The organism is Sulfitobacter geojensis (genome assembly GCF_000622325.1).
Classification (GTDB): Bacteria; Pseudomonadota; Alphaproteobacteria; order Rhodobacterales; family Rhodobacteraceae; genus Sulfitobacter; species Sulfitobacter geojensis.
Genome location: NZ_JASE01000005.1, coordinates 2,347,872 through 2,405,542, shown reverse-complemented (window position 1 = coordinate 2,405,542; position 57,671 = coordinate 2,347,872). Strand labels below are relative to the sequence as shown.

General features: G+C 58.3%; 52 protein-coding genes and 3 tRNA genes (2 of these 55 cut by a window edge). 28 read left to right on the top strand and 27 right to left on the bottom strand.

Annotated elements, in window-relative coordinates:
- The 7 genes from Z947_RS0113710 to Z947_RS0113680 all read left to right on the top strand — a co-directional run.
- Positions 1-1,051 carry the 3' portion of an SAM-dependent methyltransferase gene (locus Z947_RS0113710; RefSeq protein WP_025044861.1) on the top strand. 161 nt of this gene lie to the left of the window's left edge, so the window shows 1,051 of its 1,212 coding nt (coding positions 162-1,212); the start codon falls outside the window, past its left edge; the stop codon is at positions 1,049-1,051.
- 24 nt (positions 1,052-1,075) lie between these two features.
- Positions 1,076-1,516 (top strand): TrgA family protein, encoded by a 441-nt coding sequence (locus tag Z947_RS0113705; RefSeq protein ID WP_025044860.1) that lies wholly within the window; start codon positions 1,076-1,078, stop codon positions 1,514-1,516.
- A gap of 4 nt (positions 1,517-1,520) precedes the next feature.
- The gene (locus Z947_RS0113700) at positions 1,521-2,654 is read left to right on the top strand and encodes an NUDIX domain-containing protein (RefSeq protein ID WP_025044859.1); all 1,134 of its coding nucleotides are present in this window, start codon (positions 1,521-1,523) and stop codon (positions 2,652-2,654) included.
- Positions 2,655-2,688: 34 nt separating this feature from the next.
- Entirely contained in the window at positions 2,689-3,723 is a 1,035-nt protein-coding gene (locus Z947_RS0113695; RefSeq protein ID WP_025044858.1) for a cysteine synthase A, read from the top strand.
- Entirely contained in the window at positions 3,723-6,155 is a 2,433-nt protein-coding gene (locus tag Z947_RS0113690; RefSeq protein WP_025044857.1) for a DUF3772 domain-containing protein, read from the top strand. The genes Z947_RS0113695 and Z947_RS0113690 overlap by 1 nt, the downstream gene beginning before the upstream one ends.
- Entirely contained in the window at positions 6,152-6,871 is a 720-nt protein-coding gene (locus Z947_RS0113685; protein ID WP_025044856.1) for an alanyl-tRNA editing protein, read from the top strand. Before Z947_RS0113690 ends, Z947_RS0113685 begins: the two co-directional genes overlap by 4 nt.
- Before the next feature lie 81 nt (positions 6,872-6,952).
- Positions 6,953-7,042, top strand: a tRNA-Ser gene (locus tag Z947_RS0113680).
- A gap of 140 nt (positions 7,043-7,182) precedes the next feature.
- On the opposite strand, the gene Z947_RS0113675 is transcribed toward Z947_RS0113680, so the two are convergent.
- The 4 genes from Z947_RS0113675 to speB form a co-directional block, all read right to left on the bottom strand.
- Positions 7,183-7,256, bottom strand: a tRNA-Gly gene (locus Z947_RS0113675).
- A 37-nt stretch (positions 7,257-7,293) separates the two neighbouring features.
- The gene (locus tag Z947_RS0113670; RefSeq protein ID WP_025044855.1) at positions 7,294-8,142 is read right to left on the bottom strand and encodes a class I SAM-dependent methyltransferase; all 849 of its coding nucleotides are present in this window, start codon (positions 8,140-8,142) and stop codon (positions 7,294-7,296) included.
- Positions 8,139-10,181, bottom strand: coding sequence for an ASKHA domain-containing protein (locus Z947_RS0113665; protein ID WP_025044854.1), 2,043 nt, complete (start codon positions 10,179-10,181; stop codon positions 8,139-8,141). The genes Z947_RS0113670 and Z947_RS0113665 overlap by 4 nt, the downstream gene beginning before the upstream one ends.
- Before the next feature lie 227 nt (positions 10,182-10,408).
- On the bottom strand, positions 10,409-11,368 hold the full coding sequence (speB, locus tag Z947_RS0113660) for an agmatinase (RefSeq protein ID WP_025044853.1): 960 nt from the start codon (positions 11,366-11,368) through the stop codon (positions 10,409-10,411).
- A gap of 134 nt (positions 11,369-11,502) precedes the next feature.
- On the opposite strand from speB, the gene guaB reads away from it, so the two are divergent.
- The 3 genes from guaB (at position 11,503) to Z947_RS0113645 (ending at position 16,575) form a co-directional block, all read left to right on the top strand.
- Positions 11,503-12,951, top strand: a complete 1,449-nt coding sequence (gene guaB, locus Z947_RS0113655) for an IMP dehydrogenase (protein ID WP_025044852.1) — start codon at positions 11,503-11,505, stop codon at positions 12,949-12,951.
- Positions 12,952-13,001: 50 nt separating this feature from the next.
- A complete protein-coding gene (locus Z947_RS0113650; protein ID WP_025044851.1) occupies positions 13,002-14,162 on the top strand; it encodes an RsmB/NOP family class I SAM-dependent RNA methyltransferase in 1,161 nt (386 codons plus the stop codon).
- Positions 14,163-14,394: 232 nt separating this feature from the next.
- The gene (locus Z947_RS0113645; protein ID WP_081781212.1) at positions 14,395-16,575 is read left to right on the top strand and encodes a hybrid sensor histidine kinase/response regulator; all 2,181 of its coding nucleotides are present in this window, start codon (positions 14,395-14,397) and stop codon (positions 16,573-16,575) included.
- Between the two features lies 1 nt (position 16,576).
- Here Z947_RS0113645 and Z947_RS0113640 read toward each other — a convergent pair whose 3' ends face one another.
- Entirely contained in the window at positions 16,577-17,170 is a 594-nt protein-coding gene (locus tag Z947_RS0113640; protein WP_025044849.1) for a hypothetical protein, read from the bottom strand.
- 202 nt (positions 17,171-17,372) lie between these two features.
- Between Z947_RS0113640 and recA the strand changes: the two genes are divergently transcribed.
- The 3 genes from recA to Z947_RS0113625 all read left to right on the top strand — a co-directional run bounded on the left by recA (position 17,373) and on the right by Z947_RS0113625 (position 21,561).
- Entirely contained in the window at positions 17,373-18,443 is a 1,071-nt protein-coding gene (recA, locus tag Z947_RS0113635; protein ID WP_025044848.1) for a recombinase RecA, read from the top strand.
- Between the two features lie 165 nt (positions 18,444-18,608).
- The gene (gene alaS / locus Z947_RS0113630; protein WP_025044847.1) at positions 18,609-21,269 is read left to right on the top strand and encodes an alanine--tRNA ligase; all 2,661 of its coding nucleotides are present in this window, start codon (positions 18,609-18,611) and stop codon (positions 21,267-21,269) included.
- A gap of 4 nt (positions 21,270-21,273) precedes the next feature.
- Positions 21,274-21,561 carry a DUF1330 domain-containing protein gene (locus Z947_RS0113625; protein ID WP_025044846.1) on the top strand — a complete coding sequence of 96 codons (288 nt, stop codon included), beginning with the start codon at positions 21,274-21,276 and terminating at the stop codon, positions 21,559-21,561.
- Positions 21,562-21,712: 151 nt separating this feature from the next.
- On the opposite strand, the gene typA is transcribed toward Z947_RS0113625, so the two are convergent.
- The 3 genes from typA to Z947_RS0113610 all read right to left on the bottom strand — a co-directional run bounded on the left by typA (position 21,713) and on the right by Z947_RS0113610 (position 24,418).
- Positions 21,713-23,530 (bottom strand): translational GTPase TypA, encoded by a 1,818-nt coding sequence (typA, locus tag Z947_RS0113620; RefSeq protein ID WP_025044845.1) that lies wholly within the window; start codon positions 23,528-23,530, stop codon positions 21,713-21,715.
- A gap of 72 nt (positions 23,531-23,602) precedes the next feature.
- A complete protein-coding gene (locus Z947_RS0113615) occupies positions 23,603-23,938 on the bottom strand; it encodes a DMT family transporter (protein WP_025044844.1) in 336 nt (111 codons plus the stop codon).
- A gap of 21 nt (positions 23,939-23,959) precedes the next feature.
- Positions 23,960-24,418, bottom strand: coding sequence for an Lrp/AsnC family transcriptional regulator (locus Z947_RS0113610; protein ID WP_025044843.1), 459 nt, complete (start codon positions 24,416-24,418; stop codon positions 23,960-23,962).
- Positions 24,419-24,535: 117 nt separating this feature from the next.
- Between Z947_RS0113610 and Z947_RS0113605 the strand changes: the two genes are divergently transcribed.
- Positions 24,536-24,739, top strand: coding sequence for a DUF6356 family protein (locus tag Z947_RS0113605; RefSeq protein ID WP_025044842.1), 204 nt, complete (start codon positions 24,536-24,538; stop codon positions 24,737-24,739).
- A 6-nt stretch (positions 24,740-24,745) separates the two neighbouring features.
- Positions 24,746-25,552 (top strand): class II glutamine amidotransferase, encoded by an 807-nt coding sequence (locus Z947_RS0113600; protein ID WP_025044841.1) that lies wholly within the window; start codon positions 24,746-24,748, stop codon positions 25,550-25,552.
- 36 nt (positions 25,553-25,588) lie between these two features.
- Here the strand turns inward: Z947_RS0113600 and Z947_RS0113595 are convergent, their stop codons facing one another.
- The 4 genes from Z947_RS0113595 to Z947_RS0113580 all read right to left on the bottom strand — a co-directional run bounded on the left by Z947_RS0113595 (position 25,589) and on the right by Z947_RS0113580 (position 28,388).
- A complete protein-coding gene (locus tag Z947_RS0113595; RefSeq protein ID WP_025044840.1) occupies positions 25,589-26,803 on the bottom strand; it encodes an NADP-dependent isocitrate dehydrogenase in 1,215 nt (404 codons plus the stop codon).
- Between the two features lie 97 nt (positions 26,804-26,900).
- Positions 26,901-27,500: an HD domain-containing protein gene (locus Z947_RS0113590; RefSeq protein ID WP_025044839.1), complete on the bottom strand. Its 600-nt coding sequence runs from the start codon at positions 27,498-27,500 to the stop codon at positions 26,901-26,903.
- Positions 27,493-27,735: a hypothetical protein gene (locus tag Z947_RS0113585; protein ID WP_025044838.1), complete on the bottom strand. Its 243-nt coding sequence runs from the start codon at positions 27,733-27,735 to the stop codon at positions 27,493-27,495. Before Z947_RS0113585 ends, Z947_RS0113590 begins: the two co-directional genes overlap by 8 nt.
- Positions 27,735-28,388 (bottom strand): alpha/beta hydrolase, encoded by a 654-nt coding sequence (locus tag Z947_RS0113580; RefSeq protein WP_025044837.1) that lies wholly within the window; start codon positions 28,386-28,388, stop codon positions 27,735-27,737. Before Z947_RS0113580 ends, Z947_RS0113585 begins: the two co-directional genes overlap by 1 nt.
- A 183-nt stretch (positions 28,389-28,571) precedes the next feature.
- Between Z947_RS0113580 and iscR the strand changes: the two genes are divergently transcribed.
- The 9 genes from iscR to Z947_RS0113535 all read left to right on the top strand — a co-directional run bounded on the left by iscR (position 28,572) and on the right by Z947_RS0113535 (position 36,401).
- On the top strand, positions 28,572-29,042 hold the full coding sequence (gene iscR, locus Z947_RS0113575; RefSeq protein ID WP_025044836.1) for a Fe-S cluster assembly transcriptional regulator IscR: 471 nt from the start codon (positions 28,572-28,574) through the stop codon (positions 29,040-29,042).
- Between the two features lie 84 nt (positions 29,043-29,126).
- A complete protein-coding gene (locus tag Z947_RS0113570; RefSeq protein ID WP_025044835.1) occupies positions 29,127-30,227 on the top strand; it encodes a cysteine desulfurase family protein in 1,101 nt (366 codons plus the stop codon).
- 37 nt (positions 30,228-30,264) lie between these two features.
- A complete protein-coding gene (gene sufB / locus Z947_RS0113565) occupies positions 30,265-31,788 on the top strand; it encodes a Fe-S cluster assembly protein SufB (RefSeq protein WP_037939550.1) in 1,524 nt (507 codons plus the stop codon).
- A 118-nt stretch (positions 31,789-31,906) separates the two neighbouring features.
- On the top strand, positions 31,907-32,662 hold the full coding sequence (gene sufC / locus Z947_RS0113560) for a Fe-S cluster assembly ATPase SufC (RefSeq protein WP_025044833.1): 756 nt from the start codon (positions 31,907-31,909) through the stop codon (positions 32,660-32,662).
- Positions 32,662-33,942, top strand: coding sequence for a SufB/SufD family protein (locus Z947_RS0113555; protein ID WP_025044832.1), 1,281 nt, complete (start codon positions 32,662-32,664; stop codon positions 33,940-33,942). Before sufC ends, Z947_RS0113555 begins: the two co-directional genes overlap by 1 nt.
- The gene (locus tag Z947_RS0113550) at positions 33,942-34,427 is read left to right on the top strand and encodes a hypothetical protein (protein ID WP_025044831.1); all 486 of its coding nucleotides are present in this window, start codon (positions 33,942-33,944) and stop codon (positions 34,425-34,427) included. Before Z947_RS0113555 ends, Z947_RS0113550 begins: the two co-directional genes overlap by 1 nt.
- Positions 34,427-35,008 (top strand): YIP1 family protein, encoded by a 582-nt coding sequence (locus tag Z947_RS0113545; RefSeq protein WP_025044830.1) that lies wholly within the window; start codon positions 34,427-34,429, stop codon positions 35,006-35,008. Before Z947_RS0113550 ends, Z947_RS0113545 begins: the two co-directional genes overlap by 1 nt.
- On the top strand, positions 35,008-36,228 hold the full coding sequence (locus Z947_RS0113540; RefSeq protein WP_025044829.1) for a cysteine desulfurase: 1,221 nt from the start codon (positions 35,008-35,010) through the stop codon (positions 36,226-36,228). The genes Z947_RS0113545 and Z947_RS0113540 overlap by 1 nt, the downstream gene beginning before the upstream one ends.
- A 96-nt stretch (positions 36,229-36,324) precedes the next feature.
- A tRNA-Arg gene (locus Z947_RS0113535) sits at positions 36,325-36,401 on the top strand.
- A gap of 474 nt (positions 36,402-36,875) precedes the next feature.
- Here Z947_RS0113535 and Z947_RS21130 read toward each other — a convergent pair.
- The 14 genes from Z947_RS21130 to Z947_RS0113465 all read right to left on the bottom strand — a co-directional run bounded on the left by Z947_RS21130 (position 36,876) and on the right by Z947_RS0113465 (position 53,915).
- Positions 36,876-37,436 carry a TetR/AcrR family transcriptional regulator gene (locus Z947_RS21130; RefSeq protein WP_037938928.1) on the bottom strand — a complete coding sequence of 187 codons (561 nt, stop codon included), beginning with the start codon at positions 37,434-37,436 and terminating at the stop codon, positions 36,876-36,878.
- A gap of 14 nt (positions 37,437-37,450) precedes the next feature.
- A complete protein-coding gene (locus tag Z947_RS0113525) occupies positions 37,451-38,506 on the bottom strand; it encodes a flavin monoamine oxidase family protein (protein ID WP_025043846.1) in 1,056 nt (351 codons plus the stop codon).
- A 3-nt stretch (positions 38,507-38,509) separates the two neighbouring features.
- A complete protein-coding gene (locus tag Z947_RS0113520; RefSeq protein WP_025043847.1) occupies positions 38,510-39,178 on the bottom strand; it encodes a cupin domain-containing protein in 669 nt (222 codons plus the stop codon).
- A gap of 30 nt (positions 39,179-39,208) precedes the next feature.
- Positions 39,209-39,829, bottom strand: a complete 621-nt coding sequence (locus Z947_RS0113515) for a glutathione S-transferase family protein (RefSeq protein WP_025043848.1) — start codon at positions 39,827-39,829, stop codon at positions 39,209-39,211.
- 133 nt (positions 39,830-39,962) lie between these two features.
- Positions 39,963-41,396: a siroheme synthase CysG gene (gene cysG, locus Z947_RS0113510; protein WP_025044828.1), complete on the bottom strand. Its 1,434-nt coding sequence runs from the start codon at positions 41,394-41,396 to the stop codon at positions 39,963-39,965.
- The gene (locus Z947_RS0113505; RefSeq protein ID WP_025044827.1) at positions 41,393-42,328 is read right to left on the bottom strand and encodes a glycosyl transferase family protein; all 936 of its coding nucleotides are present in this window, start codon (positions 42,326-42,328) and stop codon (positions 41,393-41,395) included. Before Z947_RS0113505 ends, cysG begins: the two co-directional genes overlap by 4 nt.
- Positions 42,325-44,904: a nitrate reductase gene (locus tag Z947_RS0113500; protein ID WP_025044826.1), complete on the bottom strand. Its 2,580-nt coding sequence runs from the start codon at positions 44,902-44,904 to the stop codon at positions 42,325-42,327. Before Z947_RS0113500 ends, Z947_RS0113505 begins: the two co-directional genes overlap by 4 nt.
- Positions 44,901-45,236: a nitrite reductase small subunit NirD gene (gene nirD / locus Z947_RS0113495; protein WP_025044825.1), complete on the bottom strand. Its 336-nt coding sequence runs from the start codon at positions 45,234-45,236 to the stop codon at positions 44,901-44,903. Before nirD ends, Z947_RS0113500 begins: the two co-directional genes overlap by 4 nt.
- Positions 45,233-47,671, bottom strand: a complete 2,439-nt coding sequence (gene nirB, locus Z947_RS0113490) for a nitrite reductase large subunit NirB (protein WP_025044824.1) — start codon at positions 47,669-47,671, stop codon at positions 45,233-45,235. Before nirB ends, nirD begins: the two co-directional genes overlap by 4 nt.
- A 4-nt stretch (positions 47,672-47,675) precedes the next feature.
- Positions 47,676-49,364, bottom strand: coding sequence for an ABC transporter ATP-binding protein (locus Z947_RS0113485; RefSeq protein ID WP_025044823.1), 1,689 nt, complete (start codon positions 49,362-49,364; stop codon positions 47,676-47,678).
- A 43-nt stretch (positions 49,365-49,407) separates the two neighbouring features.
- Positions 49,408-50,496, bottom strand: coding sequence for an ABC transporter permease (locus Z947_RS0113480; protein ID WP_025044822.1), 1,089 nt, complete (start codon positions 50,494-50,496; stop codon positions 49,408-49,410).
- Positions 50,497-50,566: 70 nt separating this feature from the next.
- Positions 50,567-51,940, bottom strand: coding sequence for a CmpA/NrtA family ABC transporter substrate-binding protein (locus Z947_RS0113475; protein WP_025044821.1), 1,374 nt, complete (start codon positions 51,938-51,940; stop codon positions 50,567-50,569).
- Positions 51,941-52,185: 245 nt separating this feature from the next.
- Positions 52,186-53,334, bottom strand: a complete 1,149-nt coding sequence (locus tag Z947_RS0113470; RefSeq protein WP_025044820.1) for a CmpA/NrtA family ABC transporter substrate-binding protein — start codon at positions 53,332-53,334, stop codon at positions 52,186-52,188.
- Positions 53,331-53,915 (bottom strand): ANTAR domain-containing response regulator, encoded by a 585-nt coding sequence (locus tag Z947_RS0113465; RefSeq protein ID WP_025044819.1) that lies wholly within the window; start codon positions 53,913-53,915, stop codon positions 53,331-53,333. Before Z947_RS0113465 ends, Z947_RS0113470 begins: the two co-directional genes overlap by 4 nt.
- 237 nt (positions 53,916-54,152) lie before the next feature.
- Between Z947_RS0113465 and Z947_RS0113460 the strand changes: the two genes are divergently transcribed.
- From Z947_RS0113460 to galE, 4 genes are all read left to right on the top strand, one after another.
- A complete protein-coding gene (locus tag Z947_RS0113460) occupies positions 54,153-54,587 on the top strand; it encodes a hypothetical protein (RefSeq protein WP_025044818.1) in 435 nt (144 codons plus the stop codon).
- Entirely contained in the window at positions 54,584-55,273 is a 690-nt protein-coding gene (locus Z947_RS0113455) for an HTTM domain-containing protein (protein WP_025044817.1), read from the top strand. Before Z947_RS0113460 ends, Z947_RS0113455 begins: the two co-directional genes overlap by 4 nt.
- 110 nt (positions 55,274-55,383) lie before the next feature.
- Positions 55,384-55,983 carry a sugar transferase gene (locus Z947_RS0113450; RefSeq protein ID WP_025044816.1) on the top strand — a complete coding sequence of 200 codons (600 nt, stop codon included), beginning with the start codon at positions 55,384-55,386 and terminating at the stop codon, positions 55,981-55,983.
- A gap of 94 nt (positions 55,984-56,077) precedes the next feature.
- Entirely contained in the window at positions 56,078-57,163 is a 1,086-nt protein-coding gene (gene galE, locus Z947_RS0113445) for a UDP-glucose 4-epimerase GalE (RefSeq protein WP_025044815.1), read from the top strand.
- Between the two features lie 70 nt (positions 57,164-57,233).
- On the opposite strand, the gene mepK is transcribed toward galE, so the two are convergent.
- On the bottom strand, positions 57,234-57,671 hold the 3' portion of the coding sequence (gene mepK, locus Z947_RS0113440) for a peptidoglycan L,D-endopeptidase MepK (RefSeq protein ID WP_386626277.1). The gene runs 108 nt beyond the window's last position; only the last 438 of its 546 coding nucleotides appear in the window; its start codon lies beyond the right edge, outside the window — the gene reads right to left on this strand; it ends in the stop codon at positions 57,234-57,236.

The following is a 57,671-nucleotide window of genomic DNA, read 5'->3' as shown; positions in this document are numbered from 1 at the left end:
GCATGTGCACAGCACTGATCTGTTCGCCCGTCTGATACGCGAGGGCGATTTAGGCTTTTGTGACGCCTATCTTGACGGGGATTGGTCCACGCCCGATCTGCAAGCTTTCATGGATCTGGTGCATCACGGAAATGAAAACATGTATGACGGGTTTCCGGGCATGGGGCTGGTGCGCCGGTTTGAACAGCTGCGATTCTGGCTGCAGCGCAACTCCAAATCGCAGGCCCGCAAGAACATCAGCTATCACTATGATCTTGGGAATGATTTCTATGGGTTATGGCTGGATGACACGATGACTTATTCCTCGGCCTTGTTTGAACAGGACGCGCAGCATTCGCTGGAGGCGGCGCAAACCGCTAAGTACAAAAGTATGGTCGATCAAATGGGTGTGCAGGCCGGCGATCACGTGCTCGAAATCGGCTGCGGTTGGGGCGGATTTGCAGAATATGCGGCCAAGGAACGTGGCCTGAGGGTTACAGGGCTGACCATCAGTGAAGAGCAGTTTAAGTACGCTAAACAAAGAATTGAAAATGCAGGACTTTCCGACCTAGTTGATTTTAAACTTCAAGATTACCGTGACGAACGCGGTCACTACGATGGTATCGCCAGTATCGAAATGTTCGAAGCCGTTGGCGAAAAATACTGGCCGACATACTTCGAGGCGGTTCGCGAGCGGTTGAAACCGGGAAAAATGGCAACTTTGCAGATCATCACCGTCGATCACACCCGGTGGGATGTGTATAAACGTGGTGTCGATTTTATTCAAAAATATATATTTCCCGGTGGGATGCTGCCTTCTCCTAAAGTGTTACGTGAACAGATCGAGCGCGCAGGGCTGGTGGTCGATACCTCTATCGAATTTGGTAAAAGCTACGATATTACGCTGCGCTGCTGGCATGAGACCTTCAACGCGAAGTGGGACCAGATCAAGGCGTTGGGTTTTGATGACCGGTTTCGGCGGATGTGGAATTTTTACCTCACTTCCTGTGCTGCGACATTTGACAGTGGAAATTGTGACGTAACCCAGATTACGATACGCAAACCCGGCTGACGGGGATGTAACAGGAGCACGTTCATGCCCACCGCTGCGCGATTGATGGCTGCTTTTTGTGTGGCCATCACGGCATATTTCATCTCTTTGATGGTGATGCCGTTGATGCCGGAGAGCACGGATTTCGGGTACTTCATACCGGTTAACATCTGTATCGGTCTTGGGGTTGGATGGATTGCCATGGGGCGCAGAGCGGGCCGTGGTACCACAGCCGCAATCAACAACGGGCTCACGGGGATGTTTTTGCTGATGCTTTGGGGCATCGGTGTGCAGGCGATCAACGAAATGGTCCGCCTGGCCATGCGAAACCGCTACGATGGTCCGTTTGAGGCGGTTGTGGCGATCTTCAAGATTGGTGCCGAATACGCGGTAATTGTTGCGACGGTGCCGATCGGTCTTGGCCTGCTTGTGGGGACGGTCTTTTGCGGTTTGATGACAGAGTTTGCCGCGAACAGATGGCCCTAAGGTCATGAAAAACCTATTCTTCTATGGCACTTTGCGTCATCTTCCCCTGTTGGAGGTGGTGCTGGGGCGACCCGCCGGTGACATCGACACGGCCGATGCCGCGCTGGAGGGGTATCGCGTCAGTGCGGTGGCCGAAGGACCGTTTCCGATGATCGAAGAACAGGTCGGTGAAGTTGCGACGGGCGTATTGGTGCGCGGGTTAAGCGCGGAAGACATCGCGCGGCTGGATTTCTACGAGGGCAGTTTTGCCTATGATCTGGTGCCGGTGACCGTGGCAGACGGGCAGGCGGCGGAGGTTTATGTGCCCCAAGCGGGGCTATGGACGCCAAACGGCCCGTGGTCATTGCGCGATTGGGCGCAGCGGTCCGGCGAGATGAGCGTGATCGCGGCGCAGGAAGTGATGGGGTATCGTGGGACGCGGACCCGCGACGAGGTGGCGGAAATGTTTCCCGTCATTCGCGCGCGCGCCGATGCGCAGGTCCGCGCGGCGCGGTCTTTGCACAGTCAGGACAGTTTCACCGGCGAGATTGACGTGCAAAGGCGCACACGCAGCTATTCCAAATTCTATGCGTTGGACGATATCACATTGCGCCATGCGCGGTTCGACGGGGCGATGTCCGAAACGCTTGAACGGGCGGTGCTGATTGACGCGGATGCGGCAATTGTTCTGCCATATGATCCGGCGCGCGACCGTGTGTTGTTGGTAGAACAGGTGCGTATCGGGCCGCTTGCGCGCGGGGATCGTGCCATATGGCAGCTTGAACCGGTTGCTGGGCGGGTGGACCCGGGCGAAACGCCGGAACAGGCCGCGCGGCGCGAAGCGCGCGAAGAGGCAGGTTTGACCCTTGGCCCTTTGGAAAAGGTTGCCGAAGCTTACCCGAGCCCTGCCACGTCAACCGGGTTTTACTATGTTTATCTAGGACTTGCCGATCTGCCCGACGCGCAGGCCGGTACCGGCGGGCTGGACACCGAGCACGAAGACATCCGGTCGCATTTGATGTCGTTTGATGAATTGATGGCGCGGGTGGCGCGTTTTGATCTGGCGAATGCGCCCGTGGTGATGGCCGCTTATTATCTCGCGCATCACAGGGATCGCTTGAGGTCTGTGGGGCCGACAGATACACCTGAGGGGGAATAACGCTGCGCCGCAGCTGTAACTTTTGGGGGCTTCCATGCACGTCGCATCTGATCTGGCCAAGGCCGTAGGCAAAACACCACTCATCAAGCTGCGCGGCCCGTCTGCCGCCACGGGGTGCGAGATCCTCGGCAAGGCCGAGTTTATGAACCCCGGCCAGTCGGTCAAGGATCGCGCGGCCCTGTTCATCATTCAGGATGCGATTGCCAAAGGCACGCTGAAGCCAGGCGGCACCATTGTCGAGGGCACTGCAGGCAATACCGGAATCGGTCTGGCGCTGGTCGGATCGTCGATGGGATTCAAAACCGTCATCGTGATTCCCGAAACGCAATCGGAAGAAAAGAAAGACATGCTGCGGCTGGCAGGCGCGGAACTGGTGCAAGTACCGGCAGCCCCTTACCGCAATCCCAACAATTTTATCCGCTACTCCGAACGGCTGGCAAACGCCTTGGCGCGCACCACCAACGAAGGGGTCATCTGGGCCAACCAGTTCGATAACGTCGCCAACCGTCAGGCGCATATCGAAACCACAGGCCCCGAAATCTGGGAACAGACCGACGGCAAGGTAGACGGCTTTTGTTGCGCTGTCGGGTCGGGCGGCACGCTGGCGGGGATCTCGCATGTGCTTCAGCCCAAGGGCGTCAAGATTGCGCTGGCAGACCCTGATGGTGCCGCGCTGCACAATTATTACACCACCGGAGAGCTGACGGCTGAGGGCGGTTCGATTGCCGAAGGCATCGGGCAGGTGCGGATTACCAAGAACCTTGAAGGGTTCAAACCGGATTTCAGCTATAACATTTCCGACGCGGAGGCGCTGCCGGTGGTGTTCGACCTGTTGCAGGACGAGGGGCTTTGTCTGGGGGCGTCTTCCGGTGTGAACGTGGCGGGAGCCATGCGTCTGGCACGGGAACTGGGGCCAGGGCATACAATTGTGACGGTGCTGTGTGATTTTGGCACGCGTTATCAGTCCAAACTGTTCAATCCGGCCTTCCTGCGTGAAAAGGGACTGCCGGTGCCAAGCTGGCTTGACCGCGAACCGGTTGTGCTGCCTGAGGTTTTTGAAGACCTGTGATGCAACGCACCCTGTCACGCATCGGGCTGTCCTTGGCCTTGGTGTTTGCCTTGGCCTTTGCTGCTGTCGGGCAAAGTGCCGGCCCGTCGGAGGTTACCCGTTGGAGCGTGGCCGCAGATGCCGCAGAGCAGGCACTGGATTCCGAAAACAGCACGGACAACCGGTTGGAAGCGTTGCGCGCCGAAATGGTGGCGTTTCGTACCGGTTTTCGAGAGGCCACAGGGCAGAACAGCAGCCGCATTGCGACCCTGCGTGAACAACTGGCGGCCCTTGGACCGGAACCCGAAGGCGAGGGCGCAACGCCCGAAGCCCCGGATGTTGCCGCAGCCCGCGAGGAACTGAAGGCGCAGTTGCAGGAACTGCTGGTACCGGTGCAGCGCGCCGAGGCCGAATTTGTCCGTGCGGACGCGATCATCAGCCAGATTGACCAGGCGTTGCGTGACCGGCAGGCCGAGCAACTGCTCGAAACAACGCCATCGCCGCTTTATCCCATCTACTGGCAGCCAGCCCTGCTGGACATGAAAAACGCGCTTGCAGGTCTTTGGAACGAAGCGCCGGAGACCGGTGGCCCTTCGGGTGACCTGCGCCAGACCTTGCCGGTCACCCTGTCATTGACCGCTTTGGGCCTGGTGCTGATTTTTCGCGGGCGGAACTGGTCGCAGATGATCGTCAGGCGCCTGCATAATCTGGGCGGACGCGGCTTTGGCATCTGGCGGTTTCTGGTATCGCTGTTGCGGATTTTCCTGCCGTTTGCGGGATTGAACCTGCTGGCTCTGGCCGCGATTTCAACGGGGTTTTTCGGGCCGCGGCTGGACGAGATGTTCATGTTGTTCGCCTTCCTTGGCGGCATGATGCTAGGCGTGCGCTGGGTTTCGGAACGGGTGTTTGCGCGCGACGACGACGAAGCGCTGATCCCCCTGAGCGAACAAGACCGGCGGATTGGCCGGTTCCATGTGTCCATCATCACCGCGTTGATCGTGGTTGCCGCACTGGTTGCGGAAATTCTGGATGCGGGCGACCCTTCACCGGCTTCGAAATCGGTGTTGTTGTTCCCGATCACCGTGCTGGCGGCCGTGTCGCTTTATTTCATCGGCAAGCTGTTGGGCAAGGTAAGCGACCCTGAACAGGACGACACCGTCGCCGCAGAATTGCGTGCCTCGACAATGGCGCGGGTGATGCGCTTTTTGGGCAAGGGGGCGATACTGGTCGCGATCGTGACGCCTGTCCTCGCGGCCATCGGCTATCTGCGTGCAGCCGACGCGCTGCTGCCGCCGTATTTTATGACCCTGACCTTGCTGGGGCTGGTCATGGCGCTGCAACGCTTTGCAGCTGATGTTTATGGCGCGGTGACAGGGCAGGGGATTCAGGCGCGCGATACGTTATTGCCGGTCCTTTTCGGGTTTATCCTGTTGGTGCTGGTCATGCCGCTGCTGGCCCTGGTTTGGGGTGTTCGGGTCACCGACCTGACCGAGCTTTGGGCCGTGTTCCTGCGGGGTTTCGCGGTCGGAGACAGCCAGATCTCGCCGACGGATTTCATCGCTTTTGCCGCGATATTTGCCGTGGGCTATGTGCTGACGCGGTTGGTGCAGTCGGCGCTGAAAAGCAATGTTCTGCCCAAAACCCGCATTGATGCGGGCGGGCAGAATGCCATTGTGTCGGGCTTGGGGTATGTCGGTATTTTTCTGGCAACCCTTGCGGCGATCACCGGCGCGGGCATTGACCTTAGCTCGCTTGCCATTGTGGCGGGGGCCTTGTCGGTTGGTATCGGTTTCGGTCTGCAAAACATCGTCAGCAACTTTGTGTCCGGCATCATTTTGCTGATCGAGCGCCCGATTTCCGAAGGCGACTGGATCGAGGTCGGTGACCAGATGGGATATGTGCGCGGCATTTCGGTGCGCTCGACCCGGATCGAAACCTTTGACAAGACCGACGTGATCGTGCCCAACGCCGATCTGATCAGCGGCACGGTCACCAATTATACCCGCGGCAATACCGTGGGGCGCGTGATTATACCGGTGGGCGTGGCCTATGGCAGCGATACCCGACAGGTCGAAACCATCCTGCGCGAGATTGCCGAGGCGCATCCAATGGTATTGCTGACCCCGCCCCCCTCCATCTTTCTGTTGAATTTTGGCGCGGATGCCTTGGAGTTCGAAGTGCGCTGCGTGTTGCGCGATGTGAATTTCATGATGAACGTCAAGAATGACATCAACCATGAAATCGTCGCCAAGTTTGCGCAAGCGGGCATCGAAATTCCCTTTGCACAGCGCGATGTCTGGCTGCGCAATCCCGAATCTTTGCGAAGCCACGTCGCAGCGCCGTCAGCGGGGGCGCCGCACAGCGGCACAACAGAAGAACCCGAGACATCAGAGGCGACAGACCCCGAACCGGCACCACCGGATGCGGATGCACCGGAAGGAGAACAAACATGACGCGCATGTTGTATCGCGAAGACGCCTACCGGCGTGACGCGCCGGCTGTGGTTCAACAGATCACGCCCGAGGGCGGGATCGTGCTGGATCAATCGCTGTTCTACCCCACCGGTGGCGGACAACCGGGGGATTCCGGTTGGATCAGCTGGGATGGCCAACGTCTGCCCATCGCCACAACGGTCAAGGGCGAGGGCGGCGCAATTGTGCTGGTCCCTGCCGAGGCATCCGCATTGCCGCCGCAGGGGGCCCATGTGGTGCATGAACTGGATTGGGACCGACGCCATAAACACATGCGCGTGCACACAGCGCTGCATCTGTTGTCGGTGTCGATGCCGTTTGCCGTGACCGGTGGTCAGGTTTCCGCAACCCACGGGCGACTGGATTTCGACATGCCTGATGCGCCCCATGATCGTGACGGAATCCAAGACGAGCTGAACGAATTTGTTGATCTGGACCTGCGGGTCAGCGAGGGCTGGATGACGCAGGCGGACCTTGCCGCCAATCCGCATCTGGTCAAAACCATGGCCGTGCGCCCGCCCAAGGGCGCGGATGACGTGCGGCTGATCCGTATCGGTGAAGACAACGGCTGGATTGACCTGCAACCCTGCGGCGGCACCCATGTGGCGCGGACCGGTGAAATCGGCGCATTGCGTCTGGGCAAGATTGAAAACAAGGGCCGAATGAACCGTCGCGTCTATCTTCATCTGGACAGTTGAAACTTACTGACAGGGAATGCGGCTAAGTGTGCGTTTTCGCTCTTGCAAAGGGGGGCGCGGTCATACTAAACCCCGCGCAATGGATCGGTGGCCGAGTGGTCGAAGGCGCACGCCTGGAAAGTGTGTAGGCGAGAGATCGTCTCCAGGGTTCGAATCCCTGTCGATCCGCCATTACCCCCTTTAGATGTGTTTCGCATTTGCACGCCGTGATGTGTTGCGTGACGTTGCATGGCAACGCCTGCGTCACCAAGGTCGCGCCATCAACGAAATGCGATTTTTATCGAGATACCGCCAGCTTATCAGGGTGTGTTTGGAGCGGGTAACGAGAATCGAACTCGTAACTAAAGCTTGGGAAGCTGCCGTGATACCTTTTCACCATACCCGCCACTCGGACCCTGAGATAGGGCGCAGGCAAAGGCACGTCAAGCGGGTTTGCGCGCGGTAAAGAAATTGATGCGGGCGGGAATGCGAATGCCATCAGGGGTTTGCAACGGGGCCAATGCCTCTGTCAAAGCATGTACAAGACGGGCGCGGCCGGCGGGGTCGACCTCGAAATGCGAGAGGGCACGTTCTGCGGGTCCGATTTCGCACATCAGCGCGGCAACCGAGGCCGCGTCGCCCGAAGGCGTGAGGGCCAAAGTGACCTCTTGAGGTTCGATATCGGCCAGTCCGGCAGCGGAAAGAAGGGATGCCACGCGGTTAGGGTCGCGGAACGCAAAAGGGCCGGGGCCGTCGGGGTCCGTTTTGGGCACGGCACCGATAACGTCTTTCGCGACTTTGGCAGGCAGGGTGAAATACGGGTTTTCCGGGATCGCCCCCCAAGTTGCAAACACCATCCGCCCGTCGGGGCGCAACGCTTTGGTCATATTGGCAAAAGCCGCGGTCGAATCCTCGAAAAACATCACCCCGAACCGTGAAATCAGACAATCGAAACCCGCGGGTTCAAACGCGTGGGTTTGCGCATCCGCATGCAGAAAACCGACATTGCCAAATGTCTTTGCGCGCGCGCGTGCCACATCCAGCAAGGTTGCAGAGATGTCCGCACCAAGCACGGTGCCTGTGGGCCCGACCTGATGCATCGCCTGCAATGTGCTGGTGCCCGCCCCGCAGCCGATGTCGATCACATCTTCACCGGCACGCAGATTTGCGCGTTGCAACAATTGGGCCAACACAGGGGCCAGTTGATCATCCATCGCGGCCATCTGCGCGACCCACGTGGGGCCGGTCTGATCCGTCCAAAACGTTTGCTGGTCTGCGTTGTCGCCGTTCATGTGCGTTTCCTTCTGCGTCGCCCGCCGCCTTCGCCGTTGTCACTGCCGGTGTTGAAGGTTTCGCTGGGCAGGGTGACGATAGAGTTCAGGATCGGGAACGGCTCGACCGCATTGGGGATCGCCGAGGCATTCACGAAATGCTCCTGAAAACGCGGCTCGATTGCGGTTTCGATCTTGTGGATGTCGCGCACGGTTTGCTCGATCTCCACGCGCGCTTGCGTGTTCAGCAAAGCAATCCGCGCGCCCGTGCCAGCGGCATTGCCCGCCGACGTCACCTTGTCCAGCGGGCAGTCGGGGATCATGCCCAGCACCATCGCGTGTTTGGTGCTGATATGCGCCCCGAAGGCGCCGGCCAGTACCACGCGGTCCACTTTGTCGACGCCGAATTTGTCCATCAACAGACGTGCACCGGAATAAAGCGCCGCCTTGGCCATCTGGATTTCGCGAATGTCGCGGTTGGTCACGGTGATTTTGGGGCCGCCTTGGGCCGTGCCGTCATAGACCAGATAGGAATTGGTGCGCCCGTCGGCAAAGACGTGCTGCGATCCCGTTTGCGCGGCTGTACCGATCAGGCCGGGGGCATCGACGACGCCGTGAATGCGCATTTCAGCCACCATTTCGATGATGCCCGATCCACAGATTCCCGTGACACCCGTGGTGGCGATTGCGGCCTCGAAGTCGGGATCATCGGACCACAGATCGCTGCCGATCACCTTGAAACGCGGGACCTTGGTCACCGGATCAATCTCGACCCGTTCAATGGCACCCGGGGCAGCACGCTGGCCTGAACTGATCTGCGCACCTTCAAAGGCAGGTCCGGTGGGCGAGGAACAGGCCAACACCTTTTCCTTATTCCCCAGCAAGATTTCGGCATTGGTGCCCACGTCCACGATCAAAACAAGGTCGTCGGATTTATCCGGCGCCTCGGACAGGGCCACCGCAGCGGCGTCCGCCCCCACATGGCCCGCGATGCACGGCAGCAGGTAGACATGTGCTGACGGGTGGATGTTCAGCCCCAGATCAGATGCGCGCAGCCGTACTTCGTCCGAGGTGGCCAGCGCAAAAGGGGCCTGTCCCAGCTCGAACGGATCAATCCCTAAAAACAAGTGGTGCATCACCGGATTGCAGACAAACACCACGTCAACGATCAATTGCTTGTCGATCTCTGCTTCTGACGCGACCTGACTGAACAGGCCGTTCATCCCTTCGCGGACAGCGGTGGTCATTTCGTCGGCCCCGCTGTCATTCATCATGGAATAGCTGACACGGCTCATCAGGTCTTCACCAAAACGGATCTGCGGGTTCATCACGCCGGAAGATGCCACAACTTCGCCGGTCGCCAGATCGCAAAGATGCGCGGCGATGGTGGTAGACCCCAGATCGACAGCAAGACCGTATACCGTGCCCTCGTAATAGCCGGGCCAGATCTGCATGATCCGGTTGGGATTTTCATCATCGCCCGAATGCAGCGCAACCGTTATTTTCCAGCCGCCCTTGCGCAGGATGGGCTGCATCTTTTGCAGTATGTGCAAATCAACCGTGACGTTGTCGATCTCCCATTGATCCTTCAATGCCATTCGCAACCGTTCCAGATCACCGGAGGGGTCGTGCATGTCAGGCTCGGCTACCTCGACGTAATAGAGTTTGGTTGAAGGGTTCAGCACGATATCGCGCGCCTCTGCCCGTTTGCGCACCACCTGCTTGTGGACCTGACTTTCCGGCGGCACATCAATCACAATGTCGCCCTGAACCGTCGCCTGACAGCCCAGACGGCGCCCTGAAATCAATCCACGCTTGTCCTGATAGCGCTGCTCGACGGCATTCCAATCTGACAATGCATTATCCTGCACGGTAACCCCGTGTTTGGAAAACTCTCCGTAGCTCGGTGTGATTTGGCATTTCGAACAAATGCCGCGTCCGCCACAAACTGAATCCAGATCAACGCCCAATTGGCGCGCAGCTGTCAGGATCGGCGTGCCGGCCGGAAAATGCCCCCGCTTGCCGGAAGGGGTAAAGATAACAAGTGGATCACTGCTCATAGCCAAATTCCCGAGAGGTCTTTTACGCCAACATAGAGCAGGCTCCAAAAGGTGAAAGCCATACAGCGGCAAATAACGCGACAAGCGCGTCACTCCAGCGTGACATGTCAGCGTGTTCTGCTCTTTTTGGCCTTAAATGCTGCGGGGAATCGATCTTTGATCGATGGGGCAGAGCCCCTTTTTAAAATCTCGCAGCTCTGCTGCTCTAGTTACGCGTTGTCCACGCATTACAACTGACTACGCGCATGAAAAATGAACCCCAAGAAGTTCAACAAAACCTGTGCCGCCAAAATGGAGGTTGAACCGCTTGGATCATAATCCGGTGCCACTTCGACCAGATCAATCCCGACAATCTCGTGACGTTCCGCTGCGGCCTGTAAAAGTTCAACCACCTCGTAATACAGAAAACCCCCATGTGACGGCGTGCCGGTGCCTGGCGCGATGGAGGGGCAAAAGGCGTCAATATCAATCGTTACATAAAGCCGCGCACCAATGGGCACATGGGCCAACACCCCGCGTATCCCCATTTCGCGAGACTGGCGCACAGAGATGATATCCGATCCCATGGCGCGGGCATCCTCATACCCCTCTTTGGCGGTGGAGCTGACGTTTCGAATGCCCACCTGCGTCAACCCCGTGACATACTCCCGCTCTGCCGCGCGCCGCATCGGGTTGCCGTGACCGTGGCGCACCCCGTGGCGGACATCGACAAAATCCAGATGGGCGTCGATTTGCAGAATATGGATGTCACCTTGGCCGTCAAAGGCACGGATGCAGGGAATGTTGATCGAATGATCACCGCCAATGACCACGGGCAGGGCACCTGCGTCGAGTATGGCGCGCACGCCGGTTTCGATATTGGCGTGGCTGGCTTCGGTATCGGTATGCACAATGTCGGCGTCACCAATGTCTACGATGTTCACGTCACCGGGCAGATAGGTGACGTCGTCTTCGTGATCATAGGCCCCTGCATGGCCAAAACTGAACAGGGTCGAGGCCTCGCGCACGCCGCGCGGACCGAAACGTGCACCGGCGCGAAACTGCGTGCCCGCGTCATAGGGCGCACCAAGGATTGCCACATCTGCATCCAGCGCCTTCCAATCCGGCTGATAGGGGCGTTTGCCAAAGGTTGAAATGCCCACAAACGGCAGGTTCAACCGCCCCGCGTCATATCCGTGATCTGCCATCTTATCCCCCTTTTTGCAGCAGCTTTTCGCAATCCTCTCATCAATACAAGTCTGCGGTTCAAATCGCCCTTTTCATCAGCTCCAGACCGTGAAATAGGAAATTGCCAAATGAAGCCATAAGCCAGAGGTGCAAAATGGAAATTCGTGAGGCCTTTACCTTTGATGATGTGTTGCTTGTGCCGGGGGCGTCTTCGGTGCTGCCTTCAACGGCGGATACGCGCACACATGTGACCAAATCCATCGCATTGAACATCCCGTTGCTAAGCTCGGCAATGGATACGGTGACCGAAGGCCGCATGGCGATTGCCATGGCGCAGGCCGGTGGCATGGGCGTTGTGCACCGTAACCTGACCATCGACGAACAGGCCCGTGAGGTGCGCCGCGTCAAACGTTTTGAAAGCGGTATCGTCTATAACCCGATCACTTTGACACCGGATCAGACGCTGGCCGACGCAAAAGCCCTGCAGGAGCGCTATAACGTTTCGGGCTTTCCGGTTGTGGATGAAAAAGGACGCGTCGTCGGCATCGTGACCAACCGAGACATGCGGTTTGCCTCTGATGATGCCACACCGGTCAAGCATATGATGACCAATGAAAATCTGGCGATTCTCATGGAACCTGCAGACCGGGGTGAAGCGCTGAGCCTGATGAAGGCGCGCCGCATCGAAAAGCTGTTGGTGACCGACGGCAAGGGCGTGTTGACCGGATTGCTGACGCTGAAAGACAGCGAACAGTCGGTGCTGAACCCGACGGCCTGCAAGGATGATCTGGGCCGGTTGCGTGTGGCTGCTGCGACCACGGTGGGGGATGCGGGTTTCGAACGCTCGCAGGCGCTGGTCGAAGCGGGCGTGGACATGATTGTTATCGATACGGCCCACGGCCATTCCGAAGGGGTCGCCCACGCGGTGACCCGCGCCAAGGCGCTGAGCAACGAGGTTCAGGTCGTGGCAGGGAACGTGGCCACAGGCGAAGCGACCCGTGCGTTGATCGACGCGGGCGCAGATGCGATCAAAGTGGGCATTGGTCCGGGGTCGATCTGTACGACGCGGATGGTCGCGGGTGTCGGTGTGCCTCAATTGACCGCGATCATGGATTGCGCCGCGGCTGCCGGTGAGATTCCGGTGATTGCAGATGGTGGCATCAAGTTCTCGGGCGATTTTGCCAAGGCAATTGCAGCGGGGGCGTCCTGCGCCATGGTCGGCTCGATGATTGCGGGCACGGATGAGTCCCCGGGCGAGGTGATCCTGTATCAGGGCCGCAGTTTCAAAAGCTACCGTGGCATGGGATCTTTGGGTGCGATGGCCCGCGGGTCGGCGGACCGTTACTTCCAGAAGGATGCGGCCAGTGACAAACTGGTGCCCGAAGGGATTGAAGGTCAGGTGCCCTATAAAGGCAGCGCCGGCGCTGTGGTGCATCAACTGGTCGGCGGCTTGCGTGCCGCCATGGGATATACGGGCTGTGCCACCGTTCCCGAGATGCGCAAAAACTGTAACTTTGTGCGGATCACCGGTGCCGGACTGAAGGAAAGCCACGTGCATGACGTTCAGATCACGCGCGAGTCGCCAAACTACCGTATCGGATAAACCTTTGTTAACCGTGTGTTGCGGTTGATTTTTAACGTATTGGATGAACTATGACGCCTGGTGCAAGGGTGGCTGCGGCCATCGAGGTTCTGCATGACATGTCCGACGGTCTGGCCGCCGAACAGGCCTTGACCCGTTGGGCCAGACGCAGCCGGTTTGCGGGCTCCAAAGACCGTGCCGCGATCCGCGATCACGTTTTTGACGTGCTGCGTTGTAAACGCACTGCGGCGCATTACGGTTCGGGTGGGACACCGCGCGCCCTGATGATCGGTATTTTGCGCCAGCAGGGTGCTGATCTGGACGCGCTGTTTTCGGCAGTTGGTCACGCCCCGCAGCCCATTACAGAGGCCGAGGCAAAGGTGCCGATGCCGCCAGAGGATGAGGCCACTTTGTGGAACTTGCCGGACTGGCTGATCCCGCTGTTCAAGGAGGCTTTGGGTGACGACGCCGACAAGACGGCGCTGGCGCTGCAAGAACGTGCGCCGGTATTTTTAAGGGTGAACATCGCGAAATCCGATCGCGCGGCTGCGATAAAGCACCTGGCTGGCGAAGGGATCACCGCAGAAGCAAACCCTTTGTGTGACACAGCGCTGACCGTCACGGAAGGCGCGCGCAAAATTCGCAACTCCACGGCTTACGTCGAGGGGCTGGTCGAGCTTCAGGATGGGGCGAGCCAGGCGGTGGTTGCTGCATTGCCCGCGGGTGCGAAAATTCTGGATTACTGTGCCGGTGGCGGTGGCAAAGCGCTTGCCGTTGCGGCGCAACCGGATCGCAGTGTGTATGCGCATGATATAGACCCCCGCCGGATGGCCGATTTAACCGGCAGGGCCGAACGGGCAGGGGCACAGGTGACGCAACTGACCACCGAGGCCCTGCAAGCTGCCGCACCTTTTGACGTGGTCTTATGTGACGCGCCTTGCTCGGGGTCCGGCGCATGGCGGCGTGCTGCCGAAGGGAAATGGACCCTGACCGCTGCGCGATTGGCCGAGTTGACTGTCATTCAGGATGGTATTCTGGACAGCGCAGCAGCGCTGTTACACGAGAACGGCACCCTCGCATATGCCACCTGTTCGGTATTGACTGCCGAAAACGAAGACCGCGTTGCGGCGTTTCTGGAGCGCCACCCGGGCTGGAGTTGTAACCTGCAACAAAGGTATGCGGTGGGACCCACGGGAGATGGCTTTTTTGCGGCACACTTGAGGCGCGATTGAAATCGTGTATGCTCAATTTTAACGTGCAAACGTAAATGCAGTTAAAGGCTGATTAACCCTTAATGCGCGTAATAGGGGACGATTCGTGCATTCCAAGGGGACATCCTTGTCCGATACGCAGACCCTACAGCCGGACAGACCAAAGGCATTGAACGCAGCTGCGCGTCAGGCCCGCTGGACCTTGGCGATCAGCCTTTTTCTGGCCGCACTTGCTTTTGTGGCCCCTTACCGGATGTTGTCGCTCGGCCTCGTGTCTTCTTCCGTGACGTTGGTGGTGTTCGGCGCGTGGAATTGGTGGTGCAAACGCCGCATCGCACGCAAACAGGCGTCTGACCTAACGGTAATCGAAGGGTTCATTCTGCGTGACGCGACCCCGAGTTTTGTCGCCAATGCGGACGGACAACTGCGCTCTGCCAATCCCGCGGCGCACCAGCACTACGAGATTGAGGGGCTCAATACACTAGCGGGCGTCCTGAAAACCTCTGTCGCCAACCCGGGCAGCATCCTGTTTCGGCTCCAATCCCGCGCGGTTGCCAGTGGGTCGGCGCAAGAAGATGTCTTTACCCGCGCGGGTCATCTGCGGCTTTGCGTGCACGTCGTGTCCGATGAAACCTACGTCTGGCGTGTTGATCAGGTGACGGAACGTGCCCCGCCAAAGGCCGCGCAGGAAGGTCAACATTTGCCGATGATCATGGTCGGACGCACGGATGCGGTGTTGTTCATGAATGACGCGGCACGCCAGTTTGTCGGCAGCAGGGTCAAGGGGTTGGACCGGTTGTTCAATGGGCTGCCTGTACAGTCCGGCGTATCGACGGATGTGATGACGTCTGACGGCCTCAAACGGGTGCTGGTCGCGGAAATGGCTGCCGGTGCAGGGCGTCGTGCGCTTTATCTTTTGCCCGCCCCCGAAGCTGCCGGCACAACACAAGCCTGGCAGGCCTTTGAAGATCTGCCTGTACCGCTGATCAAAGTGGCCCCCGATGGGAAGGTGCAATCGTTCAACCGTATGGCGGCCACTTTGGTTGGTGTGTCGTTGGAGGATGATGTGCATCTTTCCAACCTGATGGAAGGGCTGGGCCGTTCAATTGCGGATTGGATTAACGACACGCTGGCCCATCGCAAGGTGCAGAAATCCGAGTTTTTGCGGCTTAAACGGACGGATCGCGAAGTATTTGTACAGGTTGTCCTAAGCCATGTCGTGGAAGATGGGGAGCCTTCGCTGATTGCAGTACTGCATGATGCAACTGAACTGAAAACGCTCGAAGCGCAGTTTGTGCAGAGCCAGAAAATGCAGGCGATCGGCCAGTTGGCTGGCGGTGTTGCCCATGATTTCAATAACTTGCTGACTGCGATTTCGGGCCATTGCGATTTGTTGCTGTTGCGCCGTGATCAAAGTGATCCGGATTACGGTGATCTGATCCAGATCAACCAGAACGCCAATCGCGCGGCGTCTCTTGTGGGGCAGCTGCTGGCATTTTCACGCAAACAAACCCTGCGTCTTGAAACCATCGACATGCGCGACACTCTGGCGGATTTGACCCATTTGCTGAACCGGCTGGTGGGGGAGAAAGTGACCCTTACCCTGAGCCATGATCCGGTGCTTAAACCCGTACGCGCCGACAAGCGGCAACTTGAACAAGTGCTGATGAACCTCGTGGTTAACGCCCGCGATTCAATGCCGGCGGGGGGCGAAATCCGGATTACGACAGAATACCTGGAGCTAAAACAACCGCTTGAGCGTGATCGCGCGTCGGTCCCGCCGGGCCAATATGTGACGGTGCAGGTCAGCGACGATGGGACCGGCATCGCGCCGGACAAGCTGCAAAAGGTGTTCGAACCTTTCTATACAACTAAACGCACGGGCGAGGGGACGGGGCTGGGGCTTTCGACCGCGTATGGCATCATAAAACAAAGTAACGGCTATATTTTTGTCGATTCTATATTGGATCGCGGCACGACGTTCATTCTGTACCTCCCCGTTTATGAGACCCGCCCCGCCAAAGCGAAACTGTCGCCTCAACCCGTGATCGCCACGCCGCAGCAGAGTGAAGAGGGCGTTATTCTCCTTGTTGAAGATGAAGCCCCGGTGCGGGCCTTTGCCAGCCGTGCGCTAAGACTGCGCGGATATACGGTGCTTGAGGCTGACTCAGCCGAGGCGGCTTTGAAAACACTTGAGGATCAGTCGCTGAGCATAGATGTTTTTGTCACCGATGTGGTGATGCCTGGAATGGATGGCCCCAGCTGGGTGCGTGAAGCCTTGAAAATCCGGCCTGACGTGCGCGTCGTCTTTGTATCGGGCTATGCCGAAGACAGCTTTGGCGAAGAACAGACGCGCATCCCAAACTCCGTTTTCCTGCCCAAGCCGTTTTCGCTGAGCGATCTAACGGAAACAGTGCAAAGCCAGCTGCATTAGATCAGGATATCGACGCATAAAGATCAAATTCTTCGGCGCATTTCTTTTTGAACCGGCTGGCCACGTCATCGGATAGGGAAAGCGCTATCTTTGGCGATACATTCTCCTGTGCCAAGGTTAGTTCCACCTTAAGGCGGTCTTCTAGAAACGACTTGAGCTTTGGCTGATCTTCGTAGCGGAAGAAATGGGTCACGCCGGTGCCATTGGGTTGGGTTTTCATAAACTGGAACTGGCTGCCCACATCTGCAAAGCCCGGTTTGTTGCCTCTCATATAGGCCAGCACGAATTCATCAAAGCTGATGCCATGGGTACTGTTGGGTTTGCCTTCCATAAATGGGCGCTGCCGGTATCGATACCAGCTGCCCAACCACGAAACAGGTTCGCGCATCACTGCCAGCACCTCGAGTTCGACATCGCACACCCGTTCGAACATGGGCCGGATGAACCGGTTGTAGCGATAGACCGGCGCATGTTTCAGCATGGGCGGTTCGCTGATCACCATGTCCGCATGCGGTGCCAAAGCTGTTTCATACGCGGTTGTGCCGGTCTTGGGTACGGATAAAAATGCAAGGCGTTCTTTATAAAATACAAGCATTTAACAGCCCCGTTGGGAAAGAATTTGTTCTTATGGCTTATCGTAAAGGAGATATTAACCAAAGAGGGAAAAAGATAGGAGGCGAAGAATTATATTGAAATGTTCTTATTTTACCCCCATATGGAACATTAGCAGAACATAAGGTGGTGCAAGGTGAACGATTGCCGATGCCACGACACTATGACACTAAGGGAACAGGCACATGGCAACGGCAGATCTTTTGACAATGACAGATAAAAAAACAGCTGAAAAGCAAAAGGCACTCGACAGCGCGTTGGCGCAAATCGAGCGGCAGTTCGGCAAGGGTTCGATCATGAAACTGGGGTCCGAAGGGGCCATTCAGGACATCAAGGCAAGCTCGACCGGCTCATTGGGGCTGGACATTGCATTGGGCATTGGCGGTCTGCCGATGGGCCGCATCATCGAGATTTACGGGCCAGAATCCTCCGGTAAGACAACGCTGACGCTGCATTGCATCGCAGAACAGCAAAAGGCCGGCGGCGTTTGTGCCTTTGTGGACGCCGAGCACGCGCTGGATCCGCAATATGCCAGAAAGCTGGGCATTGATATTGACGAGCTACTCATCTCGCAGCCCGATACCGGTGAACAGGCGTTGGAAATCACCGATACGCTGGTGCGTTCGGGCGCAGTGAACATGGTTGTTGTCGATTCGGTCGCCGCCCTGACGCCCAAATCCGAACTTGAGGGTGATATGGGCGACAGCTCGGTCGGGGTGCAGGCGCGTCTGATGAGTCAGGCAATGCGTAAACTGACCGGTTCGATTTCGCGCTCCAATTGCATGGTGATCTTTATCAACCAGATCAGGATGAAGATCGGCGTTATGTTCGGTTCTCCCGAAACCACATCGGGCGGGAACGCGTTGAAATTTTATTCCTCCGTGCGATTGGACATCCGCCGCATCGGCGCGCTTAAGGATCGTGACGAGGTTGTCGGCAACGCCACACGGGTCAAGATCGTAAAGAACAAGGTGGCGGCCCCGTTCAAACAGGTCGAATTCGACATCATGTATGGCGAAGGCATCTCCAAAATGGGCGAATTGCTGGACCTTGGCGTCAAAGTGGGCGTCGTGGATAAATCCGGGTCGTGGTTCTCATACGGGGATGAGCGCATCGGGCAGGGGCGTGAAAATGCCAAGCAGTTCCTGAAAGACAACGAAGCGATGGCCCTGGACATCGAAGACAAGATTCGCGCCGCACACGGGCTGGATTTTGACGGGTCGGACAAGGACGATGGCGATATCCTTGAAGCGTGATTGCGCATGAGCTGTGATCCGCTTGACGGTCTGACCGACCAGCAGTGAAATAGGAAAAGGGGCATGCCGAACCGGCGCGCCCCTTTTCGCGTTGCGGGCTGTGGACACCCCTTGCACACAGGGCTATTTCTGGCAAACCGTAGTTCCCCCCGGAAGGCCAGCCACATGAAGACGTTGAACGATATCCGCTCCACTTTCCTGTCGTATTTCGACAAGAACGGCCACGCCGTGGTCCCCTCCAGCCCGCTGGTCCCACGCAATGATCCGACCTTGATGTTCACTGCGGCGGGTATGGTGCAGTTCAAGAACCTGTTCACCGGGGTCGAGACGCGCGATTACACCCGCGCGGCCTCTGCTCAGAAATGTGTGCGGGCAGGTGGCAAACACAACGATCTGGACAACGTCGGATACACAGCGCGCCACCATACATTTTTCGAAATGCTGGGGAATTTCAGCTTTGGCGATTACTTCAAATCCGAAGCGATCCCGTTGGCATGGGATTTGCTGACCAAAGGGTTCGGGATCGATGCAAGCAAGCTTTTGGTCACAGTCTATCACACCGATGACGAAGCGGTGGAAATCTGGAAAAAACACGCTGGGCTGAGCGACGACAGGATCATCCGCATCGCGACAGACGACAATTTCTGGTCCGCCGGACCCACCGGCCCCTGCGGCCCCTGTACCGAAATTTTCTATGATCACGGCGATCACATCTGGGGTGGCCCTCCCGGATCGCCCGAAGAAGACGGCGACCGGTTTGTCGAAATCTGGAACCTCGTTTTCATGCAGTACGAACAGCTGGAGGACGGCACGCGGCGCGATCTGCCGAACCAGTCCATTGATACCGGCATGGGGATCGAGCGGGTCGCGGCCCTGTTGCAAGGGACCAACGACAACTATGCCACGGACCTGATGCGCAGCCTGATCGAGGCATCGGCGGATGCCTCCAACACGGACCCTGACGGGCCCGGCAAGACCCATCACCGTGTGATTGCGGACCACTTGCGCTCGACGTCTTTTCTGATTGCCGATGGCGTTATGCCATCAAACGACGGGCGCGGTTATGTGCTGCGCCGCATCATGCGCCGCGCCATGCGCCATGCGCATTTGCTGGGGGTCCAAGACCCGCTGATGCACAAACTGGTGCCATCGCTGGTGGGTCAAATGGGGGCGGCATATCCTGAACTCGGACAAGCGCAATCGCTGATCACAGAGACGCTGCATCAGGAAGAAACCCGCTTTAAGCAGACGCTTGAGCGTGGTTTGCGCCTGCTTGAAGATGAGGTTGCCGGTCTGCCAGAAGGGGCCAACTTGCCAGGTCAGGCGGCGTTCAAGCTGTATGACACATTCGGTTTCCCGCTTGATCTGACACAGGATGCGCTGCGCGAAAAAGGGCTGGCTGTGGACACAGACGGTTTTGATGCGGCTATGGCTGAACAGAAAGCCAAAGCGCGCGCGGCATGGTCTGGCTCTGGCGAGGCGGCGGATGCGGCTGTGTGGTTTGACGTGGCCGACAAACATGGCGTGACCGATTTTCTTGGCTACGACACGGAAGCCGCCGAAGGGCAGATTGCTGCGGTGGTCAAGGACGGTGCATTGGCCGATGCCGCACAGACCGGCGAAAACGTTCAGATCGCGTTGAACCAAACCCCTTTCTACGCCGAATCCGGTGGACAGGTGGGCGACACGGGGACCATCCGCACGGACAGTGGCGTGATCACTGTGACCGATACGCGCAAAGCGGCGGATGTTTTTATCCATTTTGGCACCGTGTCCGAAGGGGAGATAAAGAAAGGGCAGGCGGCTGTTTTGACGGTGGATCATGCGCGCCGCACCGCGATTCGCGCCAACCACTCGGCCACGCACCTGTTGCACGAGGCCCTGCGCGGGGCGCTAGGCGATCATGTCGCGCAGCGCGGATCGTTGAATGCGGCAGACCGGCTGCGGTTTGATTTCAGCCACAACAAGGCGTTGAGCGTTGATGAGCTGCGTCAGGTTGAACGCGAGGTGAACGATTTTGTGCGCCAGAACACCGCGGTGGAAACCCGCATCATGACGCCGGATGACGCGCGGGCCTTGGGCGCGCAGGCGCTGTTTGGCGAAAAATATGGTGACGAGGTGCGTGTTGTGTCGATGGGCCGCGAAGAGGGTTCCGGCAAAGGCAGTGATAAAAGCACCTATTCACTGGAGCTTTGCGGCGGTACCCATGTGCGCCAAACGGGTGATATCGGTGCGTTTGTCCTGCTCGGTGACAGTGCCAGCAGCGCGGGTGTGCGCCGGATCGAGGCGCTGACCGGTGCCGAAGCGTTGACTTGGTTACGTGAACAGCAAACTGCTTTGGCTGGCATCGCTGAAGGGCTAAAAACCTCTCCCGCGGATGTACCGGACCGCGTCCGTGCCCTGATGGACGAGCGCAAAAGCCTGAGCAACGAAGTTGCGCAGCTGCGTCGTGAATTGGCGATGGCCGGTGGTGGCGGTGCTGCGGCCCCCGAAGCGGTTGACGTGAACGGGATCCAATTTTTGGCGCAGGTCTTGCAAGGGGTCACAGGCAAGGATTTGCCGGCGCTCGTCGATGAGTTCAAGGCGACGCTTGGTTCTGGCGCAGTCCTGTTGATTGCGGATACCGGTGGCAAAGCAGCAGTTGCTGGCGGCGTGACCAAGGACCTGACGGATAAGGTCTCGGCCGTTGATATGGTCAAGGCCGCAGTCGCGGAACTGGGCGGCAAAGGCGGCGGTGGCCGTCCCGATATGGCGCAGGGCGGCGGTGCCAGTGCCGATAACGCAGAGGCGGCGATCGCCGCGGCCACTGCCATTTTGAAAGGATAAAACCATGGGCGCACTTTGGATTGCACATGTCACGGTCACGGATGAAGAGGCGTACAAAAAATACGCTGCTGGCGCGACGGTGGCGATTGCCGAACACGGCGGCGAATTTATCGCGCGCGGTGGCCGTTTTGTTCAGCTTGAAGGCAAAGAACGGCCGCGCAACGTAGTCGCGCGCTTCCCGGACGTTGAAACTGCGGAAAAGTGTTACCATTCAGACGCTTATCAAGCGGCGCTAGAACACGCACGCGGCGCTTCTGAGCGCGAGTTGATGATCATCGAAACCTCCGAATAACAAAAAGCCCCGGAAATGATCCGGGGCTTTTTTTGATTTCAACCTGCAGCGCGGGGAATGATCGGGCACTACAACGGCTCCGAAACGCCCCTCTTTTTGGCCATAAATGCTGCGGAGGGTCCGGGAGGCAGAGCCTCCCGAAAATTCCGACTTAAGCTGATTTCGCCATGCGTTTGCGTTCATGCGGGTCCAGATAACGCTTGCGCAGACGGATTGCGTTCGGCGTCACTTCGACCAGTTCATCGTCGTCGATATAGGCAATCGCCTCTTCCAGCGAAAGGATCTTGGGGGTGGTCAACCGCACCGCTTCATCCGTACCGGAGGCACGCACGTTGGTCAGTTTCTTACCCTTCAGCGGGTTCACTTCCAGATCGTTTTCGCGGCTGTGCTCACCGATAATCATACCGGTATAGACGTCAGCTTGCGCACCGATCATCATCTTGCCGCGCTCTTCGAGGTTCCACAGAGCAAAGGCCACGGATGTGCCGTTCTCCATTGAAATCAACACGCCCGCGCGACGTCCCGGGATTGGGCCCTTGTGCGGTGCCCATGAATGGAACACGCGGTTGATGACGCCTGTCCCGCGCGTGTCGGTCAGGAATTCGCCGTGATACCCGATCAGACCCCGTGATGGCACATGGGCGATGATGCGGGTTTTGCCAGCACCGGCCGGTTTCATCTCGACCAGTTCACCTTTGCGCACGCCGGTGATTTTTTCGATCACCGCGCCGGAGTATTCATCATCCACGTCGATGGTGGCTTCCTCGATGGGCTCATGACGCACGCCGTCGATGTCCTGAAACAGCACCTGCGGACGCGAGATTGACAATTCGAACCCTTCACGGCGCATGTTTTCAATCAAAACACCCATTTGCAGTTCGCCGCGACCGGCAACTTCAAAGGCGTCACCACCGGGGGTGTCGCTGATTTTGATTGCCACGTTGGATTCGGCTTCCTTGTGCAGACGTTCGCGGATCACGCGGGACTGCACCTTTTTACCGTCACGACCGGCAAGCGGGGAATCGTTGATGCCAAAGGTCACTGTAATGGTCGGTGGGTCAATCGGCTGGGCCGGGATGGCTTCGTTCACCGATTGATCAGCCAAGGTATCGGCCACGGTTGCCTTGGTCATGCCCGCGATGGACACGATGTCACCGGCTTCGGCCATATCGATTGCCGTTTGTTCCAAACCGCGGAAAGCGAGGATCTTGGTGCAACGGAAGTTTTCGATCAGCGTGCCGTCACGCGACATTGCTTTGATCGTCTGGCCGGCTTTCAACGTGCCGGTTTCAACGCGACCGGTCAGGAGGCGGCCCAGAAACGGATCGCCGCCCAATGTGGTGGCCAGCATGGTGAATGGCTTGTCGGCCTCGGCAACCTGTGCCGGTGCGGGCACGTGATCCAGGATCAGTTGGAACAGATCGTCCAGCCCGTCACGCTTGCCGTCCAGTTCGTGATCGGCCCAGCCGGCACGGCCGGATGCGTACATGGTTGGAAAATCAAGCTGTTCGTCCGTGGCATCAAGGCTGGCGAACAGATCGAAACATTCATCCAATGCGCGATCGGGTTCGCCATCGGGCTTGTCGACCTTGTTGATCACAACGATGGGTTTCAGCCCCAGCTTGAGCGCCTTTGACGTCACGAACTTGGTCTGTGGCATCGGACCTTCTGCGGCGTCCACCAGCAGGACAACACCGTCGACCATCGACAGGATGCGTTCAACCTCACCACCAAAATCGGCGTGGCCGGGCGTGTCAACGATGTTGATACGTGTGCCTTTCCACTCGACAGATGTCGGCTTGGCGAAAATCGTGATGCCGCGTTCGCGCTCCAGATCGTTGCTGTCCATGGCGCGTTCGGTCGTCGCCTGGTTTTCACGATAGGTGCCGGATTGTTTCAACAGTTCATCAACCAGCGTTGTTTTGCCGTGGTCGACGTGAGCGATAATTGCGATGTTGCGCAGTTCCATGGGGTCAGCCTTGTTCAGGGAGTTGGGCGGGCCATACCGTGCAGGCGCAGCAAATGCCAGATAAAAAGAAAGTTAATGTGTATTGGTGGCCGAAAAGAGGTGAATGATCAGGATTCCGCCGATGATCAGCGCCAACCCCAGCAATGCCGGCAGATCCAGCTTTTGCCCGAACAACACAAATCCGATGCCTGCGATTAACACGATCCCCAGACCGGACCAGATGGCATAGACAATGCCCACCGGCATCGCCCGCAGCGCAAAAGACATGCAGTAAAACGACAATCCGTAGAACACCACAACCGCCAGCGCCGGCCAAAAGCGGGTGAATTGCTGCGAAGCCTGCAAGGCGGTGGTGCCCAGGGTTTCGGTCAGAATGGCAAAGAACAGCCAGATGTAATGGGCGGGCATATTACGTCCTTTCGCAAGCACTCAAAGGGGCAGGGCGGTGGTTTCCTTGATCTCTTCCATTACAAAGCTGGCCGAGACATCAGACAGGGGCACCTTGGCAATCAGCCGTTGATACAACCGGTCATAGCCAGCCATATCCGTGACCTGCGCACGGATCAAGTAATCCAGATCACCCGACATGCGATAAACGCCCATGATTTCGGGCATGCTTTTGGTGGCCGTCGAAAATGATCTTAACCAGTCTGGCGTGTGCGAGCTGGTGCGCAGCTGGATGAACACGGTCAGTTTCAGCCCAAGGGCGGCAGCATCCAGAAGTGTTACGCGCCCCTTGATCACGCCGGCCTTTTCCAATGCACCGATGCGCCGCCAACAGGCATTGCGCGACAGGCCCACAGTTTCGCCAATCGCGTCGAGAGATTGCGCGGCATCTCGTTGCAGTTCAAGCAGAATACGGCGGTCTATTGTGTCAATTTCCTTCATATACATTAAATATTGGGAAAATTTCACACAATCAAGATATGCATCACGATGTTTGGGAGAACTTCACAGGCGCTTGCGGCAATACTGATCCAAATCAGAAAAACACGGAGAGCCCCGATGATTGCCCGCATATTCCTGGATCACCCCGCAAAAGTTGATGAAACCTTTCTTGAACATATGGCATTTGCGCTTAAGTTCTCGGCTCTGTTGTTTATGGCGGCCGGCGCGGCGCTGCTGCATGCGTTTGTCCCCTGCCTGTGTGAGAAAACGGCCAGCGGCATCATCAAGACGCTGTACGAACGCACCCATAATCGGGGCTAGGCCAGCATGTGCCGATGGGCCGCGTGGCAGGGGGCACCGATTTTCGCCAGTGAAATCCTGACCGCGCCGGATCATTCACTGATCCATCAGTCCCGCGATGCAAGCGAATGCAAGACGGCGATCAACGCCGACGGGTTCGGGTTGGCGTGGTATGACAAATGGCCAACGCCGGGGCTGTACCGCGATGTGCATCCGGCATGGTCCGAACCGAACCTGAAATCGCTGGCGCAGCAAGTACAGGCGCGGCTGTTTATGGCGCATGTGCGGGCGTCCACCGGCACCGCGACCAGCCGCAACAACTGCCATCCGTTCGTTCAGGGCAACTGGACGTTCATGCACAATGGTCAGGTGGGCGGCTTTGACCAGCTGCGCAAGGCGGCGGATATGTTGATACCCGATGATCTTTACCCCAACCGCAAAGGCGCGACAGACAGCGAGGCGCTGTTCTTGGTGGCATGCGGGGCAGGGTTGGAAACCTGCCCGAAACTGGCGTTGGAACACAGTGTTGCGCTGTTTGAAGACATGGCGCGCGGCGTGGAGTGCGCCCCGCATATGCGGATGGCGGCGGCGTTGTCGGACGGGCAAACACTTTATGCGGTGCGCTACGCTTCGGACGACCGCGCGCCCTCGCTGTACTACCAGTGGAACGCAGAATGGCAGGGATGGTCGGTGGTTTCGGAGCCCTACGACACGGTCTGTGGCGGTTGGAAAGAGGTGCCCAAAGGCAGCTTTTGCCGTTTTACCCCGACCGGGGTAGAGATCACGCCGTTCATGCCACAAGTGAGGGTCGCGGAGCCCAAACTGGCAGGTTAACGAAACAGGGCCGCATTGCTGCGGCCCTGTTCCAAATTACCCGATAAGGGCTTTGTTGAGGTTTTCGTCGACCTTCTCGAGAAAGCCCATGGTGGTCAGCCAGCCCTGATCCGGCCCAACGAGCAGCGCAAGGTCTTTGGTCATGTGGCCGCTTTCCACCGTGCCGATGACCACTTTTTCTAGTGTTTCGGCAAAGTTGATCAGCGCCTCGTTCTCATCCAGCTTGCCGCGATGCTTCAGTGCGCCTGTCCAAGCGTAGATCGAGGCGATGGAATTGGTCGAGGTTTCCTCGCCTTTCTGGTGCTGGCGATAGTGGCGGGTGACGGTGCCGTGTGCCGCCTCCGCCTCGACGGTTTTGCCATCGGGTGTCATCAGCACCGATGTCATCAACCCGAGAGAGCCAAAGCCCTGCGCTACGGTGTCGGACTGGACATCGCCGTCGTAGTTTTTACAGGCCCAGACATAGCCGCCGTTCCACTTCATCGCGCAGGCGACCATGTCGTCGATCAGTCGGTGCTGGTATGTGATGCCGGCTTCTTTGAATTTATCCTCGAACTCGGTTTCATAAATATGTTGGAAAAGTTCAAGAAACCGCCCGTCATATTGTTTGAGGATCGTATTTTTGGTTGATAAATAAACAGGCCAGCCCTTTGCCAAACCATAGTTCATTGACGCACGGGCAAAGTCGATAATGGATTTATCAAGGTTGAACATCGCCATAACCACACCGGAATCCGGCGCGTCAAAGACTTCGTGTTCGATTTCTGTGCCGTCCTCGCCGACAAATTTGATCGTCAGTTTGCCCGCACCGGGAAATTTGAAATCGGTGGCGCGGTACTGGTCGCCGTAGGCATGGCGGCCGACAACGATGGGTTTCGTCCAGCCGGGCACAAGGCGCGGCACATTTTTACAAATGATCGGTTCGCGGAAAATCACCCCACCGAGAATGTTGCGGATGGTGCCGTTGGGCGAGCGCCACATCTTCTTGAGACCGAATTCCTCGACCCGAGCTTCATCCGGTGTGATGGTCGCACATTTGACGCCAACGCCGTATTTCTTGATCGCTTCCGCTGAATCGATGGTGATCTGGTCGTCGGTGTCATCCCGCGCCTGAATGCCCAGATCATAATATTTCAGATCAATGTCGAGATAGGGCAGGATCAGCTTTTTCTTGATGAAGTCCCACATGATGCGGGTCATTTCATCGCCGTCGAGCTCGACAACGGGGTTTTCTACCTTGATCTTTGTCATGCGGGATTCCTTTGGCTACGGGGGACGCTATGCACGCGATCTAGCTTAAATAGGGTTAAAGGGAAAGTCTGTATACTGTGGTATGCAGTATGCGGCATCAGCCGGTGGACCGATCTGCAAAGAAGGTCGCGATGCGGGCTTTGGCATAGGCCCAAAGATTGGGCGCGCCGATGGCGATCTTAGATCCGACACGGTCGTGGATCTGCTGCTCTGTGACGTCGAAGTCGATCCAGCTGCCGCCGCCCGATTGCAGGTTCTGCATCGGGGGCTGGAAACGGTCCAGCGATTTGGCGAATTGTGCCGAAGGGGTCTGTGCCGCCTCGAACTCGTCCCAGATACGGCGGAAACTGTCGCGCAGGTCGTCTGGCAGCAGGCCAAAGATGCGGTCGGCGGCGGCCTGTTCCTGTTTCTCGATTGCGGCGTGGTCCAGATCACCGAAGATCGGATTGTCGCCTGCGTCGATTTCGACAAGATCGTGCAGGATCAACATCTTGATGACCCGCGTGATGTCCACGTCCGGCGCCGCCTGATCCGCCAGTACCATTGCATAAAGCGTCAGATGCCACGAATGTTCAGCCGAATTTTCATAGCGGGAATTGTCGCAAAGCTCGGTCGCGCGGATGGTGTTCTTGAGCTTGTCAGCTTCGTTCAGGAACGCGATCTGCTGATCCAGCCGCGTCCCTGTTGTTTCACTCATTGCCAGCGGCCTGCGCACGATGTGCTTTCAGCGTCTGGGCCAGAAACCTGCGGCCCTGATCATTGGCCATGCGCGTGCGGATCGCGGTCAAAAAGGCTTCTTCCAGTGTTTGTGAAGAGGCCCCCAAAACATCGCCCATGCGCATGAACAAACGGTCCTCGCCGGTTTCTGCCTGCACGGCCAGGCATTCCTCGGCCAGTTTGTTGGCCATCTCGATGACAACGGAATCGACCATTAGCGGGTGGTCTCTGTCAGGCGGCGCTTCACGTAATCCGTGGTGGAGGTAATCAGCGTGTCCATATGCGGCTCTTCAAAGAAGTGGCCGGCACCTGGCACTTCCTGATGCGTGATGGTGATGCCTTTTTGTTCGTGCAGCTTGTTGACCAGACCGACGGTGTCGGCTGGCGGTGCCACGCGGTCGGCAGTGCCGTTGATGATCAGACCCGATGCGGGGCAGGGCGCAAGGAAGCTGAAGTCATACATATTCGCCGGTGGCGAGACCGAGATAAAGCCGGTGATTTCAGGGCGGCGCATCAAAAGCTGCATGCCGATCCATGCGCCGAAGGAAAAACCCGCGACCCAGCAGTGTTTCGAGTTGTTGTTCATCGACTGCAGGTAATCCAGTGCCGATGCCGCATCCGACAATTCGCCGATGCCCTGATCATATTCGCCTTGCGAGCGTCCCACACCACGGAAGTTGAACCGCAAAACGGTGAACCCCATGTTATAGAATGCATAATGCATGTTGTAGACGACCTTGTGGTTCATCGTCCCGCCAAACTGCGGATGCGGATGCAAGATGATTGCAATCGGCGCGTCGCGCTCTTTTTGAGGGTGGTAGCGGCCTTCAAGGCGACCTTCTGGTCCGGGGAAAATGACCTCTGGCATGGAAGTTCCTGTCTGGTGGTCCAAAGTGGGGCGCAAAGGTGTCGCGAATAGTTGACGACTTCGCTCGACTACTTTAGAACGGTTCTAATTCTTGGGGTCGCATCATATGCGCTCCGAACTTTTCATTTAGGCGCAACAGCGGCCCGCGTCAATGAACGCGGCAGTTTTCGAAGGATGGGTGTGATGAAGCTTTCCACCAAGGGCCGTTATGCAATGGTTGCTTTGGCCGATATTGCGCTGCAACCGGGCAATACTTTGGTGTCTCTGGGGGATATTGCGGAGCGCCAGTCGATTTCCTTGCCCTATCTGGAACAGTTGTTTGTGAAACTGCGCCGCGCGGATCTGGTCGCGTCTGTACGTGGTCCGGGGGGCGGTTATCGGCTGTCACGTCCGGCGGCGGAAATCCGGGTGGTTGATATCTTGTCTGCCGTCGATGAAACCGTGGATGCGATGCACAAGGGGGCAGGTGCGTCGGGCGGCGCGTCGGGCAGCCGTGCGCAATCGCTGACCAACCGGTTGTGGGAGGGGTTGAGCGCGCATGTTTATGTGTTTTTGCACCAGACCCGCCTGTCGGATGTGATCGCCAATGAACTGGTGCCCTGTCCTGCGGTGCCCAACCTGTTTGATGTTGTGGCTGTGGTGGATGAAACGTGAGGTTTGAGCCAACAGCCGCGCAGAGCGCGACGCGATCTAATTTTTGTTGGGGCTCTGCCCCGAACCGCGGAGGATGAGGGCAGGATGAAGGCCGGGCGGTGTTATCTGGATCATAATGCGACGACTCCCCTAAGGGCGGAAGCACGCGCGGCGATGATCGCGGCGATGGATGTCGTCGGCAACCCGTCCTCTGTGCATGCCGAGGGGCGCAAGGCGAAGGGCGTAATTGAAAAGGCCCGCGCGCAGGTTGCGCAATTGGTGGGGTGTCTGACCTCACAGGTGATTTTTACGTCCAGCGCGACCGAAGCGGCAGCCTTGGCCGTGGCGCAGAAAGAGCGCCATGGCGGGCGGTTCGAGGCCTTGCCGACTGAGCATGATTGTCTGGGCGTTTGGGACGATGGGGCGCTTGCGTCGTGGTTTGACCGCGCGGGCGCGTACCATCCGCAAGAGCTGGCGGGGGGCGCGTTCGTCGCTGTGTCGGCTGCTAACAGCGAAACCGGCGTACTGCCCCCCAGTGGATTTCTGGCGCAATTGTCGGGGCAGACAGTCATCTGTGACATCACGCAGGTGGCGGGTAAAACAGCGATCCCCTTTGTCGAAGGGGCGCGTCCGGCCTATGCGATCCTGTCGGCGCACAAGATTGGCGGCCCGAAGGGGATCGGCGCTTTGATCAACTTCACCCGCGACGATCCCGCGCCGATTCTGCGCGGCGGCGGTCAGGAGATGAACCGGCGTTCGGGGACGGAAAACATCGTCGGTATTGCCGGTTTCGGAGCCGCGGCAGAAGCGGCGGGACAAGATGTTGCCATGGGGCGATGGGACGAAGTTGAAGAACTTAGAAACATTCTAGAAAACGCTCTTGCGACTTCCGCAAAGAAGACTATTTTTGTCGGAAATGACGCGCCGCGCTTGCCCAACACCTCCTGCATCATTGCCGAGGGCTGGAAAGGTGAGACGCAGGTGATGCAGATGGACCTTGCCGGTTTTGCCATTTCGGCGGGATCTGCCTGTTCCAGCGGCAAGGTCAAAGCCAGCAAGGTTCTGCTGGCGATGGGATATGACGAGGCCGACGCCACAAGCGCCATTCGGGTGTCTTTGGGGTTGGAAACAACGAAAACGGATGTTTTGCGCTTTGCTGAAAGCTGGCTTGCAAAACGTGACAAACACGCACAACGGGCGGCCTGATGCGGCCCACGGGAAAAGGACAGATATCTTGGATACTGTGATCGTAAAAGAAAATGACGGCGTCAAGGATGGCGTGGATCAGGACACCGTAGATGCTGTGCGCGAAGTGGGCGGGGCCTATAAGCACGGCTGGTCCACCGACATCGAGATGGAATATGCCCCCAAGGGACTGACCACGGACATCGTGCGTCTGATTTCGGAGAAGAATGACGAGCCGCAGTGGATGCTGGACTGGCGGCTTGAGGCGTATGAGCGCTGGCTGACCAAGACAGAGCCGGATTGGGCGATGGTCGATTATCCTGAAATCGATTTTCAGGATCAATACTATTACGCGCGCCCCAAAAGCATGGTTGAAAAAACCAAATCTTTGGATGACGTCGATCCCAAGTTGCTGGAAACCTATAAAAAACTGGGCATCCCCTTGAAAGAGCAGGCCATTTTGGCCGGTGTCGAGGGTGCCGAGAACATGGGTGATGAGACGCGCAAGGTTGCGGTCGATGCGGTGTTCGATTCCGTTTCTGTCGGCACAACCTTCAAAGACGAGTTGGCCAAGGCCGGTGTGATCTTTTGCTCGATCTCTGAAGCGATCAAGGACCACCCCGAACTGGTGAAGAAATACCTTGGTTCTGTGGTGCCTGTATCTGACAACTTCTACGCAACGCTGAACTCAGCAGTGTTTTCTGACGGGTCTTTTGTCTACGTCCCACCTGGCGTGCGGTGTCCGATGGAACTGTCGACTTATTTCCGCATCAACGCCGAAAACACCGGCCAGTTCGAGCGCACGCTGATCATCGCGGACAAAGGGTCTTATGTATCCTATCTTGAGGGCTGTACGGCGCCTCAGCGTGACGAAAGCCAGCTGCACGCGGCCGTGGTCGAAATCATCATCGAAGAAGACGCCGAGGTGAAATATTCCACTGTTCAGAACTGGTACCCCGGTGACGAGAACGGCAAGGGCGGCATCTATAACTTCGTGACGAAGCGCGCCGATTGCCGTGGCGATCGCGCCAAGGTGATGTGGACGCAGGTAGAGACCGGTTCGGCCGTCACATGGAAATACCCCAGCTGCATTCTGCGCGGCGACGATTCACAGGGCGAGTTTTACTCCATCGCTATCGCCAACAACATGCAGCAGGCCGACACCGGCACCAAGATGATCCACCTCGGCAAGCGCACGAAGTCGCGGATTGTGTCCAAGGGGATTTCGGCAGGTAAGGCGCAGAACACCTATCGCGGGCTTGTGTCGATGCACCCCAAAGCCAAGGAGTCGCGCAATTATACGCAGTGCGACAGCCTGTTGATCGGGGATCAATGCGGGGCGCATACGGTGCCTTACATCGAAGTAAAGAACAATTCCTCTCGTGTGGAGCATGAAGCGACGACCTCCAAGGTAGACGACGATCAGATGTTCTATTGCCGTTCGCGCGGGATGGACGAGGAAGAGGCGGTTGCGCTGGTCGTGAACGGGTTCTGCAAGGACGTGCTGCAAGCCCTGCCGATGGAATTTGCGATGGAAGCGCAGGCCTTGGTGGCGATTTCGTTGGAAGGGTCTGTGGGGTAACATCCGCTTTTGCTTGTTGTCGGTATATCGGCGGCAGGTACCTTAATCAGGTCTGGGAAGGCCTTGAAATTAATAGATATTAGAACGCTGGGCGATTGCCCGACAAAGGAAGACCGACATGCTGAGCATCAAGAACCTGAACGTAAAACTGGAAGACGAAGACAAGCAGATCCTCAAAGGCGTGAACCTTGAGGTTGAGGCCGGCAAGGTGCACGCGATTATGGGTCCGAATGGCTCGGGAAAATCGACGCTGTCTTACGTGCTCTCCGGCAAGGACGGCTATGAGGTGACCGAGGGTTCTGCCACGTTGGAAGGTGATGATCTGTTGGACATGGAGCCCGAAGAGCGTGCAGCGGCGGGCCTGTTTCTGGCGTTCCAGTACCCTGTAGAAATCCCCGGCGTGGGCAACATGACTTTCCTGCGCACCGCGGTGAACGCACAGCGCAAGGCGCGCGGCGAAGAGGAAATGTCAGCTGCCGACTTCCTGAAAGTGGTGCGTGCCAAGGCAAAAGAGCTGAAAATCGACGCGGACATGTTGAAGCGTCCGGTTAACATGGGCTTTTCCGGTGGTGAGAAAAAGCGCAATGAAATCCTGCAGATGGCTATGCTTGAGCCCAAGATGTGCATCTTGGATGAAACGGACTCGGGTCTTGATGTTGATGCGATGAAACTGGTGGCCGAGGGCGTGAATGCCCTGCGCACCGAAGGGCGCGGTTTTCTGGTCATCACCCACTATCAGCGTCTGCTGGACCACATCAAACCCGACGTTGTGCACATCATGGCGAACGGTCGCATTGTGAAAACCGGCGGGCCCGAGCTGGCGCTTGAAGTCGAAAACAACGGCTATGCCGATATTCTGGCCGAGGTGGCGTAATGACGGCAGTTGCTGAAAAAACCAACCCGACAGAAGCGTTGATTTCGGGGCGTGACAGCGCGGCAAAAGGCTGGTCCAAGGCCGCCCGTGCGGATGCATTGGCGCGGTTGCGTGGAATGGGCGTGCCAGAGCGGCGCGATGAATACTGGAAATACACAAAACCGGATACGTTGACGCAAGCGGATGCGCCGACAGCGGCGGTTTTCGACACTGACGAAGCGCCGATTTTTGACGCCGTGGACAGCTTGAAACTGGTCTTTGTCGATGGTGTTTTTGATGCGGATGCTTCTGATGATCTGGCCTTGGAAGGGCTAACAATCGAGCGGTTGGCGACGTCGGACAGTGATTTGCACTGGGCACGTGACGTTTACGGCGTGTTGGAATCCAACGGACAGACACCGGTATCGCGGCCCTTGGCGGCGCTGAATACGGCATTGGCCACGGACGGTGTGCTGATCCATGTGTCAGGCAAGGTAAGCAAACCTGTCAGCATGATTTATAACCATAAATCAGATGCTTCTGATGCGATCTTGCATCACTGCATTAAGTTGGACGCAGGGGCGGAATTGACCGTTCTGGAAAGTGGTCCAGCCGCGGCGCGCCTGAGCATGGTAACAGAGGTGGACGTTGCGGATCAGGCATCCTTCAACCATGTACGCTCGCAAGGGCGCGATCATGAACGCCGCGCGGCGACACATTTGTTCGCGCGTCTGGGCACCGAGTCCAACTTCAAATCTTTCACCCTGACCGTGAATGGTGTTCTGACCCGCAATGAAGCGGTGATCGAATTGACCGGTGATGACGCCAAAGCCCACATCGCGGGTGCTTGCGTTGGGGACGGCGAATTCCACCATGACGATACGGTTTTCATCACCCATGACGCGGTGAACTGCGAAAGCCGTCAGGTGTTCAAAAAGGTGCTGCGCAATGGCGCGGTGGGTGTTTTCCAAGGCAAAATCCTTGTGAAAGCCGACGCGCAAAAGACCGACGGGTACCAGATCAGCCAGTCCTTGCTGCTGGATGACGACAGCCAGTTTCTGGCCAAGCCGGAGCTTGAGATCTATGCGGATGATGTGATCTGTTCACACGGGTCGACCTCTGGTGCGATTGACGAAGATGCGCTTTTCTATCTGCGCGCACGCGGCATTTCCCATGGCGAGGCGACGGATTTGTTGACTCTGTCTTTCCTCGCCGAAGCAGTCGAGGAAATTGAAGCCGATGCGCTGAAGGATGTGATCCTTGAGCGTTTGACCGGCTGGTTGGCGCGTCGCCGCAGCTGATGGCTGCGACCCGCGATATTGTGGCCACCTATCGGGGGCCGGGCAAAGTCATGCGCCGGTTGCTGGGCGAGGGGGTGCGCGAGGACCGGGCGCTGATCTATCTGATGATCGGCTGCCTGATGGTGTTTGTCGCGCAGACCCCGCGTCTTGCCCGCGAGGCGTTTGAAACCGGCGAGAATCTGCAAATGCTGATGGGCGCGTCCCTGATGGCATGGCTGTTTATCGCGCCGCTTTTGCTGTACGGATTGGGCGGATTGACCTATCTGGTCGCACGCGCGCTGCGCAGCAAGATTACCGGTTACGGCGCACGTCTGGCGCTGTTCTGGGCGCTGCTGGCGTCCTGTCCGGTCATGCTGCTGTGGGGGCTGACCGCCGGGTTTGTCGGGCAGGGCATCCAGCTTACCGTTGTCGGGTTCATCTGGTTTATCCTGTTTATGTGGTTCTGGACCGGCGGCTTTCGCGCCGCCGCAGCAGAGGGCGTCTGATGCAGGATGCGCTGATCCCGATGATCCAGACCAGCCTGCGCAATCCGCGCGGCGCTGCGCGATTGATCATGTCAATGGGGCTGGGGCGTGACGTCTTGTGGACGGCGCTGACGCTGGTCGCGGTGATCAACACCTTTCTGATTTTACTGATCGTGGCCACGTCCAGCGCAACGATGCCTTTACCGGGTTATTTTGACAAACCGCTGACCTTGTTTGTGCTGATTGCGGGTCTGATGGTGGTCTACATCCATGCGATGTATTGGGCGGGGCTGGCCGTGGGGGGCAAGGGCGCGCTGATGGATGTGCTGGCCGTTGTCGTCTGGTTCCAAGTGTTGCGCGCTATTGCGCAGGCGGCAGTCGTGCTTTTGTCGCTGGCGATCCCGCCGCTTGGCGCAATCCTGTCGCTGGTGGTTGCCGGTTGGGGGATCTGGATTTTCCTGAGCTTTCTGGCCGAGGCGTTAAACCTGCGATCGCTTTGGCACGGGGTGGCCGTTGTTTGTGTTGCCTTTATCGGCATTGTGATGGGCATGGCGATATTGATCGCCATGATCGGGGGCGCGGCCCAAGGAGTGTTAAGCTGATGTATGACGTGACCGAAGTCCGCCGTGATTTTCCAATTTTATCCCGCGAGGTAAACAACAAGCCGTTGGTTTATCTCGACAATGGGGCGTCGGCGCAAAAACCGCAGGTGGTGATTGATGCGATCACCCGCACCTATTCACAAGAATATGCCAATGTGCACCGCGGGCTGCACTACCTGTCCAATCTGGCCACCGACAATTACGAATCCGTGCGCGGCAAGGTGGCGCGTTTCCTCAACGCCGCCTCGGAGGACGAGATTGTTTTCAACAGCGGCACCACCGAGGGCATCAATCTGATCGCCTACAGCTGGGCCATGCCGATGTTGCAGGCCGGTGACGAGATCATCCTCTCCGTGATGGAGCATCATGCCAATATCGTCCCGTGGCATTTTCTGCGCGAACGTCAGGGTATCGTGATCAAATGGGTCGATGTGGACAGCACAGGCGCACTGGATCCGCAAGCGGTCATCGACGCGATCACCCCCAAGACCAAGTTGATCGCAATTACTCATATGTCCAATGTGTTGGGCACCAAAGTGGATGTGAAAACCATCACCCAAGCGGCCCATGCCAAAGGGGTGGCTGTATTGGTCGACGGGTCGCAAGCGGCCGTGCATATGCCGGTCGATGTGCAGGACATCGGCTGTGATTTCTACGCAATTACCGGTCACAAACTTTATGGTCCTTCAGGTTCAGGCGCGATTTATATCAAGGCGGACCGGATGAAACAGATGCGCCCGTTTATCGGGGGCGGTGATATGATCAAAGAGGTCTCCAAGGACGGGGTGGTCTATAACGATCCGCCGATGATGTTCGAAGCGGGCACACCGGGTATCGTGCAGACCATCGGCATGGGCGTCGCGATTGATTATATGATGGGTCTGGGGATGGCGAATATCGCCGCCCATGAGGACCGGCTGCGGGATTACGCAGTGGCCAAGCTGGGCGGGCTGAACTGGATACAGGTGCAGGGCACGACCCCTGACAAGGGCGCGATTTTCAGCTTCACCATGGAGGGTGCCGCCCATGCGCATGACATGTCGACGATCCTCGACAAAAAGGGTGTCGCGGTGCGGGCAGGGCAGCATTGCACAGGTCCCCTGATGGAACATATGGGCCTGCCGGCCACCTGTCGCGCGTCAATGGGGTTGTATAATACCGAAGCGGAAATCGATATTCTGGTAGAGGCGCTTGAGCTGGCGCACGAGTTGTTCGCCTGACCGTCGCGCGCACCGCAGGGCAGTATCGGGAATAGTGGTGAAAACCGCATCAGCGGCCATTGCGAGAGACGTGCAGCTTATGTATAGGAACAGCGTGGACCATTAGCTCAGCTGGATAGAGCGCTGCCCTCCGAAGGCAGAGGTCAGAGGTTCGAATCCTCTATGGTCCGCCAGTTTCAACTTCCTGCCTTAAGTATCTGATTTGATGCGACGCTGATGTCGGAAGTTAACCGGCCTTTGAGCTTGCAGACCATATATTCGCGCTGTTCATTGCGGTTGGAAGGTCTGCGCCAATCCGTCCAGCCTGCATCGACTCACATGGGGCGACGATCATTGTACTTCGGTCGGTTCGTTTAAATCCAAATCCCGCGCTTTAATTTAAACAGCATTTATTCATTTCTGCTTGGCGCAATTCATTCGACCCGAGCCTTATCGGACTTCATAACAATCCTGCGCCGCGCAAAGGGATTGCCATTCTTTAAAGCTGTCTGTTGTTTCCGAGAATGGCCCGCCGTAAAAGAAGATATGACGAAAAGCGCAGTCGGAAGGCCTTGAATAACGGTGTGCGCTAGAGCTCAAACAAATCAGCGTCATCGGAACGAAACTATGGCGTATTGAGGTAACTCTTGCATCGCGCCTGACTGACGTCAGCGGGCCAGCAGCAACCTTGTCGCCTTGTCAAACGCGGTGAGGTTTTGCTCTGCATGCGCGGCGAGATGTGCTCCTTCGAGCGTGGCGAGGGTTGCGTGTGCTTCCGCTTCAGGGGCGCTTATCGCTGAAATTGTGCCATCTTGTTTGCCCAGCTCAAACAGGGCTGTGATCCATGTGGTCATCATGGCGCGAAAGGCGACGATCTTGTCTTTCACCTCATCCGCAAGGCTATCACGGCTGATGGTGAAAGCCACGCAAAGACATAATGTTTCGCCGCCGCCCAAGGCATTGCGATAGAACGCCACTAAAGCGGCCAACCTGTCGGCGGCGTTTTGGTGCGTTGCCTCTATCTCAGTACAGACCTGTTCGACCGATGCGTGATAGCGATCCATCAGCGCGGCGGAAAGCACCGCCTTGGTGGCAAAGTGGTAATGGATGGATGCCTTGCGGATGCCGGCAGCTTGCGCCAGATCGCCGTAGCTGAACCCGTCGAAGCCGCGACTACGCGCTGCTTTTTCAGCGATATCCAGCAGTGTTGTTTTGGTATCGGGTTGCACGTTTGGTTCTACCTTTAAGGCCTGTTCAATTGGGTTAACGCATTTTCGGCGGCTTCCAAAGCCCCTTCAAGGTAGCCGCCAAATTCCGGCGCGACTTCTGTACCGCCAAAGATCAGTTTACCGTCCCATAACCCGCTGAGTGTTGTCGGCAGGCCGTAATGCGGATGGGCGTAGAGGGGCCTTTGATCCAGCGCGGTGGCGGTAAAGGGATCATAGGCCCAATCCTTGATCGCCAGGCGCTGCGGCGCGCCTGCATCCGGTCCGAAAATACGTATCAGTTGTGCCGTAATTTGCTGGCGCAGCCACTCTTGATCCTTTCGCGCCTGAGAGGGCACGCCAAGAAAACCGAACAGCGCAAAGGGGCCGCCTTGCGGGGGTGATGCATCGTGGATTTCTGCCAGAGGACCAAAGCGGCTCATGGCATCGCCCGACAATCCGGCTTCGCGCCAGAAGGGGCGGTCGTAGATCGCGACGGCCTTGGCATGACCTGCCATCCATGTGGCGATATTTTGCATCGCCTGAAGCGCTTGGTCGGGCAGGGCGGGGGTGTAGGTGATCTGTGCCGCCAGCCGCGGGGGCAGCGCCAGCACCACGCGGCTGGCCCTCACGGTACGGCCATCGCGATAGGTCGCGGTGATGATGCCGTCCGCGCGGGTCAGCGTCGTGATCGGGGCGGATAGATGCAGATTGTTTGCGTCTACCTTGGCGGACAGGCCGTCAATCAGCCGGATCAATCCGCCCTCAAGACGAAAGGAGCCTTCCATCGAGGCAAACCCCTGACCACGTTGGGGCTGCCCCTGCGCGTTCTCAAACATCAGATCGCCTTGGGCGTATTGATCAAACCGCGTCAGCCCCAGATCACGGATCAGTTTTGCGATGCGCGGCTGACCGGGCCAGAACCACGTGGGCCCCGTATCGAAAGTGGCACCTTCATGCCGGATTGCCGCGATCCGCCCGCCAAGACGGTCTCGGGCCTCGGCCAAGATATAGCTGTGGCCGAGATCCGTCAGGCGGCTTGCAAGGGAGAGCCCTGCAAGCCCGCCCCCGATGATAAGGGTATCGGTGTGCATCCTTTACGCCTGCGGCGCCTTTGCAAAGGGCAGGTGGCCCGTTTTGATCCACAATTTGGTACCCTCGGGTCCGCCGACCGCCGACAGGGTTTCCCCATCCGGCATGCGCAGCCAGTCGTTCTTGTGCAGCACGTCGCCGCCGACAGTGATGCTGCCGTCAATAACCAGCACCTCAATGCCGCCCTGTGCTTGGGATGTCAGCGTCGCCTCCGCATCAATGTGACTGTAGGTGACGACCTCGCGGTCATCCTTATGCAGGATTGCAGTGGCCACGCCATTAACGGGTGCGGCCAGTTCTTCCGCCATTGTTTTGCGAAACTGCGTGCGGTCGTCCATATCGAACTGCCACAGTTTGACGAAGATCGTGCAGCCCTCGGCCGAACTGGGGGTGTGGGATGTGGTGGGGGGATTGCGCACATAGGTGCCGGCGGGGAAATCGCCATGCTCATCCTGAAACACACCTTCCAGCACGATGAACTCTTCACCGCCCGTATGTGTGTGCGCCGAAAATGCGCTGCCGGGGGCATAACGGACGATGGTGGTGGCGCGTGCCACCTCGCCGCCGATACGGTCCAGCATACGCCGGTCCACGCCCTTCATGGGCGAGGCCTGCCATTCCAACTGGTCAGAGTGGACAATTACGGGACTGTCGAAATCTGCATTCAAGTTCATTGATCAATTCCTTGTCGTGAAGGCGCGCGTTTAACCCGCGATGGATGGCCGCTTGGCGACTTTTGCGCGCCAAGCCTGAAGGTGTTTTAGAGATTGCGGAATGTCTACTTTGGCAAAATCCGCAAAGGCCAGCCCCGCAAACGCCGTTATGTCTGCCGACGAAAAACGATCACCCGCAACATAGTCATTATCGGCCAAAACGCCATCGAGGTAAGCCATCGTCGTGGCTGCGACCTCTTTTTGCTTATTTCCCCATTCAGCGCATTGGTATGTCTCCAACTCGGCACCCAACCCTGGTGTCGCATGATGGAAATAGGCCCCGACAGCGTTCAGCAAGCCAGCCTCGGCGCGGGCGTTCATCATTGAAATATGCGCGCGTTGCTTCGGCGTTGTGCCGGTCAGGGAAGGGCCGTCATAGGCGCCGTCGATATATTCGATAATCGCATTGCACTGCGCGATGTGGGACCCGTCGTCCAGTTCGAGGCAGGGAACAGTCGCATCGGGGTTCATTGCTTTGAACGCGTCGGTGCGGTGCTCGCCGTTCATGACGTCTACGGCGATGAACTCCGCGTGATCGGAAACGCCTTTCTCGGCAAGCGCGATGCGCACGCGGGCCGGGTTTGGAAATCCTTCGATGTCATAAATCTTCATGGGCTGTATCCTTTGCTTCCCCGCACATACCTACCGATAGGTAGATAAAAAGCAATTCACGAAAACGCGAGCGCTTCCTGGTCGCGAGGCACAGGAAGCGTTCTTTTCCCTTAAAAGGATACTTTATCAGGCGTTATGCGTGTCGGGACCGCACGGCGATGTCGCAAAGACCCGCATGCTCAGGGGTAGTGTGATGCCCAAGCGATTTCTGCGCGCCGGCCTTGGGCAGTTTGAGCAGCAGTGTTGCCGTATCCGTAATGCCATGCGCAACAAGCGTTTCGGGCAGGGAGGCAATGTCGCAATGGATGACGATTTCGGCATCCGTTTGCGCATGCGCGACGATGGTCACGGCAATATCCTGAGGCCCATGGCGGGCGGAAAGAAATGCGCTGATCTCAGGGGTTGCGCGCACTGCCATATAAAGCGCAACACATGTGCCTGCCGTCAGGTTGTGCAAGATCTGAGGGACGGCGCATCCATCGGTGACATGGCCGGTGGTCAGGACCAATGTGTCGATGTGTTCGCGTTCCGTCAGCATCTGGCCACTGGCAGCCGCCACGCCGCAGGCGGCGGTGACGCCGGGAACGATCTCGACAGGGATGTCGGCAGCGCGCAGGGCGTCCAGTTCCTCCTGACCCCGTGCAAAGATGCCCGGGTCACCGCATTTCAGCCGCACAACACGCGCGCCGCCTTTGGCAGCGGCGACAATGGTTTGCGTGATCTTTTCTTGTGGCCAGCTGTGGCATCCGGGCCGTTTGCCAACATAAACCCGTTCTGCATCCCGTCTTGCCAGCTCAAGTATTTCGGGGTCGACCAAGCGGTCGTAGTAGATGATATCGGCCTCTTGCAGACGCTGGACACCGCGCAATGTAATAAGGTCTTTTGCCCCCGGACCAGCCCCGACCAATGCGACACTGCCGCTTGTTTCCTGTCCGAAATCGCCGGTTACGATGGCCTGTTTGATCATCCGTGCCGTTTCGCGTTGCGCTCCGCGCGCATGGGTGCGGCGGGGTGTATCTGCGAACACCCAGCGCCATAGGTCGCGGCGCGCGCGCGGACCAAGGTGCTGCGCTGCATGCGCGCGCAACCGTCCCACCAGCGCCGCGAGCCCGCCCAGATCAGGCTCAAGCATCTGTTCGACGCGGGTCTTGATCTGGCGGGCCAGAACCGGTGCCGTCCCTTCGGTGCCGATGGCAACAACAACCGGATCACGGTCCACAATAGAGGGGGTGATCGCATCGCAAAGGGCCGGTTGGTCAACCACATTAACGGTTGCGCCTGCGGCCTTTGCCAAACCGTGAATAGCGCTATCGGTGCCGCGGCAGCCGGTCGCGATAAACACCAACGCGGTGTGTTCAAAATGCGCAGCGCGGATCGGGCCACGGCGTTGGGTGATCCGGCCGGATGTCGCAAGAGCTGCCAGCTCTTCCTCCAGCACATCACTGAACACCGTGATCTGGGCCTCTGTTTTAAGCATCAGTCGGGTTTTCTGAGCAGCCTGTTCGCCGCCGCCGACAATCACAACGTGCCGGCCCGCCATCTGGAGAAACATTGGAAAGGTTTTCATGCGGATATTCCTTCACAGCGGGCGCGGCATTCCCAGAGCGCCTGCGCTTGTTGTTCGGCGTCGGGGATGCTCAACGCGGGGTCAAGCGTCCATAGAGCGAGGGCTGCGGTGCCGGTTACGGTTGCTTCGGCGAAAGGGTCGCGCAGCCTGCCGTGCCAGAGGGCAAGGGGGTCGATTGCATCGTTTACCTCATGTAGGCGTCGGGTTTCGGACAGGAGTGCAGGGGTCTTTTGCTGGATATGGCGGCCACTGCGCAGGCCGAAACAGAGGATGTCCTTGGAGGGATGGCGCTCGAACTCGCCGCCGCCACCCTTGATGATGCTCAGTGTTTTCTGGCCGAGCATCTCGGCCGCCTGCGCTTGCAGGCTGCGATAGGAGGGATGAAACACACCCTGCACTGTGGCGGGAGCTTGCGAAGGATTCCACATGCGCAACACCGTATTGAAACAGGATCGCAGCCCCAGATCGGCGCGCAGATCCAGCAAGTCAAAGGCTTTGGGGCAAAGGGTTTGCAAAGGGTCGTAGCGCACCTGCGGACCTGCCAGCCTGCGTATATCGTCGGGCCGCAACGTGGCGTTTTGATACGCGTTATGCCCGTGCATCGAAATGCGCACACCGGTTTGGGCCACCAGCCTTGCGGCCAGCAGATACAGCGGTGCACCGCGGCTGCGCCCCGCGGCATAGCTCGGCCAATCCAGATCGGCCGCAGGCAGAACCCCTGTCACATGCGCACGCAGAGCTACGGTGAAACCGGCAATCTCTTGCGGTTCTTCCCCACGCAGGCGCAGCACCATCAGCAATGCGCCGACGGCTTCAGGGGCCGCGCGCCCCTCAAGGATCACGGTCATTGCCTCTTGCGCTTCGGTCAGCGTCAGCGCGCGGGCGCGGCCCTTGCCCTGTGCGACGATCCTGACAAATGGCGCAAGGGTCATTCCGCCGCCATCCGCAGGTTTTGCCGTGCCAAAAGCCGCGCAAGTTCCGGCTTGCAAGAGCCACAATTGGTGCCGGCGCAGGTCGCATCGCCCAAGGCCTCGACCGAGGTGGCCCCCGCTTCAATAGCGTCCAGCAAGGTGTTTTGCCCCACGTTCAGGCAGGCGCAGACAACGGCCCCCGGATCGGGCTGGTCTTTGCCCATGCGTCCGGCCAAGGCGCTGAGCGGCGGCATGCTGGAACCGACATGGGAAACCGCCGCAGCGCGCGACAGGGTCACGGGCCGGTCAGAGACAAACAGCACCGCCTGTATCACCCCGTCACTGCTTAGAGCGACTCGCACGGCGCCGTCTTTTTTGTCTTCATAGACGGAGGGCTGCGCCTTTGGCAGTCGGGCTATGCTGCGGGCAGTTTCGGTCCAGTCTTGTGGTAGGTCGCTGCCGGCCATCTCGACCTGCCATCCGGTCGCCGTGCGTGAGATCGCGCCGTACGGGGTTTGGACGTCGGGGCGTTGTGCACAGGCCATAAACCCGTACCACTTTGCGATATAGGGTTTAACGCTGACGCCGGTGCTGCGTTTAAGGGCAGGCTGGCCGGAAATAGGGTCCGTTAACGGGGCGACCAGCGCGTTTACGGTGCCGCCGCGCGCGGTTTGGCGGGTCCAGTGCATGGAGGCAAAAAGCTGCCCCTGCGCGACACGATCGCTTACAAGGCTGCGCAGAATTGCGCGGCCCCGGTCGGTGCGGACCGCGACCAGATCACCATGCGCGGTCCCGATCGCGGCGGCATCGAGGGGATGGATTTCCAGATAGGGTTCCGCCAGATGGGCACCCAGTTTCGGTGATTTACCCGTGCGCGTCATCGTGTGCCACTGATCCCGGTTGCGCCCTGTATTAAGCGTCAATCCGGCGTGATCGAGGGCCGGTGCCGTGACCGGCACCATCCGTGCCTTGCCATCGGCGTGATAGAATTTCCCGTCCGCAAAAAAGCGTGCGTTGTCGCGCGGCCATTGTTGCGGGATCAGCTTGGCGTAATCGGCATCTGCAAACAGGCTCAGGTCCAGATCACGCCCAAACGGGCGCGCGGCGGCGTCCAGAGCGATGTATTCTGCAAAAACCTCGGCCGGAGAGGCATAATCGAAAGCGGTGCCAAACCCCATGGCGGCGGCTACATCGCTGATGATGCGCCAATCGGGGCGGGCCATGCCCGGTGCCGGCAGGAAAGCGCGCTGGCGCGAGATGCGCCGTTCGGAATTGGTAACCGTGCCATCCTTTTCGCCCCAACCCGTGGCAGGCAGCAACACATCTGCCAGATCGCCGGTGTCCGTACGCGCCATGATGTCCGAAACAGCTACAAAAGGGACATTGGCAATCGCTTGCGCAACCCTGTTGGCGTCCGGCATCGACACCGCCGGATTGGTCGACATCACCCAAAGCGCCTTGATCTTGCCGGCCGCACAGGCATCAAACAGGTCAACCGCCTTCAGCCCTGCGTGATCGCAAATGGCGGGGCTGTTCCAGAAGGTTTGCACCGTGTCGCGGTGGGCTGCGTTTTCGATGTCGAGATGGTTGGCGAGCATATTCGCCAGCCCGCCCACTTCGCGTCCGCCCATGGCGTTGGGCTGGCCTGTGACCGAAAACGGTCCCGCACCGGGTGTCCCGATGCGCCCCGTGGCCAGATGGCAATTCAGGATCGCGTTGACTTTGTCGGTGCCGCAGGCGGATTGGTTCACACCTTGGGAATAGACCGTCACAACCTTTTTGGTCTGCGCCCAAAGCCGGTAAAACGCGTCAAGCGCATCGGCAGGAACACCCGCGTCCGCCGGATCAGTGGCGCGGGCCTGCGCGAGTGCTGCGGTACAGCCGTTCACATGGGCGTCGATGTACCGCGCATCAAGGTGGTCGTGACCGGCGAGGAAGGACAGCAACCCGTTGAAAAGCGCCACATCACCGTCGGGCGCAACGCGCAGATGCATATCCGCGAGATCACACGTGGCGGTGCGGCGCGGGTCGATGTTTACCACGCGCATATCGGGGCGCGCTTCTTTGGCCGCTGCAATCCGTTGGTACAAAACCGGATGACACCACGCGAGGTTCGAGCCGACCAGCACGATCAAGTCTGCCTCTTCCAGATCGGCATAGACCCCTGGCACGGTATCGGTGCCAAAAGCGCGTTTATGTCCCGCCACCGAAGAGGCCATGCACAGGCGCGAATTTGTGTCGATATTGGCCGAGCCTATAAAACCCTTCATCAGCTTGTTGGCGAGGTAATAATCTTCGGTCAGCAACTGGCCTGACACGTAAAAGGCCACGCTGTCAGGACCGTGATCGCGGATGGCATCGCCGAATGCCCCCGCCACACGTCCCAGCGCGCTGTCCCAATCTGCGGTCACGCCATCAATTTGCGGTGCCAGCAGGCGCCCTTCCAGATCAACCGTTTCGCCCAGCGCCGACCCCTTCGAACAGAGCCGTCCGAAGTTCGCCGGATGATCGGGATCGCCCTTGATGGTGCCATCGGCACCCGCCAGAACGCCGCAACCGACGCCGCAATAAGGGCAGGTGGTGCGCGTCAGGCTCATGCGGCGCTGCGTGCGGCAAGAAAGGCCGCCTCCAGTTCGATCCGCCCGTCCAGAACGCGCGCGCGATAGGTGGCAACCTGTCCCTCATCCGCGCCGGCGGCAAGTCCCGTTTCCAGCGAAAACACCCAGTTGTGCAAGGGGCAGGTCACCGATGCGCCGTGCACGATCCCTTCGGCCAAGGGCCCGCCCTTGTGGGGGCAGCTGTTGTCGAGCGCATAAACCTCGTCATTGGCTGTGCGAAACACGGCGACGCAGCCTTGGGTGGTTTTCACCACCCGTGCGCCGCGCTGCGGGACATCGTCGAGGGATGCAATATCAATCCAGTCACTCATTCTGCGGCCTCCAGATCAAGCCGCGCAAGGGGCTGATAACGTTTTGCTTTTTCTTTGACATGGGCGGCCCATGGGTCGTGGCGATAGATCGACTGGCTGATCTCGAACCGGTCGACCAGAGCGGCGCGTTCGGCTTGATCCGTCACGACACGTGCCTCGATCCAGTCCAGCCCCACTTTGGCCATCCATTTGTAGATCCGGTCCAGATATTTGGCATTCTCCCGGTAAAGCTGGGTGATTGCCTTGATCACGTCCATGGCTTCTTCTTCGCTGGCGACCTGCACCAAAAGTTCGGTTTCCTTGACGTCCATGCCTGCGGCCCCGCCGATGCTGATCTGGAAACCGCTGTCGACACAGATGATGCCGATGTCCTTGCAGGTCGCTTCTGCGCAGTTGCGTGGACAGCCGGACACACCGAGCTTCAATTTATGCGGTGTCCATGCGCCGTGCAGCGTCTTTTCCAGCTTGATACCAAGGCCGGTACTGTCCTGGGTGCCAAAACGGCAATGATCAGTGCCCACACAGGTTTTCACCGTGCGCAGCCCCTTGGAATAGGCGTACCCCGATACCATGCCCGCATCGTTCAGATCCTTCCAGATCGCTGGCAGGTCTTCCCCCTTGACGCCCAAGAGGTCGATCCGCTGACCGCCTGTGACCTTGACCGTGGGCACCATGTATTTATCCGCCGCATCTGCAATTGCGCGCAGCTCGTCCGGCGTGGTGATCCCGCCCCACATCCGTGGTACAACGCTGAACGTGCCGTCCTTTTGGATGTTGGCGTGCTTGCGTTCGTTGATGAACCGGCTTTGCGGATCATCGGCATATTCCAGCGGCCAATCCGCCAGCAAATAGAAATTCAATGCCGGCCGGCAGACGTGACACCCGCAGGAGGTTTTCCACCCGCATTCCTGCCAGACCGCGGGCATTGAGGTCAGGCGCTGCGATTTGATCATCCGGCGCACGTCCTCATGCGTCATGTCGGTGCAGGCGCAGATCGAGGCGGCTGCGGGCATGACGAAATCATCCCCCAGCGTCACAGCCAGAACCTGTTCAACCAAACCGGTGCAGGTGCCACAGGACGCCGAGGCCTTGGTCACAGCCTTGAGCGCGCCAAGATCTGTCGCCCCCGCCGCAATCGCATCTTCGATTTGCCCTTTGCAAATGCCGTTACAGCCGCAAATCTCCGCATCACGCGGTAAGGCTGCAACGGCTGCCAACGGGTCCAGGGGGGTGCCCCCCTGATAGGCTGGTCCAAAGATCAATGTATCGCGCATCTCTGTAATGTCGGTCTTGTCCTTGATCAGGCCGAAAAACCAGTTGCTGTCGGCGGTATCGCCATACATTACCGCACCGATGATCACGTTGTTTTCGATCACCAGACGGCGATACACCCCGCGCGCGGGGTCGCGGAAAACGATATCCTCACGGCCTTCGCCATCGGCAAAATCACCTGCGCTGAACAGATCGCAACCGGTGACCTTCAGCTTCGTAGAAAGCTCTTTCTGAACGAAAGCCGCTTCCTCGCTTAGCAAGGTTTTGGCCGCCACTTTCGCCTGATCATAAAGCGGGGCAACCAGACCGAAGATCGCCCCGTCATGTTCGACACATTCCCCTACGGCCAGCACATCGGGATCGGATGTCACCATCTGGTCATCCACATGGATGCCTTTGCCGACAGCCAGACCGGCCTGTTGCGCCAGCGCGACATTGGGGCGGATGCCCACCGCCATCACTAACAGATCACAGGGCAATTCGGTCCCGTCATCCAGCAGCAAGGCGCGCACGTGACCGTCCTTGCCCAGTATCTCCTTGGAGTTGGCCGCGCATTTGATCGTGATGCCCTTGTCCACAAGCGCACGGCGCAGCAGATATCCTGCCGCTTCGTCCAGCTGGCGTTCCATCAGATGGCCCATGATATGCACAACCGTCACGTCGACACCGCGCGCAGCCATGCCCGCCGCAGCCTCCAGCCCCAGCAGGCCACCGCCGATCACAACGCATCTGTTGTCCGGCCCAAGTGCCATCATCCGCTCGGTGTCTTCCAGATCGCGATAGGCAATCACGCCTGCCAGATCATGACCGGGGAGGGGGATCATAAACGGGTTGGACCCCGTGCCGAACATCAGCTTGTCATACGCCAAGACATCGCCATTCTCCGACGTGACCGTTTTGGCCGACCGGTCAATCGACGCGATGCGCTCGCCAAAGCGGCAGGTTACACCGTTTTGCGCGTACCATTCTGCGCCATGTGTTTCGATTTCCGCATAGGTTTTATCCCCTGCAAGCACCGGTGACAGCATGATACGATTGTAATTCCCGCGCGGCTCCGCGTTGAACAGGGTCACGTCATAGGCGTCCGGCGCGGTTTCCAGCAGGGTTTCCAAAGCACGGCCCGTCGCCATGCCCGCCCCGATGATGATCAGTTTCTGGGTCATCTGTTTACTCCGCAGCGATGGGTTTCGAGGGCGTGGTTTGCGCCGATTTGGAGGTGTTGCCATGTTCGTATTCCTCAAGGAAATCGAGCACCTCCTGCCGGTAGGTGTAATAATCCGGGTGCTCCAGCAGCGCCTTGCGGGTGCGCGGGCGGGGCAGTTTCACGTCGGTGATCTTGCCGATTGTCGCTTGCGGCCCATTGGTCATCATCACCACGCGATCGGCCAGCAGGATCGCTTCATCCACATCATGGGTGACACAAACGGCGGTGACCTTGGTGCGCGACCAGACCTCCATCAGAACCTCCTGCAATTCCCAGCGCGTAAGGCTGTCGAGCATGCCGAAGGGTTCGTCCAGCAACAGCAGTTTCGGTGAAAGCGCAAAGGCCCGCGCGATGCCGACGCGTTGCTTCATGCCGTTGGAAAGCGACGCCGCTCCCTTGTCCATGCTGTCCGCGAGCCCGACACGTTCGAGGTAATACTCCACGACATCCTGCCGCTCGGCCTGCGATGCGCGGGGATAGACTTTGTCGACACCGATTGCGACGTTTTCCTTGGCGCTCAGCCACGGGAACAGGTTGGGGGATTGGAACACGACGGCACGCTCGGGGTCCGCGCCTTCAACGTTCCAACCGTCCAGTTTGATCGCACCCTTGGAAATCGGGTTCAGGCCGGCGGCCATCGTCAACACCGTTGATTTACCACACCCGGAATGCCCGATCAGCGAGATGAATTCGCCCTTGTTAACCTTGAGATCGAAATCCTTGACCACGGTCAGCGGCCCCTTGGGGGTAGGATAGACTTTGTGCAGCTGCGAGAAGTTCAGATAGCGTTCTTCGATGGGGCTTTTCTGCGCGTCCGACACTGCTTTGGGTACGGCATGAATGGGCGTCACATTGGGCAGGGTTTTGCTTTCGTCGACCTTTGCCTCAATGCCCACATCCATCAGGTATTTCGTGACACTGGCGCGCAGGGCCTTGAAGGTTTCGTCATTATTCATCTCCATCCGGTCGCGCGGGCGGGGGATGTTCACGTCAATCGGTTCCGCCAAAGTGCCATCAGGGTTCAGCGGGACAATCCGGTCAGCCAGCAGGATGGCCTCGTCCACATCGTTGGTGATCAGGATGCAGGTTTTCTTGTCACTTTCCCAAATCTCCAGAATTTCATCCGCCAGATTAGCCCGCGTCAACGCATCCAGCGCCGAAAGCGGTTCGTCAAGCAGCAGCATTTCGGGGTTCATTGCCAGCGCCCGCGCAACGGCGACCCGTTGGCGCATGCCGCCCGACAATTCGGCCGGCCGGCGCGAAATGGCGTGGGGCAGGCCGACCATGGAAACGTAATGATTGATCTTTGCCTCGCGCTCCGCCTTGCCCAGTTTGGGAAAGACCGCGTCCACTGCGAGCCCCACATTGCCGCCTACCGTCAGCCACGGCATCAACGAATAGCTTTGGAAGATCAGGCCGCGCTCTGGTCCGGGTTCGGTGATCGGCGCGCCGCGATAGGTCAGCGTGCCACTGTCGGGCAATTCAAGCCCCGCAATGAGGTTCATCAAAGTGGATTTTCCTGTGCCGGAAAATCCGAGGATGGCGAGGAATTCGCCCTCTTTGACCTCTAGGTTGATGTTTCGAAGAACTTCGGCGCGGTCGGTTCCGACGCCAAAACCCTTGTTTACATCTTTGATACTGAGAATGCTCATGATTTTTCCTTTATGCGCTGGCGTTTCGCGGCTGGCGCGCGGGTCACCGGTTGGCCGAAAAGGTGAACATGGACTGCAGCGCATACATGACGCGATCCAGCAAGAAGCCGATGATGCCGATCGTGAACACTGCGACCATGATTTTGGCGAGGCTCTGAGAGGACCCGTTCTGGAACTCGTCCCAGACGAATTTGCCAAGACCGGGGTTTTGCGCGAGCATCTCGGCCGCGATCAGAACCATCCAACCCACGCCGAGCGAGAGGCGCAGACCCGTAAAGATCAGGGGGAGGGCGGAAGGCAGAACCAGTTTGGTGATCTTGGTCCATGTGTTCATCTTCAGAACGCGGCTGACGCTGACCAGATCCTTGTCGATGCTGGCCACCCCGAGGGACGTGTTGATCAGCGTTGGCCAAAGTGAGCAGAGGGTCACGGTGATGGCCGAAATCAGGAAGGATTTGGAGAACATCCCGTCGTTACTGGCGTAAAGCGCAGAGACGATCATGGTTACAATCGGCAGCCATGCAAGCGGCGAGACAGGTTTGAAGATCTGGATGAGCGGGTTCAGCGCTGCATTTGCCGTTTTCGACAGGCCTGCGGCAATGCCTAACGGAATGGCAATGATGGCAGCGATCAAAAAACCGAAGAAGACGGTTTTGATCGAGGTCCAGATTTGCGCGTAATACGTGGGACGCCCGGTATAGCTGCGCTGTTTGACGCGGTCCTCTTGACCGTCGGCGATCAATTTCGCGTTGCGCGCGTCCTGACGTTCGTAGAACGCGGCCTCTTTCTCGCGTTCGCGGATGGCGTCGGCGTTCAGGCTGAGCGCTTGTTCCCAGACCTGCGCGGGACCGGGCACGGCACCCAGCGAGGTTTGCACCTTTGGTGCCAGCGTGCCCCAAGCCAGCAGGAACAGGGCAATCGCCAGCAGTGGCACGCCCAACAGACGCCAGATTTCACCGACTTGCGCGCGCGGATTGTCGCCTGCGGCGGCTTTCAGGATCGGTGTCAGCCAGGCAAGACCCAGCACCTGAAACCAGTTGTCGGCTTTGTTGATGCGGGTGAACAGGCGGGCGCGCTTGGCCTCTTTGTCCAGGGTTTGGGTCGTAAATGTATCGGGGTCGGTGACAGACATATCGGGTATCCTGTGATCTGGCCGTAGAAAAGCGGGCCTTTCGCGACAGATGCCGCAAAAGGCGCAAGGCTTAGCCTTTTACTTCGTTGTCGATGATTTTCTGCGCGCCCTTCAGACCGATGGGCAGGCTGTCGAGGTAGGCGTTGGGGGTGCGCCCGTCAAAGGGGATGCCGTCGATGACATCTTCGGCCGGTGTCGCCTGTTTGAAACCATCGCTGTCGAAGGGAAAGTCGGCCTCATTTGCCATGTCTTCGTCGACCAGCAGGCGGGCCGCCTCAAGATAGATGTCAGGGCGATAGACCTTTTTGGCCTGATCAATGAACCATTCATCCGACTGCGGTTCGGCGATCTGGCCCCAGCGGCGCATCTGGGTCAAATACCAGATGGCGTCTGAATAAAACGGGTAGGTCGCGTTGTAGCGGAAGAAGACGTTAAAGTCCGGCGCGGGACGACGGTCGCCTTTCTCGAATTCGAAGAAACCGGTCATGGAATTCGCGATGACTTCGGCATCGGCCCCGACGTATTCGGAGCGCGCCAGCATCTCGACCGCTTCTTCACGGTTGGCGTTGTCGTTTTCGTCAAGCCAGATCGCCGCACGGATCAGCGCCTTGGTCAGGGCCAATGTCGTGTTGGGGTTCTCATCCGCGAATTCCTTTGTGATGCCAAAGACCTTTTCGGGGTTGTTCTTCCACATGTCGTAATCGGTGATGACGGGCACGCCGATGCCTTTGAATACCGCCTGTTGGTTCCACGGTTCGCCCACGGCGTAACCGTAGATCGTCCCGGCCTCCATCGTGGCGGGCATTTGCGGGGGCGGGGTGACGGAGAGGAAGACATCCGCGCCGATTGTTCCTGTCACGTCCTCAGGCGCGTAATAGCCCGGTTCCAGACCACCGGCGGCCAGCCAATAGCGGATTTCGTAGTTATGGGTGGAGACCGGAAACACCATCCCCATGTTAAAGGGCAGGCCTTCGTCCTTATACGCTTCGACAACCGGCACCAGCGCTTCGGCTGAGATGGGGTGCTGCGGGCGGCCATCGTCCATCTTCGGCACGTTCGGCTTCATCTGTTCCCAGATGTCGTTGGAAACGGTAATCGCGTTCCCGTTCAAATCCATCGAGAAGGGCGTGATGATATGCGCCTCTGTGCCATATCCGATTGTCGCGGCCAGCGGCTGACCGGCCAACATATGCGCGCCGTCAAGCTGCCCGTCGATCACACCGTCAAGCAACACCTTCCAGTTGGCCTGCGCCTCAAGGGTCACAAACAGGCCTTCGTCCTCGAAATAGCCGTTTTCGTAAGCCACAGCGAGCGGGGCCATGTCGGTCAACTTGATGAAGCCGAAGGTCAGCTCGTCTTTTTCAAGATCGAGCATTTCGGCATAGGCGGCCGTGCTCAGCAGCATGCCGGTTGTAGCAAGGGCGACGGGGAGTTTTGCAATCATTTTATACGTCCTGTGGTTGGATGGGCGGGGCCCGTAAAACGAAAAAAGCCACACGTAAGCGCCACGGAAAATCCATGCTTCTTACGAGCGGCTTTGCTCTTGAGAGAATTCCACCGTCATTGGCGGAAAGGTGTCAGGCGGCAGCGCCTGCTGTCTTGTCCCTACGATTAGGTGCTTCGCTGCGTGGCACAATGTTTTTCTGCGTTGCAGCGTCAAAAATGTCCGCATGGCCACAAACCGCCCGTTTATTCAGCCGTATCTGCTGAAAAATCGAACGTGTTGCCGTCAAAAAATGCATCTGGCGCAAGAATCATCTGTCCGCGCAATGAGGCGACGGCGGTCATTTCGTTCATCGCGCCTTCAACCTTTTCCGAGGCACCGGGCAAATCTGCGCCGATGGGACCGAGGTATTTGCGATAGAGATCGGTGCGACAACAGGTCATGGCCAAAGCGATGCCGGCTGCATCCGCGCCGAGCTGTTTGGCGATCCACGCCGCCTGACTGCGCCACGGAAAGGAGGCCGCGTGATCGTGAAACATCAAAAATTGCGAGACATGTGTTGGGGCAGCCCCTGCGCTGAGGGTCAGCATGCCGGTCACCGCCGGTTCGATCACCTCGTGGGCAAGGTTCAAGTGCTCGCTGCGGCCCAGAATTTCGACAGCCAGCGGTTTGTTCTGTTCCAGATCAAGCCAGCGCGACGCCTGATAGACCGCGCGCATCAGCTTTTGGGCCGTCTCTGGGTTGTTTTCTGTCCAGTCATGGCGGGCAGCCAGCACTTTTTCGGGCGCGAAACCCCAGACATGGGATCCTGCCATCGCAATGTCGCCAACGCCGCGTGATACAATATCGCTGCCCCAGGGTTCACCAACCCAAAAGGCATCGACATGCCCTTCGGCGACCGCTTCGGCCATGCGCGGGGGCGGCACGGTGACACTTTCCACAACGAGGTTCGGCGCAGAGGCCGTCCAGTAAGACAGCAACAACCGATGCATCGAGAAAGGAAAGGGAACACCCACGCGCAAGGGGCGAGGTCCACGCGCTTCAAGCTGAGCCAGCAAGGATTTGGGATTGCCGAATTCGATGGGCGAAAGGGTGTGGGAAAGCTGTTTGGAGACGCCGAATACAGTGCCGTTTGCCGACAACCCCATCAAGGTGTCGATTTGTGCCGACAGACCGCCAAGCCCCATCGTCATCGCCACTGGCAGCGGGGACAACATCTGTGCGGCGTCCAGATGACCAAGGCCCAGCATATCCCGCAGGGCCGACCACGAGGGCTGGCGTATGAGGTTAAGTTCCAGACCCTCTTCGGCGGCGAAACCCAATTCGTGCGCGATGATCAGTGGCGCACTATCAACCAGCGGAACATAGCCGCAATTCAAAACCGTGCGGTTCATGCCAACAGATCCGACGCGGTGACCAAGGCTTGCGCCACGTCAATGACTTTGCGGCCCTGATCCATCGCCGCCTTGCGCAACAGTTTATACGCTTCATCCTCGGGAATGCTGCGGCGGCGCATCAGGATGCCCTTTGCGCGGTCGATGGTCTTGCGATCTTCCAGTGCCTGTTTGGCAGCATCAAGTTCCGATTGCATTTTGCGCATCATCTGGAAACGGGCGATGGCGGTTTCGATCACCGATTTGATCCGGTTCATTTGCAAGCCGTCGACCACATAGGCGCTTACCCCCGCGGCAAGGGCCGCTTGGGTCAGATGGGGATCGGTTTGATCGACGAACATCGCCACGGCGCGTGATCTGGTGTTGGAAACGGCACCAATATGTTCAAGCGTGTCGCGGTCGGGGTTTGCCATATCGATCAGAACGATGTCTGGCGCATGTTCTTCGATAGAATGCTCTAACCCTGAAACATGACTGATCGCGTGCAGTTCGCTCCATCCCGCGTCTTGCAACGCGTCGATGATGTTTTCCGCTTTGGCGCGATCGGCCTCGACGACAAGGATGCGTAGATCTTTTCTCACCCCAGTGTGATCTTGCGGCGCTGTCGGGTTGTACATGGTCCGCGCCGAATGAAAGGCGCAGTGGTTCTGAATTGCCTGCTTCTTTTGCTATTTTGTGGGCGATTGCCTAAATAACTGGCGGCTGGACGGATCGACGGCAGTGGCAGAGCTTTCAACAACCCTGCATAAACCGGCGGTATTCTATTGGATGCGGATAAGCTTAACGCGGCTTTAACCGCGTTTGTGCTAGCCACGCTTATGAAAAAGACGGTTTCATTAATCTTACCAGTATTGATCCCGTCGTGGCGGTTTTTCAAAGCAGTCGAACCCTCCCCACGGGTGCAATGGGCCGTAGGGGGGGCAGAGCAATCGCAGGCTGCGGATTGGCAAGAATACCAACCCCGACCCCAAACCCTGTCGATTGGCCGGATGCTGCAGCGTCTGTTCTGGAACCCGGCGTGGAATGATGCGCTGTTTGTGGTCAGCTGCGCGGAAAGGATCGCATTGGGGCGGACCACCCACAGCATCAACGAGATTGAAACGCGTGTGCGGCGCGACATCCATGCCGCCGGCAAGGGCGGGCAGGGCGGAACCTTTAAATTCAGGCTGGTCTTTGTGCATCACGATGGGGGGCAACGGGTCGAAGACGTCGTTTTCCTGTCCGACCCTGCATCTGTCGGAGACCCGATTTGAGCTTTGATACTGCGCTGCGGGCGACGGAAATCCTGTTGGCATTGGCGTTCTTACAGCAATGCAGCGAACATATTTTAGGCTCCGCTGCCGCGCGGGGGCTGTTTGTGTTGCGGGCCGGTCTGAGTCTTCTTTTGTTGTTCGGACTCTACAGCCCTTGGGTGCTGTTGGCGCTTTCGCTGCATAGCATTTTTGTCCTGCACCGCTTTGACGGCCCCTATAATGGCGGTAGCGACCGGATGGGCCTTTTGATCCTCTATTGCCTTTGTCTGGCGCGGCTGTTGCCAGAGGGTTTGGCGCGCGAAGCCGCTTTTGGCTATCTGGGCGTTCAGGTGGTTTTGTCCTATTTCATTTCCGGCTGGGTCAAGATCGTCAATCCCGATTGGCGCAGTGGCAGGGCCCTGCGGGATGTTTTCGGTTTTTCGGCCTATCCCGTCAGTGAAAATCTGCGCGGTTTCGCAACGCGACCCTGGCTATTGTGGGCGATGGCATGGGCGGTGATGGGGTTCGAAGTGGTGTTCCCGCTGGCCTTGTTGCACCCAGCCAGTTTAGTTGCTGCCCTGAGCGTGGCGGCGCTGTTTCATCTGGCAAATGCGTGCCTGTTCGGATTGAACCGGTTCTTGTGGTTCTGGATCGCGTCCTATCCGTCGATCCTGTGGGTGCAGGGACGTTTGATGCAGGGGATTTAAACGCTTTCGGCCCGAAGGATTAGGGCAAGCGGCCTGATCGAAACCTTTTGTTAACGAATTCCAAGACATTCTGGTCCGTGGTGAACCACCCAAATAGGGGGCCAGAAATTGTGCGAATTGGCGGCACGCGGCTGTTTTGGCTGATCAAACGGATGACTGATCTGGTGATTTCGGTGCTGCTTTTGCCGGTGCTGGCGGGGGTGGCCGTGATCCTGTGGATGTTGAACCCGTGGTTGAACCCCGGTCCTTTGCTTTACTGCCAAGAACGTGTCGGGCAGCATGATAGTCTGTTTGTGATGTTCAAATTCCGCACCATGCGGCCTTATGCGGGGGCTGCGAAGTTTGCCGACGCTGAAGGGCACCGGATCAGCGGTTTCGGGGGGCTGTTGCGACGCTTCCGGATCGATGAATTACCACAAATTATCAACGTCTTGCGCGGCGAGATGAGCCTGATCGGTCCGCGGCCCGAACAGCCGGAGTTTGCCCGCCAATACCGCCAGACTTTGCCCGACTATCATCGCCGGCACGTGGTGCGCCCGGGGTTAAGCGGGCTTAGTCAGGTGGTGCAAGGATATACCAGTGATGATCAGGGTACCCGCGTCAAACTGGCGCTTGATTTGCGCTATATCTCCAAATCGGGCTTCCGGATGGAAGCTTATGTCTTTTGGCGCACTTTGGTCACAGTGATCACCGGCTACGGCGCGATTTAACCTGTGCGGACCCTTCGGGGTTAACCAAATCCTCTCATTCCCGCCCTAATGGTCGTGCCAAAGGTGCGCTGCGTGCCTTGCGGATGGAGGATCCATGTCAGGCACAGTTCTGTTGACAGGCGGGGCCGGTTTTATCGGTTCTCACACCTACGTCGCCTTGATAGAGGCGGGGTACCGCGTTGTTATTGTGGACAACTTCTCGAACGCGGCGCGGGATGTCCCTGACCGGCTGGCGCAGATCACCGGTGCGCAGGTGGTGGCCTATGACGTGGATGTCTCGGACGCGGCGGCACTTGAGGCAGTGTTTTGCACCCATTCAATTGATGCCGTGATCCATCTGGCGGCCCGAAAATCCGTGCCACAATCGCTTGCCAGCCCCCAAGGGTTTTTCAACAGTAACATCGCCGCCCTGCTAAGTCTGCTCCGGGTGATGGAACAGCATCAGGTGAAAACGATTGTTTTTTCATCGAGCGCAACAGTTTACGGCGCACCTGAAGCTCTGCCGATCCCCGAACATGCGCCGCTTGGCTATACCAATCCTTATGGCCTGTCCAAGCTGATGGGCGAGCAGTTTTTGAACCAGCGCACGCGCCGCGGGCAGGGCTGGGCGACAGGGATATTGCGATATTTCAACCCTGCGGGTGCGCATCCTTCCGGCTTGATTGGCGAGGCGGCGTTGAGCGATGGCGGCAATCTGATGCCCTTGGTGGCGCGGGTTGCCAAGGGCCAGCTGCCGGGGCTCACGGTGTTCGGTTGTGATTATGGCACCCCAGACGGCACGGGAATTCGCGATTACATCCATGTGTGCGATCTGGCGCGGGGGCATGTTCTGTCGGTGGGACACCTGTTGCAGCGGGGGCGATCACACACAGTTAATTTGGGCAAAGGGGCGGGCTATTCCGTACTCGACCTGATTAAGACTTATGAGCAAGTCAGCGGGCAGAAGATCCCGTTCCGGTTCGCCCCTCGACGTGCCGGTGATGTCGCGGCAAGCTTTGCGGACCCGTCCATGGCGCAGACGGTGCTTGGATTTCGGGCAGAACACGATTTGCTGGATATGTGCCGGTCAAGCTGGCGTTGGGAAACCAATAGCGATCCGTGCTGGCATCCAAAATACGCAGATCACCACAGGTACCCAGGGGCGATCCCTATACCCCAGGGCATGGATCTGTCACATTAGGCGATGCCGGTTGGGGCAAGACATAAAAAAAGCGCCGCGAAAGGGCGCTTTTCACGGGCAGAAGGAAAACCTAGCCGCCCCAGCTGCGTACGACGCCGCAATCCATATGCACAAAGTTGGACCCTGAATAACGGCCAACACCGCCGCCGTGACAGGCAATTGCGGCGCGGGCCATCTGGTTCACCGAACGCGACCCGAGACGCAGGTCAGCGGCCTGGCCTTTCATGTGCAAGGAGTTTTTTGCCACCCCGCGCGAGCGCGAGCGCAGCATCGCATTTGTCTTCGGGCTGCGATAACCGGACAGCAACATGTAGGGTTCGTTCACGTCCAGCAGGTTATGGGCGGCAGCCATAATATCAACCGTGCGCAGGTCCATCGATTTGACCCCGTCGGTGCGCCAGTCGCGCATGAAATAGTTCACTTCTTTCACGGCGTCTTTGATGTATTTGCCTTCGATCCAGTAGATCATGTCGATGCGTTCACCGGTGCGGCCCGAATACATCTTGAT

Bases quoted from the DNA above. Each gene is read 5' to 3' on its own strand.
- Z947_RS0113625 (WP_025044846.1), top strand. From the start codon at position 21,274: ATGGGCGCACTTTGGATTGCACATGTCACGGTCACGGATGAAGAGGCG.
- Z947_RS0113460 (WP_025044818.1), top strand. From the start codon at position 54,153: ATGAAAAAGACGGTTTCATTAATCTTACCAGTATTGATCCCGTCGTGG.
- Z947_RS0113485 (WP_025044823.1), bottom strand. From the start codon at position 49,364: ATGAGCATTCTCAGTATCAAAGATGTAAACAAGGGTTTTGGCGTCGGA.
- Z947_RS0113515 (WP_025043848.1), bottom strand. From the start codon at position 39,829: ATGAAGATTTATGACATCGAAGGATTTCCAAACCCGGCCCGCGTGCGC.
- sufC (WP_025044833.1), top strand. From the start codon at position 31,907: ATGCTGAGCATCAAGAACCTGAACGTAAAACTGGAAGACGAAGACAAG.
- Z947_RS0113520 (WP_025043847.1), bottom strand. From the start codon at position 39,178: ATGAACTTGAATGCAGATTTCGACAGTCCCGTAATTGTCCACTCTGAC.
- Z947_RS0113590 (WP_025044839.1), bottom strand. From the start codon at position 27,500: ATGAGTGAAACAACAGGGACGCGGCTGGATCAGCAGATCGCGTTCCTG.
- nirD (WP_025044825.1), bottom strand. From the start codon at position 45,236: ATGAGTGACTGGATTGATATTGCATCCCTCGACGATGTCCCGCAGCGC.
- Z947_RS0113640 (WP_025044849.1), bottom strand. From the start codon at position 17,170: ATGCTTGTATTTTATAAAGAACGCCTTGCATTTTTATCCGTACCCAAG.
- Z947_RS0113650 (WP_025044851.1), top strand. From the start codon at position 13,002: ATGACGCCTGGTGCAAGGGTGGCTGCGGCCATCGAGGTTCTGCATGAC.
- Z947_RS0113555 (WP_025044832.1), top strand. From the start codon at position 32,662: ATGACGGCAGTTGCTGAAAAAACCAACCCGACAGAAGCGTTGATTTCG.
- Z947_RS0113695 (WP_025044858.1), top strand. From the start codon at position 2,689: ATGCACGTCGCATCTGATCTGGCCAAGGCCGTAGGCAAAACACCACTC.
- Z947_RS0113585 (WP_025044838.1), bottom strand. From the start codon at position 27,735: ATGGTCGATTCCGTTGTCATCGAGATGGCCAACAAACTGGCCGAGGAA.
- Z947_RS0113600 (WP_025044841.1), top strand. From the start codon at position 24,746: ATGTGCCGATGGGCCGCGTGGCAGGGGGCACCGATTTTCGCCAGTGAA.
- iscR (WP_025044836.1), top strand. From the start codon at position 28,572: ATGAAGCTTTCCACCAAGGGCCGTTATGCAATGGTTGCTTTGGCCGAT.
- Z947_RS0113570 (WP_025044835.1), top strand. From the start codon at position 29,127: ATGAAGGCCGGGCGGTGTTATCTGGATCATAATGCGACGACTCCCCTA.
- Z947_RS0113480 (WP_025044822.1), bottom strand. From the start codon at position 50,496: ATGTCTGTCACCGACCCCGATACATTTACGACCCAAACCCTGGACAAA.
- Z947_RS0113705 (WP_025044860.1), top strand. From the start codon at position 1,076: ATGCCCACCGCTGCGCGATTGATGGCTGCTTTTTGTGTGGCCATCACG.
- Z947_RS0113700 (WP_025044859.1), top strand. From the start codon at position 1,521: ATGAAAAACCTATTCTTCTATGGCACTTTGCGTCATCTTCCCCTGTTG.
- Z947_RS0113615 (WP_025044844.1), bottom strand. From the start codon at position 23,938: ATGCCCGCCCATTACATCTGGCTGTTCTTTGCCATTCTGACCGAAACC.
- Z947_RS0113550 (WP_025044831.1), top strand. From the start codon at position 33,942: ATGGCTGCGACCCGCGATATTGTGGCCACCTATCGGGGGCCGGGCAAA.
- Z947_RS0113690 (WP_025044857.1), top strand. From the start codon at position 3,723: ATGCAACGCACCCTGTCACGCATCGGGCTGTCCTTGGCCTTGGTGTTT.
- Z947_RS0113470 (WP_025044820.1), bottom strand. From the start codon at position 53,334: ATGAACCGCACGGTTTTGAATTGCGGCTATGTTCCGCTGGTTGATAGT.
- Z947_RS0113475 (WP_025044821.1), bottom strand. From the start codon at position 51,940: ATGATTGCAAAACTCCCCGTCGCCCTTGCTACAACCGGCATGCTGCTG.
- Z947_RS0113500 (WP_025044826.1), bottom strand. From the start codon at position 44,904: ATGAGCCTGACGCGCACCACCTGCCCTTATTGCGGCGTCGGTTGCGGC.
- Z947_RS0113540 (WP_025044829.1), top strand. From the start codon at position 35,008: ATGTATGACGTGACCGAAGTCCGCCGTGATTTTCCAATTTTATCCCGC.
- Z947_RS0113580 (WP_025044837.1), bottom strand. From the start codon at position 28,388: ATGCCAGAGGTCATTTTCCCCGGACCAGAAGGTCGCCTTGAAGGCCGC.
- Z947_RS0113685 (WP_025044856.1), top strand. From the start codon at position 6,152: ATGACGCGCATGTTGTATCGCGAAGACGCCTACCGGCGTGACGCGCCG.
- Z947_RS0113545 (WP_025044830.1), top strand. From the start codon at position 34,427: ATGCAGGATGCGCTGATCCCGATGATCCAGACCAGCCTGCGCAATCCG.
- speB (WP_025044853.1), bottom strand. From the start codon at position 11,368: ATGGCAGATCACGGATATGACGCGGGGCGGTTGAACCTGCCGTTTGTG.
- Z947_RS0113595 (WP_025044840.1), bottom strand. From the start codon at position 26,803: ATGACAAAGATCAAGGTAGAAAACCCCGTTGTCGAGCTCGACGGCGAT.
- Z947_RS0113605 (WP_025044842.1), top strand. From the start codon at position 24,536: ATGATTGCCCGCATATTCCTGGATCACCCCGCAAAAGTTGATGAAACC.
- typA (WP_025044845.1), bottom strand. From the start codon at position 23,530: ATGGAACTGCGCAACATCGCAATTATCGCTCACGTCGACCACGGCAAA.
- galE (WP_025044815.1), top strand. From the start codon at position 56,078: ATGTCAGGCACAGTTCTGTTGACAGGCGGGGCCGGTTTTATCGGTTCT.
- cysG (WP_025044828.1), bottom strand. From the start codon at position 41,396: ATGAAAACCTTTCCAATGTTTCTCCAGATGGCGGGCCGGCACGTTGTG.
- Z947_RS0113645 (WP_081781212.1), top strand. From the start codon at position 14,395: ATGTTGTCGCTCGGCCTCGTGTCTTCTTCCGTGACGTTGGTGGTGTTC.
- Z947_RS0113525 (WP_025043846.1), bottom strand. From the start codon at position 38,506: ATGCACACCGATACCCTTATCATCGGGGGCGGGCTTGCAGGGCTCTCC.
- recA (WP_025044848.1), top strand. From the start codon at position 17,373: ATGGCAACGGCAGATCTTTTGACAATGACAGATAAAAAAACAGCTGAA.
- Z947_RS0113505 (WP_025044827.1), bottom strand. From the start codon at position 42,328: ATGACCCTTGCGCCATTTGTCAGGATCGTCGCACAGGGCAAGGGCCGC.
- Z947_RS0113610 (WP_025044843.1), bottom strand. From the start codon at position 24,418: ATGAAGGAAATTGACACAATAGACCGCCGTATTCTGCTTGAACTGCAA.
- alaS (WP_025044847.1), top strand. From the start codon at position 18,609: ATGAAGACGTTGAACGATATCCGCTCCACTTTCCTGTCGTATTTCGAC.
- Z947_RS0113670 (WP_025044855.1), bottom strand. From the start codon at position 8,142: ATGAACGGCGACAACGCAGACCAGCAAACGTTTTGGACGGATCAGACC.
- guaB (WP_025044852.1), top strand. From the start codon at position 11,503: ATGGAAATTCGTGAGGCCTTTACCTTTGATGATGTGTTGCTTGTGCCG.
- nirB (WP_025044824.1), bottom strand. From the start codon at position 47,671: ATGACCCAGAAACTGATCATCATCGGGGCGGGCATGGCGACGGGCCGT.
- Z947_RS0113665 (WP_025044854.1), bottom strand. From the start codon at position 10,181: ATGAGCAGTGATCCACTTGTTATCTTTACCCCTTCCGGCAAGCGGGGG.